Annotated in this window: 54 protein-coding genes and 1 tRNA gene (2 of these 55 running past the window's edge); 22 read left to right on the forward strand and 33 right to left on the reverse strand. The window is 69.2% G+C overall.

Translation table 11 applies throughout. The features are described from left to right. The 3 genes from D7X30_RS17625 to fabF all read right to left on the reverse strand — a co-directional run. Positions 1-207: the beginning of a tetratricopeptide repeat protein gene (locus D7X30_RS17625; protein ID WP_120564088.1), read on the reverse strand. It extends 663 nt beyond the left edge of the window; only the first 207 of its 870 coding nucleotides appear in the window; the start codon lies at positions 205-207; its stop codon lies off the left edge, out of view. A gap of 1 nt (position 208) precedes the next feature. Further along, a complete protein-coding gene (locus tag D7X30_RS17630) occupies positions 209-1813 on the reverse strand; it encodes a short-chain fatty acyl-CoA regulator family protein (protein WP_120564089.1) in 1605 nt (534 codons plus the stop codon). A gap of 315 nt (positions 1814-2128) precedes the next feature. Next, positions 2129-3379: a beta-ketoacyl-ACP synthase II gene (gene fabF, locus D7X30_RS17635; RefSeq protein WP_120564090.1), complete on the reverse strand. Its 1251-nt coding sequence runs from the start codon at positions 3377-3379 to the stop codon at positions 2129-2131. Positions 3380-3459: 80 nt separating this feature from the next. Here fabF and D7X30_RS17640 point away from each other — a divergent pair, with 80 nt between their 5' ends. The 10 genes from D7X30_RS17640 to D7X30_RS17685 all read left to right on the forward strand — a co-directional run bounded on the left by D7X30_RS17640 (position 3460) and on the right by D7X30_RS17685 (position 12191). Continuing rightward, positions 3460-3984, forward strand: coding sequence for a PaaI family thioesterase (locus D7X30_RS17640; RefSeq protein ID WP_120564091.1), 525 nt, complete (start codon positions 3460-3462; stop codon positions 3982-3984). 5 nt (positions 3985-3989) lie between these two features. Further along, positions 3990-4637 carry a TetR/AcrR family transcriptional regulator gene (locus tag D7X30_RS17645; protein ID WP_120564092.1) on the forward strand — a complete coding sequence of 216 codons (648 nt, stop codon included), beginning with the start codon at positions 3990-3992 and terminating at the stop codon, positions 4635-4637. A 73-nt stretch (positions 4638-4710) separates the two neighbouring features. Next, positions 4711-6132 (forward strand): hypothetical protein, encoded by a 1422-nt coding sequence (locus D7X30_RS17650; RefSeq protein ID WP_233591621.1) that lies wholly within the window; start codon positions 4711-4713, stop codon positions 6130-6132. A gap of 94 nt (positions 6133-6226) precedes the next feature. Further along, positions 6227-6853: a YceI family protein gene (locus D7X30_RS17655; RefSeq protein WP_120564093.1), complete on the forward strand. Its 627-nt coding sequence runs from the start codon at positions 6227-6229 to the stop codon at positions 6851-6853. Between the two features lie 56 nt (positions 6854-6909). Beyond that, the gene (locus D7X30_RS17660) at positions 6910-7161 is read left to right on the forward strand and encodes a hypothetical protein (protein ID WP_120564094.1); all 252 of its coding nucleotides are present in this window, start codon (positions 6910-6912) and stop codon (positions 7159-7161) included. 107 nt (positions 7162-7268) lie between these two features. Continuing rightward, the gene (locus D7X30_RS17665) at positions 7269-8117 is read left to right on the forward strand and encodes a DUF692 domain-containing protein (RefSeq protein WP_120564095.1); all 849 of its coding nucleotides are present in this window, start codon (positions 7269-7271) and stop codon (positions 8115-8117) included. Then, positions 8114-8851 carry a DUF2063 domain-containing protein gene (locus D7X30_RS17670; RefSeq protein WP_120564096.1) on the forward strand — a complete coding sequence of 246 codons (738 nt, stop codon included), beginning with the start codon at positions 8114-8116 and terminating at the stop codon, positions 8849-8851. The genes D7X30_RS17665 and D7X30_RS17670 overlap by 4 nt, the downstream gene beginning before the upstream one ends. A gap of 133 nt (positions 8852-8984) precedes the next feature. After that, positions 8985-9548, forward strand: coding sequence for a chalcone isomerase family protein (locus D7X30_RS17675; protein WP_120564097.1), 564 nt, complete (start codon positions 8985-8987; stop codon positions 9546-9548). Positions 9549-9777: 229 nt separating this feature from the next. After that, entirely contained in the window at positions 9778-11913 is a 2136-nt protein-coding gene (locus D7X30_RS17680) for a M13 family metallopeptidase (protein ID WP_233591622.1), read from the forward strand. A gap of 29 nt (positions 11914-11942) precedes the next feature. Continuing rightward, entirely contained in the window at positions 11943-12191 is a 249-nt protein-coding gene (locus D7X30_RS17685) for a GlsB/YeaQ/YmgE family stress response membrane protein (protein WP_120564099.1), read from the forward strand. A 43-nt stretch (positions 12192-12234) separates the two neighbouring features. Here D7X30_RS17685 and D7X30_RS17690 read toward each other — a convergent pair whose 3' ends face one another. The 3 genes from D7X30_RS17690 to D7X30_RS17700 form a co-directional block, all read right to left on the reverse strand. Next, on the reverse strand, positions 12235-13350 hold the full coding sequence (locus tag D7X30_RS17690; protein WP_120564100.1) for a hypothetical protein: 1116 nt from the start codon (positions 13348-13350) through the stop codon (positions 12235-12237). A gap of 78 nt (positions 13351-13428) precedes the next feature. After that, positions 13429-14463, reverse strand: a complete 1035-nt coding sequence (locus D7X30_RS17695) for a PA0069 family radical SAM protein (RefSeq protein ID WP_120564101.1) — start codon at positions 14461-14463, stop codon at positions 13429-13431. A gap of 50 nt (positions 14464-14513) precedes the next feature. Beyond that, positions 14514-16175, reverse strand: a complete 1662-nt coding sequence (locus D7X30_RS17700) for a DUF4135 domain-containing protein (RefSeq protein WP_158619287.1) — start codon at positions 16173-16175, stop codon at positions 14514-14516. 186 nt (positions 16176-16361) lie between these two features. On the opposite strand from D7X30_RS17700, the gene D7X30_RS17705 reads away from it, so the two are divergent. Both D7X30_RS17705 and D7X30_RS17710 read left to right on the forward strand, forming a co-directional pair. Continuing rightward, positions 16362-16961 (forward strand): TetR/AcrR family transcriptional regulator, encoded by a 600-nt coding sequence (locus D7X30_RS17705; protein WP_158619288.1) that lies wholly within the window; start codon positions 16362-16364, stop codon positions 16959-16961. Between the two features lie 51 nt (positions 16962-17012). Further along, complete coding sequence (locus D7X30_RS17710; RefSeq protein WP_120564104.1) at positions 17013-17912, forward strand: SDR family NAD(P)-dependent oxidoreductase; 900 nt, start codon at positions 17013-17015, stop codon at positions 17910-17912. A gap of 42 nt (positions 17913-17954) precedes the next feature. Here the strand turns inward: D7X30_RS17710 and D7X30_RS17715 are convergent, their stop codons facing one another. From D7X30_RS17715 to D7X30_RS17730, 5 genes are all read right to left on the reverse strand, one after another. After that, entirely contained in the window at positions 17955-18554 is a 600-nt protein-coding gene (locus D7X30_RS17715) for a hypothetical protein (RefSeq protein ID WP_120564105.1), read from the reverse strand. Between the two features lie 10 nt (positions 18555-18564). Next, complete coding sequence (locus tag D7X30_RS43430) at positions 18565-18699, reverse strand: hypothetical protein (RefSeq protein ID WP_255424206.1); 135 nt, start codon at positions 18697-18699, stop codon at positions 18565-18567. Between the two features lie 178 nt (positions 18700-18877). Further along, a tRNA-Gly gene (locus tag D7X30_RS17720) sits at positions 18878-18950 on the reverse strand. 48 nt (positions 18951-18998) lie between these two features. Beyond that, the gene (locus D7X30_RS17725; protein ID WP_120564106.1) at positions 18999-19319 is read right to left on the reverse strand and encodes a hypothetical protein; all 321 of its coding nucleotides are present in this window, start codon (positions 19317-19319) and stop codon (positions 18999-19001) included. Positions 19320-19333: 14 nt separating this feature from the next. Further along, complete coding sequence (locus tag D7X30_RS17730) at positions 19334-21295, reverse strand: ABC transporter substrate-binding protein (RefSeq protein WP_199724397.1); 1962 nt, start codon at positions 21293-21295, stop codon at positions 19334-19336. Positions 21296-21484: 189 nt separating this feature from the next. Between D7X30_RS17730 and D7X30_RS17735 the strand changes: the two genes are divergently transcribed. Continuing rightward, a complete protein-coding gene (locus D7X30_RS17735; protein WP_233591623.1) occupies positions 21485-22330 on the forward strand; it encodes a discoidin domain-containing protein in 846 nt (281 codons plus the stop codon). A gap of 54 nt (positions 22331-22384) precedes the next feature. Here D7X30_RS17735 and D7X30_RS17740 read toward each other — a convergent pair whose 3' ends face one another. From D7X30_RS17740 to D7X30_RS17760, 5 genes are all read right to left on the reverse strand, one after another. Next, complete coding sequence (locus D7X30_RS17740; protein WP_120564108.1) at positions 22385-22780, reverse strand: zf-TFIIB domain-containing protein; 396 nt, start codon at positions 22778-22780, stop codon at positions 22385-22387. Between the two features lie 136 nt (positions 22781-22916). Next, the gene (murA, locus tag D7X30_RS17745; RefSeq protein WP_120564109.1) at positions 22917-24188 is read right to left on the reverse strand and encodes a UDP-N-acetylglucosamine 1-carboxyvinyltransferase; all 1272 of its coding nucleotides are present in this window, start codon (positions 24186-24188) and stop codon (positions 22917-22919) included. A 54-nt stretch (positions 24189-24242) separates the two neighbouring features. Further along, on the reverse strand, positions 24243-25106 hold the full coding sequence (gene prmC, locus D7X30_RS17750; RefSeq protein WP_120564110.1) for a peptide chain release factor N(5)-glutamine methyltransferase: 864 nt from the start codon (positions 25104-25106) through the stop codon (positions 24243-24245). Then, on the reverse strand, positions 25103-26194 hold the full coding sequence (gene prfA / locus D7X30_RS17755; RefSeq protein WP_120564111.1) for a peptide chain release factor 1: 1092 nt from the start codon (positions 26192-26194) through the stop codon (positions 25103-25105). The genes prmC and prfA overlap by 4 nt, the downstream gene beginning before the upstream one ends. 284 nt (positions 26195-26478) lie before the next feature. Further along, positions 26479-27735: a CapA family protein gene (locus D7X30_RS17760; RefSeq protein WP_120564112.1), complete on the reverse strand. Its 1257-nt coding sequence runs from the start codon at positions 27733-27735 to the stop codon at positions 26479-26481. Positions 27736-27796: 61 nt separating this feature from the next. On the opposite strand from D7X30_RS17760, the gene D7X30_RS17765 reads away from it, so the two are divergent. Then, positions 27797-28612, forward strand: a complete 816-nt coding sequence (locus D7X30_RS17765; RefSeq protein WP_120564113.1) for a lipopolysaccharide assembly protein LapB — start codon at positions 27797-27799, stop codon at positions 28610-28612. Positions 28613-28623: 11 nt separating this feature from the next. Beyond that, a complete protein-coding gene (locus tag D7X30_RS17770) occupies positions 28624-30000 on the forward strand; it encodes a hemolysin family protein (RefSeq protein WP_120564114.1) in 1377 nt (458 codons plus the stop codon). Positions 30001-30004: 4 nt separating this feature from the next. Here D7X30_RS17770 and D7X30_RS17775 read toward each other — a convergent pair whose 3' ends face one another. Then, positions 30005-30661: a hypothetical protein gene (locus tag D7X30_RS17775; RefSeq protein ID WP_233591624.1), complete on the reverse strand. Its 657-nt coding sequence runs from the start codon at positions 30659-30661 to the stop codon at positions 30005-30007. A 359-nt stretch (positions 30662-31020) separates the two neighbouring features. Between D7X30_RS17775 and smc the strand changes: the two genes are divergently transcribed. After that, on the forward strand, positions 31021-34629 hold the full coding sequence (smc, locus tag D7X30_RS17780; protein ID WP_120564115.1) for a chromosome segregation protein SMC: 3609 nt from the start codon (positions 31021-31023) through the stop codon (positions 34627-34629). Positions 34630-34730: 101 nt separating this feature from the next. On the opposite strand, the gene D7X30_RS17785 is transcribed toward smc, so the two are convergent. The 6 genes from D7X30_RS17785 to groES form a co-directional block, all read right to left on the reverse strand. After that, positions 34731-35939 carry a hypothetical protein gene (locus tag D7X30_RS17785; RefSeq protein WP_120564116.1) on the reverse strand — a complete coding sequence of 403 codons (1209 nt, stop codon included), beginning with the start codon at positions 35937-35939 and terminating at the stop codon, positions 34731-34733. A gap of 47 nt (positions 35940-35986) precedes the next feature. Next, positions 35987-37369, reverse strand: coding sequence for a sigma 54-interacting transcriptional regulator (locus D7X30_RS17790; protein WP_120564197.1), 1383 nt, complete (start codon positions 37367-37369; stop codon positions 35987-35989). 201 nt (positions 37370-37570) lie between these two features. After that, positions 37571-37996, reverse strand: a complete 426-nt coding sequence (locus D7X30_RS17795) for a hypothetical protein (RefSeq protein ID WP_120564117.1) — start codon at positions 37994-37996, stop codon at positions 37571-37573. A 98-nt stretch (positions 37997-38094) separates the two neighbouring features. Beyond that, a complete protein-coding gene (gene grxC / locus D7X30_RS17800) occupies positions 38095-38352 on the reverse strand; it encodes a glutaredoxin 3 (protein WP_120564118.1) in 258 nt (85 codons plus the stop codon). Positions 38353-38519: 167 nt separating this feature from the next. After that, positions 38520-40172, reverse strand: coding sequence for a chaperonin GroEL (groL, locus tag D7X30_RS17805; protein ID WP_120564119.1), 1653 nt, complete (start codon positions 40170-40172; stop codon positions 38520-38522). A gap of 47 nt (positions 40173-40219) precedes the next feature. Next, the gene (groES, locus tag D7X30_RS17810) at positions 40220-40510 is read right to left on the reverse strand and encodes a co-chaperone GroES (protein ID WP_014395362.1); all 291 of its coding nucleotides are present in this window, start codon (positions 40508-40510) and stop codon (positions 40220-40222) included. A 441-nt stretch (positions 40511-40951) separates the two neighbouring features. On the opposite strand from groES, the gene D7X30_RS17815 reads away from it, so the two are divergent. Genes D7X30_RS17815 through D7X30_RS17825 form a run of 3 tightly spaced genes read left to right on the forward strand, consistent with a single transcriptional unit; the run spans position 40952 to position 42724 of the window. Beyond that, positions 40952-41551, forward strand: a complete 600-nt coding sequence (locus D7X30_RS17815; protein WP_120564120.1) for a hypothetical protein — start codon at positions 40952-40954, stop codon at positions 41549-41551. Further along, on the forward strand, positions 41541-42212 hold the full coding sequence (locus tag D7X30_RS17820; protein ID WP_120564121.1) for a hypothetical protein: 672 nt from the start codon (positions 41541-41543) through the stop codon (positions 42210-42212). Before D7X30_RS17815 ends, D7X30_RS17820 begins: the two co-directional genes overlap by 11 nt. 38 nt (positions 42213-42250) lie before the next feature. Beyond that, positions 42251-42724, forward strand: coding sequence for an NUDIX hydrolase (locus D7X30_RS17825; RefSeq protein ID WP_120564122.1), 474 nt, complete (start codon positions 42251-42253; stop codon positions 42722-42724). 9 nt (positions 42725-42733) lie between these two features. Here D7X30_RS17825 and rpoZ read toward each other — a convergent pair whose 3' ends face one another. Further along, entirely contained in the window at positions 42734-42973 is a 240-nt protein-coding gene (gene rpoZ / locus D7X30_RS17830; RefSeq protein ID WP_014395366.1) for a DNA-directed RNA polymerase subunit omega, read from the reverse strand. Between the two features lie 413 nt (positions 42974-43386). Between rpoZ and D7X30_RS17835 the strand changes: the two genes are divergently transcribed. Further along, positions 43387-44256 (forward strand): SDR family oxidoreductase, encoded by an 870-nt coding sequence (locus tag D7X30_RS17835; protein WP_199724371.1) that lies wholly within the window; start codon positions 43387-43389, stop codon positions 44254-44256. Positions 44257-44272: 16 nt separating this feature from the next. Here D7X30_RS17835 and D7X30_RS17840 read toward each other — a convergent pair whose 3' ends face one another. The 8 genes from D7X30_RS17840 to D7X30_RS17875 form a co-directional block, all read right to left on the reverse strand. After that, positions 44273-44629 (reverse strand): DoxX family protein, encoded by a 357-nt coding sequence (locus tag D7X30_RS17840; RefSeq protein ID WP_120564123.1) that lies wholly within the window; start codon positions 44627-44629, stop codon positions 44273-44275. 58 nt (positions 44630-44687) lie between these two features. Next, entirely contained in the window at positions 44688-46325 is a 1638-nt protein-coding gene (pgm, locus tag D7X30_RS17845; RefSeq protein WP_120564124.1) for a phosphoglucomutase (alpha-D-glucose-1,6-bisphosphate-dependent), read from the reverse strand. Positions 46326-46468: 143 nt separating this feature from the next. Next, positions 46469-47755: an AmpG family muropeptide MFS transporter gene (locus tag D7X30_RS17850; protein ID WP_120564199.1), complete on the reverse strand. Its 1287-nt coding sequence runs from the start codon at positions 47753-47755 to the stop codon at positions 46469-46471. A gap of 111 nt (positions 47756-47866) precedes the next feature. Beyond that, on the reverse strand, positions 47867-48832 hold the full coding sequence (locus tag D7X30_RS17855) for a hypothetical protein (protein WP_120564125.1): 966 nt from the start codon (positions 48830-48832) through the stop codon (positions 47867-47869). Positions 48833-48843: 11 nt separating this feature from the next. Beyond that, the gene (locus D7X30_RS17860; RefSeq protein WP_120564126.1) at positions 48844-50418 is read right to left on the reverse strand and encodes a caspase family protein; all 1575 of its coding nucleotides are present in this window, start codon (positions 50416-50418) and stop codon (positions 48844-48846) included. A gap of 164 nt (positions 50419-50582) precedes the next feature. Continuing rightward, the gene (locus D7X30_RS17865) at positions 50583-51371 is read right to left on the reverse strand and encodes a DUF4384 domain-containing protein (RefSeq protein WP_120564127.1); all 789 of its coding nucleotides are present in this window, start codon (positions 51369-51371) and stop codon (positions 50583-50585) included. Continuing rightward, positions 51368-51910 carry an RNA polymerase sigma factor gene (locus tag D7X30_RS17870; RefSeq protein WP_233591625.1) on the reverse strand — a complete coding sequence of 181 codons (543 nt, stop codon included), beginning with the start codon at positions 51908-51910 and terminating at the stop codon, positions 51368-51370. Before D7X30_RS17870 ends, D7X30_RS17865 begins: the two co-directional genes overlap by 4 nt. 28 nt (positions 51911-51938) lie before the next feature. Next, positions 51939-52937 carry a hypothetical protein gene (locus D7X30_RS17875; RefSeq protein ID WP_120564128.1) on the reverse strand — a complete coding sequence of 333 codons (999 nt, stop codon included), beginning with the start codon at positions 52935-52937 and terminating at the stop codon, positions 51939-51941. A 243-nt stretch (positions 52938-53180) separates the two neighbouring features. Between D7X30_RS17875 and D7X30_RS17880 the strand changes: the two genes are divergently transcribed. Together D7X30_RS17880 and D7X30_RS17885 are read left to right on the forward strand one after the other, a co-directional pair. After that, entirely contained in the window at positions 53181-54005 is an 825-nt protein-coding gene (locus tag D7X30_RS17880) for a nucleotidyltransferase (RefSeq protein ID WP_120564129.1), read from the forward strand. Next, a complete protein-coding gene (locus tag D7X30_RS17885; protein WP_120564201.1) occupies positions 53989-54693 on the forward strand; it encodes a metallophosphoesterase in 705 nt (234 codons plus the stop codon). Before D7X30_RS17880 ends, D7X30_RS17885 begins: the two co-directional genes overlap by 17 nt. A gap of 7 nt (positions 54694-54700) precedes the next feature. Here D7X30_RS17885 and D7X30_RS17890 read toward each other — a convergent pair whose 3' ends face one another. Next, on the reverse strand, positions 54701-55125 hold the 3' end of the coding sequence (locus D7X30_RS17890; protein WP_120564130.1) for a DUF4340 domain-containing protein. Its footprint extends 1036 nt past the window's final position; the window shows 425 of its 1461 coding nt (coding positions 1037-1461); the start codon falls outside the window, past its right edge — the gene reads right to left on this strand; the stop codon is at positions 54701-54703.

Consider the following 55125-nt stretch of genomic DNA (forward strand, 5'->3'; position numbering starts at 1 on the left):
GCCCGCGGTCTTGAAGAAGCCGAAGGCCTCCTCGTAGTGCTCGCGGCTCGCCGCGTGGTCCTCCAGCATCCCGTACAGCTCCGCCAGCGCCACCAGTCCCTGGCCCACCTCGGAGGGCGAGCCGGTGATGCGCAGCGGGGCGAGCGCGTTCTTCTGCTTCTGGATGGCGTCTGCGATGTGGGCGCGTTCGTTGTCGGACGGGTGCATGTCAGTTCTCGTGAACCTTGCGGCGGCGGGCGCCCCTGTCCAACGAATCGTGCTTCTCGCTGGCTTCAGTGCCGTTGCCGTCGGGCTCGGCGTTTCCGTTGCGCTCGGCCTTCTCCTTCTCGTGGACCAGCAGCGGGGAGAAGAAGCAGTCCTTCTTTGTGTACTCGTCGAAGGCGAACGCGAAGCGGTAGCTGGCCGCCGCGCGCTGGTTGCAGTCCGTGCGCTCGCAGAAGCGGCAGGAGATGCCGCTGGGGATGGCGTCCTTGCGCAGGTCGTTGGTGGGCAGGCCGTACGCCAGGTACTTCGCGTTCTCCGCGTGCGTGCCCAGGCCGATGGAGTACGCCGTGCCCTTCACGATGGAGCCTTCAATGGGCTGCAGCTGCACCTTCGCGAAGCAGAAGTACGTCGTGCCGTCCGGCATGATGGAGTACTGCCGCGTAATCTGGGACGGGTTGAGGAACGCCAGGTGCACCGCCCACTTCGCGCAGGAGCCGCCGCCGGACGCGAAGCGGATGCCGGTGCCGCTGTAGCGCTTGGAGATGTTCCCCGCGATGTCCGCGCGCAGGAAGTGGAAGGGCAGTCCCTGGCGCTTGGGGTCGGACAGGTTGCAGATGCGGTGGGCCACCGTCTCGTAGGTGGTGCCGAAGATGTTGGAGAGCAGCTCCACGTCGTAGCGCGTGCGCTGCACCTCCTTGAAGAACTCGCCGTAGGGCAGCATCAGCGCGCCAGCGAAGTAGTTCGCCAGGTTGACCTTGATGAGGCGCTCCGTCTCGCCGTGGCGCATGCGCCCGGCTCCCAGGATGCGCTCCACCAGCTTCTCGCGGTCCATCACCATCAGGCCAATGGACGCGGCCACCTGGAACTTCAGCGGCTGCTCCGTGAGGTCCGGCGACAGCGTGAGCGTGCGCGTGTCCAGGTCCAACCGGCGCACCACGGACGAACCGCTGGCCGCGCGTTCAATCTGCACCTTGAAGTCGAATCGCTCCTCCAGCATGCGGATGATGTTGCTGCTGGTGAGCTGCTGCTCCAGGCGGAAGTCGCGGCGCAGCCCTTCCGCCTGCTCCTCCAGCTCCGGGAAGTAGTTGCGGTGCTTCTCCAGGAAGTCGCTGACCTCGTCGAAGGGCGAGTAGTCGAAGCGCACGCCCGGCGTGCTGCCCAGACCGGAGGTGGAGCCCTGCGTGCGCGTGCGCTCCTCCACGTTGAGCTGCGCGAGCACGTTCTCCAGCTGTGTGCGCGTGTTCTTGTAGAGGTTGAACAGCGCGGCGACGGTGCCGGCCAGCTTCGGCTCCGCGGACAGCGACTGGAGCGACTCCGAGTCGATGTCCAGGCTCTTGAGCAGCGGTTCATCCAAGAGCTTCGCCAGGGCCTCGTCCACGCGGCCCTCGCCCAGCGTGGACATGAACTGCTCGGGGTCCTGTTCGAAGTAGCGCAGCGCCTTCCACAGCAGCGGGAAGGGCATCACGCGCTTGCCCTTCTCGATGAGGTTCAGGTACGCGGGCGAGACACCCAGGTCCTTCGCGGCGTCCGCCTGCTTGATGTTGCGTTGCAAGCGCAGGCCTCGAAGCTTCAGCCCCACGTTCGCGTTCAGCGCGTTGTCGTTGTTCATGGCTCCAACCCCCGGTGGGCCGCGTCAGGAGCCGCGCTCCGACACCGGGTCTCTGGATCCACTCTGCAAACCGATTTACCGATTTGCAATCAACGTTTTCGGATCGCCGCAGCGCTGTCCCGCAGGCGACGCGCGAAGGGTTGACTGCCCCCACCCTGGCCTTGCAGGGACGTAATCCCATGTAATCACAGGGCTTTCAGGCAGTCCCCGTGTGCGGCGGTGGCGCTCGCGCACCGCGTTGTCAAGCCTTGACTGACGCGGCGCGGCGTGGCTGGGGAAAAGTCAGTAAACGGGCGCCAGATTTTTTACAGAGAATTAACGCGTTTCCGGGAGTCGCTGGAAGACGAGCGCGACGTTGGTGCCGCCGAAGCCGAAGGAGTTGCTCATGACGGCGTTCACGCGCGCCTCGCGGGCGGTGTTGGGCACGCAGTCCAGCGGGATGCGCGGATCCTGATTCTCCAGGTTGATGGTGGGGGGCAGCACGCCGCGGGTGAGGGCGAGGATGCTGATGACGGCCTCGGCGGCGCCGGCCGCGCCGTTCATGTGGCCCGTCATCGACTTGGTGGAGGAGATGGCGAGCGACTTCGCCGCGTCGCCGAACACCTTCGCGATGCCCTCCATCTCCAGGAGGTCGCCGATGTCCGTCGAGGTGCCGTGGGCGTTGAGGTAGCCGATGTCCGCGGGATTGAGGCGCGCATCCTTGAGGGAGGCCTTCATCGCGCGCTGGGCGCCCTCGTGGCCGGGCGCGGGCGAGGTGACGTGGTAGGCGTCGGAGCTGGCGCCATAGCCCGTAAGCTCCGCGAGGATGCGGGCGCCCCGGGCGCGGGCGTGCTCGTACTCCTCCAGGATGAGGATGGCCGCGCCTTCCGCGAGCACGAAGCCGTCGCGGTCCTTGTCGAACGGGCGGCTTGCCGCCTGGGGCGCGTCGTTGCGGTTGGACAGGGCCTTCATCGCGGCGAAGCCGCCCACGCCCAGCATGGAGATGGGGGCCTCCGCGCCGCCGGCCAGCGCCACGTCGAACTCGCCGCGCTGGATGCCGCGCATCGCTTCACCGATGGCGTGCGCGCTGGTGGAGCAGGCGGAGTTGGTGGACCAGGACGGGCCCTTGATGCCGTGGCGCATGGAGATGTAGCCGGGCGCCATGTTGATGATCATCTGGAGGATGAAGAAGGAGCTGATGCGGTCCGGCCCCTTCTCCAGCGCCTTGCGGTGGGTCTCCTCCAGGCTGCTGAGTCCGCCGATGCCGGAGCCGATGATGGCCGCCACGCGCTCCGCGTTCTGCTCGGTGATGACCAGCCCGGAGTCCTCGAGGGCCATGTCCGACGCGGCCACCGCGAACTGCGCGAAGCGGTCCATGCGGCGCACCTCGCGCCGTTCGATGTAGTCCTCCGGGTTGAAGCCCTTCACCTCGCCGGCGAAGCGGCAGTCCAGCGCGCTCGCGTCGAACAGGGTGATGGGCCCCACGCCGCTCTTGCCATTCACCAGCGCGTCCCAGCTCTTCTCCACGCCGATGCCACAAGGGCTGATGAGCCCCGTTCCCGTCACGACGACGCGCCGCTGTTCCATCGCGCACTCCTTGACCCTGTTCGTTGAACGGGATGGTATTATGACCATCCTTCCATGAGTTCAAGCGATAGGGAGCCCCGATGAGCGAGCAGGCAGACAATCCGCGCACGCGGACGGTGACGTGGGGGGACCCGAGGGAGGGGGCCTCCGCGGCGAAGAAGCTGTCGGGGCTGGAGTACCTGCGCGCCATCCAGCGTGGTGAGTTGCCGGCGCCGCCCATCGCGGAGCTGATGGGCTTCACGCCGGTGGAGGTGGAGGAGGGCCGGGTGGTGTTCGCGGTGAAGCCGGGCGAGCACCACTACAACCCCATTGGCATGGTGCACGGCGGGCTGGCCGCGACGCTGATGGACTCCGCGATGGGGTGCGCCATCCACACGATGCTGCCGGTGGGCGCGGGCTACACGACACTGGAGCTTCACGTGAACTACGTGAAGGGCATCGCGCACGACACGGGGCAGTTGTTGTGCAAGGGCGAGGTCATCCACCTGGGTGGCCGCGTAGCGACGGCGCAGGGGCGGCTGGTGGACGAGAAGGGCACGCTCTACGCGCACGGCACCACGACGTGCATGGTGTTCCGGCCGCCGGGCGCGGGCGGCAAGGAGTAGGGGCGATGCGCTACACCGCTGAACACAAGCAGGCCACGCACGCGCGCATCCTCGCGGCGGCGGAGAAGCTGTTCCGCGCGGAGGGCTTCAGCGGTGCGAGCGTGGAGCGGGTGATGCGGGCCGCGGGCCTGACGGTGGGCGGCTTCTACGCCCACTTCACCTCCAAGGAGTCGCTGCTCGCGGAGTCGCTGCGCGCCTTCATGACGGCGCGCAGGACGCCCTGGCTCGCGGGGCTGGAGGCGGCGCGGGGCACGGAGTTCCTGGGGCGCTTCGCGCGGCGCTACCTGGACCAGTTCGACCGGGACACGGGCGATACGACCTGCATGATGCCGTCGCTCCTGTCGGACCTGACGCGCGCGGCGCCGGAGGTGCAGGCCGCGTTCGGACAGGGGTTGGAGGACCTGGTGGGCCAGGCGCAGACGCACCTCCCTGCGCGCGAAGGCGCCACGCCCCGGCAGCAGATGCTGGCCACGGTGGCGCTGTGCTTCGGCGCGATGACGCTCGCGCGGGCCACCGCGTCGCAGCCTCTGGCGGGGGAGATATTGGACGCGGCGCGTGCGCTGCTCGTCGCGGGGGCTCCGGTGGAAGGGGAGGTGAAGAAGGCCCCACCCCGGAAGCGCCGTGCGCTCGCATCGCGGAAGAAGCCCCACTGATCACTGGACGGCGGGGGAGCCGCCGTGGAGTCTTTGCGCGCCGACAACGGACCGTGGGGACGAAGTGGACGCAATGAAGATGTGGGTGGCTCGCGCGTGGCTCCTGGGGCTCGCGTTCACGCTGGGCGCGTGTGCGTCCTTGCCAGCCCCGGCTCCCTGGGAGGACGAACCGCCCCTCTCCTACCGCATCACGTACACGCGCAGCCCCACGCCGGGCCTGAACGTGGAGGTCTTCCCCTCGCGGTCGTTTCCGCCACAGTTCCTCTTTCGTCAGCCGGGACGGGTGGCGTCCGTGATCGCCACGGACATCAACGGCAACCAGTTCGACATCACCCCCAGGGATGGCGCGCTGAACCTGCCCAGTCGAACGACCGTCCTCCGCTACCGCTATCCACTGGTCTCCTCTCCGGGAGAGCGCGGCCGGCACATGTTTGGAGGCATGGGGGAGGGGGACGCGTGGCACGTGGCCGGCAAGGCCTATCTGCTGACCCCTCGCCATGTGACGCCCGGCATGCGCGCGGAAATCAAGGTGTTCGGCGCGAAGGCGCTCCTGCCCTGGCAGCCCGACGACAACGGCGTCTACCACCTGCGTGGCGCGGACCTCATCGACGCGGGCTTCCATGCCTTTGGCGGCAATCGGTGCACGGCGCACGTCGGTGAGTCCGTGCTGGAGGTCGTGCTGCTGGGCCGCTTCACGCACCTGTCCGCAGGGAATCTCTGCACGTGGATCATGGAGGCCGCTCGTGAAGTGCGCACGGTGCGCAAGACCTTCCCGTATCCGCGCGTCACCGTGCGCCTCGTGCCCGTGCCCGGCAAGAGCACGCCCGGCGAATTCGGCATGACCCTGTGGAGCTCTCCGCCCAGCATCTCCATCCTCGTGGGCCAGGACGCCACCGTGGAGTCCTTCGCGAAGGACTGGGTCGCCGTCCACGAGATGCTCCACCTCACGCATCCGGCCTTCGTGCCCCGGGAGGCCTGGCTCTCCGAGGGGCTGGCCACCTATTACACGGAGATCGTACGTGCGCGTTCCAAACGTCAGACGTCCGAGCAGACCTGGCGGGAACTGACGAACGGCTTCGCGCGAGGCCAGGCCGCCGCGGGCTCACGCCCCATGAAGGAGGTCGTCGCCGAGGAGGGGAACTACATGGGCATCTACTGGACCGGCGCGCTCTTCGCGCTGCACCTGGACGTGGAGCTGCGCCGCGTGACGGAAGGCAGCGCACGGCTTGAGGACGTGCTGGAGCTGCTCGCCACGCGCGGTCCCACCGCGACGCTCGCCAGCTTCGGCAACGCCGTGGACACGGTCGCGGGCCAGCCGCTGTTCGGTGCGCTGCTCGCCCGCCATCTGCCGAAGCCCGCCTTCTCCGAACTGGCCCCCTTGCTGGAGAGCCTGGGCGTCCGAATTGACCCAGGCGGCGTCACGCTCCATGCTGCGCCGGGCAGTGTGTTGCGAGAGGACCTGGACGTCGCACGGAGCCCGAATGCCGCGAGGTAAGCACCTGGAAAAGGAAGCGTGGCGTAACCGATTCCCGGTTGTCGCGTATCGCATGCATCCGCGAGGTTCGCGGCTCCCGTAGATGAGGTCCGCCATGTTCCGCAGCGTCCTGATGCTCGCCGCCGCCCTGTCGCTGTCCGCGTCCGCCGCCGAGCCCACCGCCACCGCCGACAAGCACTTCGTCTTCCGTGATCCGAACAGCCGCGACACGGTGATGTTCGTGCTGGACGCGCCGCTGGAGGTCATCAACGGCCTGTCCAACCAGGTCACTGGCCGCGTGGACGTGAAGGGCCAGAAGGCCAGCGGCCGCTTCCAGGTGCCGGTGAAGTCCATCAAGACGGGCAACGAGACGCGCGACGGCCACCTGCAGAACGACCGCTGGCTGGACGCGGCGAAGCACCCGGACATCGTCTTCGAGTTCAAGGACGTGGCCCTGCCCGCGCCGCTCGCCAACGCGAAGCCGGTGGTGCTGAAGACGAAGGGCACCTTCACCCTTCACGGCGTCACGCGCGAGGAGCCCGTGGAGGTGACGGCCACGTACCTCCAGGAGACGGCCGAGACGAAGAACCGCGCCGCGGGCGAGCTCTTGCGCGTGCGCGCGAAGTTCCAGATTCCCCTGGAGGCCTACGGCATCCAGCGCACCGAAGCGCTGCTGCTGAAGGTGGGCGAGCGGGCCGAAGTCACGGTCGACGCCTGGGGCTCCACGCAGTTCAAGCCGTAGCGATTGTTGTCAGTCCCCCGTAGTCACACCCCAAGCGGTACGAAAGGAAGCAACACATGAACGTCAAGGCTCTTGCGGCGGTTGTCGGCACCCTGTCCCTCGGCGCGCTGGCCACCGGCTGCGCGTCCAACAAGGCGGCGGAGGGCAGCAAGGTGCACGCCGCGTCGCCGGGCGCCCCCGAGGCCTCCGAGGCCAGCACGGCCCCTGCCGCCGAGGGTGCTGCTCCCGCCGCCGCCCCGGAGAAGGGCGCCGAGGGCTCCTGTGGCGCCGGCTCCTGCGGCGCTGGCTCCTGCAGCGGCAAGAAGTAGTCATCTGCCGGGAGGGCCTGCGTGACAGGTCTCCTCCCAGGCTCGCGGGCGGCGGGAAGAGTCCTTCCTGCCGCCCGTGTTGTTTCCACCCCCAGGAGGAGCGCCGCATGCCGTCCCCCCGCTACACAGACCGCCATGGATTGAAGCCGCTGGGGGCGGGCATCGGGTTGCGCCGCGACTTCTACGAAGCGCTGCCGCGCACGCCGCGCGAACTGGATTGGGTGGAGATCATCCCGGAGAACTTCCTCACGCTGGGCGGCCGCTCCCAGCGCGCCCTGGACGCGTGCCGCGAGCGCTGGACGCTGCTGCCGCACGGCGTGGGCCTCAACATCGGTGGGCCGGACGCGCTGGATGACGACTATGTCACCCGCCTGGCCGCGCTGGTGAAGCGCCTGGACGCGCCGTTCTTCTCGGACCACCTGTGCTACTCGCGCCTGGGCGGAGTGCACCTGCATGACCTGCTGCCGCTGCCCTTCACGGAGGCCGCGGTGGAGCACGTGGTGCCGCGCGTGCGCGAAGTCATGGCGCGCGTGGAGCGTCCCTTCCTGCTGGAGAACCCCAGCTACTACGCGGCCATGCCGGGCGGCACGCTGAAGGAGGCGGACTTCCTGCGCCAGGTGGTGGAGGCCTCGGACTGCGGGCTGCTGCTGGACGTGAACAACGTCTGGGTCAACGCGAGGAACCACGGCTACGACCCGCGCGCCTTCGTGGACGCGCTGCCCCTGGAGCGCGTGGTGCAGGTGCACCTGGCTGGCCACGACGTGCGCGAGACGGTCCTCATCGACACGCACGGAGATCGCGTCTGCGACGACGTGTGGTCGCTGTACCGCTACACGCTGGAGCGCACCGGACCGGTGTCCACGTTGATTGAGTGGGACCAGGCCATTCCGTCCCTGGACGCCGTGCTGGACGAGGCGGATCAGGCGCGCGCCGTGCTCGCGGAGGGGGCGCGATGAAGTCGTCGCTGAAGCACTTCTTCGACAGCATGGACGCGTACCTCTCCGGGCCGCCCGGCGCGGAGGGGCTGTTGAAGCTGTCCTCGTCGCACCCGGGCTGGGACGTGGATCCGGAGCGCATGGCGCTCTACGGCCAGTTCGTGCGCGGCCACGTGCGCTCCACGCTGGAGAAGCTCTTCCCGCTGACGCGCAAGGCGGTGACGCCGGATGCGTGGGACGCGCTGGTGGACGGCTACACCCGCACGCGGCCCGCGCGGCACTACGAACTCAACCGCCTGGGCGAGGGCTTCGCGCCCTTCGTCTCGGATGCCGCCGCCGAGAAGGGACTGCCGCCATTCCTGCCCGCGCTCGCGCGCTTCGAGTGGACGGACTTCGCGGTGTTCGCCTCCGAGGAGGACCTCCCGGACGCAGTGGATCGCCTGACGCCCAACCCCACGCTCACGGTGCTGGAGAATCCCTACCCGCTCTGCGCGTTCGTGCGGGCCCGGGGCGCGGAGAGCGTGCCGGCGGAAGGCGAGGAGCTGGCGCTGCTCTGGCGCCACCCGGAGCGCCTGGTGACCTTCTTCATGGCGGCCACTCCGCCCGCGTTGCTGGTGCTGAAGATGGCCGTGGAGGGCCTGTCCGAAGAGGCCGTCGTCCAGGCCACCGGCATGTCCGCCGCGGACCTCCACGCGGAGGTCGTGCGCTTCACGAAGGACGGCATGGTGCTGGCTCCGGCATCCCGCCTTCACTGAAGAACCTGTTGTCTTCCGGGCGGTTTCGCCGCAGCACGTCAAGACCCGGATGTCCTTCATGGATCCTTTCGTGAAGACGCATGGCTAGGTTTGCGTCCAACATCGCGCAGAAACCGACCCGGAGGTTTTCCCCATGAAGAAGACGCTGACTGCCGTGCTGCTGTCGCTGACCCTCGCCGCGCCCGTCATGGCCAAGGACATCGCGGGTGTGAAGTACCCGGACACCGCCACCGTGGCCGGCAAGGAGCTGAAGCTCAACGGCGTGGGCCTGCGCAAGAAGGCCATCTTCAAGGTCTACACGCTGGGCCTCTACGTGGAGAACCCCACGCAGGACGCCACCGCGCTGCTCAACGCGGACGAAGTGAAGCGCGTGCGCATGTTCATGAAGCGCGACCTCAAGAAGGATCAGATCACCGAGGCCATCGAGAACGGCTTCAAGAAGAGCGCGGGCGCGAACATGCCCAAGCTCCAGGCGCGCCTGGACGCCTTCAAGGCCGCCATCCCCGCGGAGGTGAAGGAGGGCCAGGAGCTCAACCTCACCTACGTGCCGGGCAAGGGCACCACCGTGCAGGTGACGGGCGGCCAGTCCATCGACGTGGAGGGGAAGGACTTCGCGGACGCGCTCTTCTCCGTGTGGCTGGGCAAGGACCCCGTGGACAGCGGCCTGAAGGACGGCATCCTCGGCAAGGAGGACTGACGCTCCTCTCGCTTCACCTGGAGTCCTGCGCGCGCCCCCGGAGCGTCCCTTCTTCACGGAAGGGGCGTTTCGTGGGGCGTCGTCGTTTCTGGCGGCCACGCCATTGCTTCAATGGTGGACAGCGGACGGCGCCCCTGTCACACGCGCATGAGTTGACGCTGGAATGCCCCCGCGCATCAGGGGTTGATGCGCGCCGGATTCTCACCCCTTGTCCGTGCTGGAGAACGCTTTGAAGCGACTGGCCCTCTTCGCCGCCTCCTGTGTCCTTGGCGCCGCCTGCAAGACGGCGGAGCCCACCCCCGAGCCGCCCCAGGCCTCTGCCCCGGCCCCCGTGGCCGCCGCCGCGCCGGCCACGCCCGCGCCCGAGGCCCCCGCCGTGCCCATGTCCGAGCGCCCCATGCCCCCGGGCCTGGACGCCGCGGTGATGGACCCGTCCGTGAACCCCTGTGACGACTTCTACCAGTACGCGTGTGGCGGCTGGCTGAAGGCCACGGAGATCCCCGCCGAGCGCGCGCGCTGGAGCCGCGGCTTCGAGACCGTCGCCGAGCGCAACCAGACCGTGCTGCGCGACATCCTCACCAAGGCCGCGGAAGGGCAGGGCGAGGGCACCCCGGAAGAGAAGAAGCTGGGGGACTTCTACGGCTCCTGCATGGACGAGGCGAAGCTGGAGCAGTCGCTGCCCGCGCTGCGCACGCACCTGGCGAAGCTCAACGGGCTGAAGAGCCCGCAGGCGGTGGCCGGTGCGGTGGCCTGGCTGCACGCGCGCGACGTGAACGCGCTGTTCCGCGTGGGCTCGGATCAGGACCAGAAGGACGCCACGCAGGTCATCGCCGTGGTGGACGCCGGCGGCCTGGGCCTGCCGGACCGCGACTACTACCTCAAGCCCGACGTGAAGATGCGCGAGGCGCGCAACGCCTACCAGGCGCACGTGCAGAAGGTGTTCGAGTTGTTGGGTGACGCGCCCTTCGTGGCCAGCCGCAAGGCCACGGGCATCCTGGCCATCGAGACGCGCCTGGCCAACGCGCGGCTGCCCAAGGAGGAGCGGCGCGAGCCGGAGAAGGTCTACCACCGCCTGGAGCGCCAGGGCCTGAAGAAGCTGGCGCCCGCGTTCCAGTGGGACACGTACTTCGCGCAGGTGGGGTTGCCGCCGGGTGAAGCGCTCAACGTGACGGAGCCGAAGTTCTTCTCGGAGGTGTCCGCGCTGGTGCGCCAGCAGCGCCCGACGGACATGGGGCCGTACCTCTCCTACCACCTGGTGAAGGACGTGCAGACGGCGCTGCCCAAGGCGCTGCGCGACGAGTTCTTCCGCTTCGAGTCCTCGGTGCTCACCGGCGCCAAGGCGGACCTGGCGCGCTGGAAGAAGTGCGTGGACGCCACGGACGACGCGCTGCCGCACGCGCTGGCCAAGCCCTTCATCGCGCGCACCTTCGGCGCGGACGGCAAGGCCACCACGCTGGACATGGTCCAGCAGATTGAGCAGTCCTTCGAGCGCAACCTGGACACGCTGTCCTGGATGGACGCGGAGACGAAGGCGCAGGCGTTGGTGAAGGTGAAGAAGATCACCAACAAGATCGGCTACCCGGACCAGTGGCGCAGCTACGACGGGCTGACGGTGACGCGCGACTCGTACCTGGACAACATGCTGGCGGCGGACGCGTTCGAGCAGGCGCGCCAGCTGCGCAAGGTGGGCCAGCCGGTGGACCGTCAGGAGTGGTTCATGTCGCCGCCCACGGTGAACGCCTACTACAACGCGGCCACCAACGAGATTGTCTTCCCGGCGGGCATCCTCCAGCCGCCGTTCTTCGGGCGGGACGCGTCCGCGGCGGTGAACTTCGGCGCCATGGGCATGGTGGTGGGCCACGAAATCACCCACGGCTTCGACGACGAGGGCCGCCAGTTCGACGCGGACGGCAACCTGCGCACGTGGTGGACCCCGGCGTCGGACAAGGCCTTCCGTGAGCGCGTGTCGTGCGTGAAGAACCAGTACGATCAGTACACCGCCGTGGACGACGTGAAGGTGAACGGCAAGCTCACCCTGGGCGAGAACGTGGCGGACCTGGGCGGCCTCAAGCTGGCGTACGCGGCCATGGAGGCATACCTGGCCAGGCACCCGGACCAGGCGGCGAAGGCGAACTCCTACCGCTTCACGCCGGGGCAGCAGTTCTTCCTCGCGCACGCGCAATCGTGGTGCTCGAAGATTCGTAATGAGGCTGCGCTGCAGCGGGCGCTGACGGATTCGCACTCGCCGGCGTTCCTGCGCGTGAAGGGGCCGGACGTGAACCTGCCGCAGTTCCAGCAGGCCTTCTCCTGCCCCGCGGGGGCGCCGATGGTGGCGCCCGCTGCGAACCGCTGTGAGGTCTGGTAAGGCTTCGGCCCTACCTGTCGGAGGACGTCATGGGAATCTGCTCGTGGCTGGTGTTGGGCGGTATCGCGGGCTGGCTGGCCAGCATCATCAAGGGCACCAACGCCCGGATGGGGATGTTCGCCAACATCTTCGCCGGCATCGTGGGTGCCATGCTGGGCGGCTGGGTGTTCAGCTTCTTCGGTGGCCGGGGCGTGACAGGCTTCAACCTGTACTCGCTGCTGGTGGCCACGGTGGGCGCCGTCATCCTGCTGTCCATCCTGCAAGCCATCCGGAAATAGCGGCCCCCTGAGGTGGGCCCTGGCGGCGTGGCCGCCGGGGCCTTCAGGGCGCTGGGGGCTCCTTCCGGGGCCCGCCGCCCGGCGCCTGCTGGAGCTGCATCACCTGGGCAAGCGCCTTCGCGAGCCGTTCCGAGGCCTGACCCACCTCCTTCACAGGGCTGGGCGGCATCTGGCCCGTGACGTCCACCGGGTGCAGCGAGGCGAGGAATGCCGGGAGGTCGTCGCCCGATTCCATCCCGCTTCGCAGTTGGAGGATGTCGCCCTTGGCGTCGTAGAAGGCCGCCAGCGAGAGGTTGTCGCGGTAGGCCTGCAGCAGCACCCGCACCAGGAACAACACCAGCACGGTGATGGTGATGCGCAGTGAGAGCACGCCGACGTCCACCATGTAGCTCCGGTTCACCTGGTTCAGCCGGTCGATCTCCGCCTTCATCGCGAGGACTGCTTCCTGCCGTTGGGTCTCCTGACTGTTGACGTTCTGGAGCGCCTGATCGACCAGGATGAGCTTGTTGATGATGAACTGGCCGTATTCCTTCAGGAGGACCCTGCCCGCCGGTTCGATTTCCCTGCGGGCCAGCCTGAGCTGCTCCTGGGCTTCCGACAGCTCGCGATTGAGGGTGGAGGCCGTCACGGCGGGCCGGGGCTGGATGATGTCCTGGGCGAGCACGAAGATGGCCAGCGCGGCGGAGATGGACGCGATGACCAGCGTCAGGAAGAGCCACGCAAGCCTGCGCAGGTTCTCCGCGCGCTGCCTCAGGTTGCGGATGACCTGCTGGACGACCGGATCCTTGCTGCGCGTGAGCGGCTCGGTGTCCGGGCGGGGCAGCAGGAAGAACGTCATGATGGCGAGCGCGCCCAGCATGGCGCCCACCCACAGCGAGAGCCCCCGGGCATAGCGGAGGTCCAGCTCGTTCAAGAGGGAGAAGGCCAGCAGGCCGAAGCTGGCGGTGAAGAGCGTGGCCTGGAGGATGGCACGTGCCCGGTCCTTACGGAGGACCGCGAGGAGCGTCAGGGAAAAGCTCAAGAACCCCACGCCCGTGGAGATGGGCCAGACCGAGCCTCCGTAGCCGTAGCTGCCGTAGGCGGCATGCGTGATGAGGCCCGTGCCGCAACCGACGGTCAGCGGGAGCAGCGCTTGGGACAGGAAGGGGAGGATTTTCATGGCGGCCCCCGGGATGAAATCCGTTCACACCCCGTGAAATCAAGGTGAGGGCCGGACACGCCCGGAAGGGGCCGTGTTTTAGAAGAGCGACAGCTGGGGTGAGGTGGAGGGCCGCGCGGGGCGCCGGAAGGTGTCCGGCGCGGCCTCCGTGATGGACGACGCGCGCATGCCCACCTTTCGCGACGCCGTCGCGAAGAGCTGGTGGATGGTTTGGGCGTAGAGCCCTTCGCCGCGCATGCGGTGCTTGAAGCGGCTGTCGGTGAGCTCCCCGCCGCGCGTCTCGCGGATGCGGTGCAGCACCCGGTCCGCGCGCAGGGGCAGCTTCGTGCGCAGGCGCTCCTCGAAGACAGCCTGTACGGGGCCAGGAAGCCGCAAGAGCGTGTAGTGCGCGCGCGTGGCGCCGGCCTCACGCGCGGTGGTGAGCACCCGCGCGATGTCCTCGTCGTTGAGGCCCGGGATGATGGGGGCCACGGACACGGCCACGTCGATGCCAGCCTCCGTGAGCTTGCGGATGGTGGCCAGGCGCCGCTTCGGTGTGGCGACGAGCGGCTCCATGGCGCGCGCCAGCTCCTCGTTGTGGAAGGGGAGGCTGATGCTCACGAACAGCTTCGTCTCCGCCGCCAGCCGCTGGAGCACGTCCAGGTCGCGCTCGATCAGCACGCCCTTGGTCACGATGCCCACGGGGTTGCGGTACTCGGCGCAGACCTCCAGGCACTGGCGGGTGAGCCGGAGCGACGCCTCCAGGGGCTGGTAGCAGTCCGTGACGCCGCTGAAGACGACCGTCTCTCCCTTCCACGACGGACGGTCGAAGGCTTCGCGCAAGAGCTCCGGGGCGTTGGGCTTGACGACGAGGCGGGTCTCGAAGTCGGTGCCCGCGCCGAAGTCCAGGTACTGGTGCGTGGGGCGCGCGTAGCAGTAGGCGCAGGCGTGGAGGCAGCCCCGGTACGGGTTGACGCTCCAGGAGAAGCACACGTCGGGGCTGTCGTTGCTCGCGATGATGGAGCGGCTGTGGTCCTCCCAGACTTCCAGGCGCGCGGGGGGAATCTCGTCCAGGTACTCCACCGCGGTGCTCGCCCAGGGGTTGGGCGGATTGTCGACAGGGCGGGCCTTCACCCGGCCAGGGTGCGGCTGAAAGCCCGTTCAGTCAAGGCGCCCGTGTCCCGTCAGAGCAGCGCGCCACACCCGAGCGTCGTCTCCAGCGCCGTGCGCAGCCGCTGCTTCAGCTGCGGCCGGCCCATGGTGCCCCTCAGCGGGTTCAGCTTGTTGCGCACCTCCGTGAGGTTCGCCACCGTCACGCCTTGCCCGGTCGCGGCGATGTAGGTGACGCCCTGGGTCCGCAGGGGCGAGAAGAAGTGCTGGCGGTTGTGGGGTTCGAACAGGGCCCCGGGGACCGCGTTGTGCTGGCCGCCGTACCACGTCAGCCATTCGAACAGTCCCTGGCCCATGGCATGGACCTCCGTCCCCAGGGTGCCGTTCATGTTCTGGGTCATGCCCTCCGCGTGCGCGCGGCACATGTCCGTCGTCATCAGGAGCACGCGCGCCATGGGGGCGACGTTCTGGAACTGGTTGAGCCAGGCGTCCACCCGGCCCGTGTTGATGGCGGTGACGATGCGGTCCACCTCCTCGCGGATGCCGGCCAGGATGTCGTTCGGGTACGTGGCGGCCTGGACCCAGGGGCCGTGGGGCGCGGTGCTGAAGCCCGCGTTGACCTCCTGCTGGTTGTAGGGCGCGGACACCGCGCTGGCCTGCCACTGTCCCCGGTAGAGGTCGGTGGTGAAGACGCCGCCCACCATGCTGTGCGGCGGCGGGGCGATGCGGAGCACCTGGGACAGCGCGGCGTGGGCGATGGGGTTGTCGAGCGGCCCCGCGGGGTAGTTGAAGCCCATCTCCGCGTCGATGAGGTGGGGGCCCTGGGCCGTGGCCATCACGTTCTCGTGATGCAGGTCGGTGATGCCAAACACCGCAGACACCGTGATGAGCCGGCCCAGCTTCCGGAAGTACGTGGGCTGATTCCCCAGGGCGATCTGCCGCGTCTTCGCGACCATCTGCATGTAGCCGTATTCCCCCCGCGCGTGCGGAAACGCGACGATGCGGATCGCCGGAAGGTCCGCGTCGAGCGTGGTGAAGAGGCTGTCGGTGTACGGCATCAGGGCGGGGTAGTGCGTGCGGCAGATTTGGTACGACTGGGGGTCGCCCATGAGCAGCAACTGGAAGGTGAGGTCCGACGGCTTGTAGACGACCCGCCCTCCGCAGGAGAACCGCAGCAGCGCGACGCGGTGGCCCGTGTGGTGCGGGTCGCTGCCGGTGACGTCCACGTCGGCGAGGCCTCCGGCGATGCCGAAGGCGTTCTGCAGCAGGGCGCGGTCCCCCATGATGCGGCTCACCAGCGAGGCGCCGAAGTCCACGTGGGCCCGCACCATGTCCTGGATCATCCGCCAGACGCGATCCGCCGGAGTCTCCGCGAGCGTCTTCACCGTGCCCAGTGCGTTGCGGCCCAGGCTCCAGGCGAAGCTGAGGGGACGCAGGTTCCAGGCATTGTCCACGGCGCCCCACTCCCTGCGCGCGGACAGCCCGGCGGCCGCCGAGCAGGGGCCATACAGGTCCATCGCCGTGCGGTGGAGGAAGTTGTTCGCCAGCAGCGTGCCTATCTGGCTCTGGAACCCCGCCAGCTTGAGCACGCCCGCCAACTGGCTCACCACCTGCTTGAGGGCGTCCTTGATGAACGGCTTGACCGCGTTCACGTGCGGGGGAGCGCCCTGGATGATCGCCGTCCCCATGAACGTCGTCACTTCGTTCAGCGCGTCGTTGATCTCGGTGTCGTACATGGCGGAGGGCCCAGGGGAGGGACAGGAACGTTCACTGTCGCTCACTCTACGCCACCCTCCGGGGCGACCCATCCATCTCCTGTCCAACACCCGCACGGCTTCGCGTGACCCGTCCCGGGCGTGCATGGGGACTTGTGGTCTTGGTTGACAACATGGGTCCATGTTGTCAAAAGAGTCCATATGGCCGTGGATCCGAAGCCCCCCTCGAAGCCCTCGGATGATGCGCGGCGGCGCAAGCTGCTGGAGGCGTCGCTCGGGGTGTTCGTGCGCTTCGGCTATCGCAAGACGTCGATGGAGGAGGTGGCCCGGGCGGCGGATGTGTCCCGCCAGGGGCTCTACCTGCACTTCTCCACCAAGGAGGAGTTGTTCCGGGCGGCGGTGGAGTACGCGCTCGGCAACCACCTGGAGGCGGCGCTCGCGGCGCTGACGGCACCGGAGCGCCCGCTGGAGGCCCGGCTGGTGGCCGCGCTCGAGGAGCGGTTGGGTTGCTACATCGGACAGATGGGGGCGGATGCCTCGGACCTCATCGAGACCAGCGGCGTCCTCACGGGCTCGCTCCTGGCCAGCCACGATGCCCGGTTCGAGAAGGCCCTGGCCCGGGCGCTCTCCGACTCGCCGTTGATGGCCGTCTATGCGTCCGCCGGACTCACCGCGCCGCAGCTCGCGCGGACGCTGCACGCCACCGCGCGTGGTTGGAAGCACACGTGCACCTCGCGCGAAGCCTTCGTTGAGCAGATCACCGTGGCGGTGCGGATGCTGTTCGCGCCGCTGCGCCAGGGCCGCTGACGCGCCCTGCCTTGTCGTTCCCTCGTTGCTTGACGCACGGAGGCCTCTCCCATGAGCGAAGCTCTACCTTTCGGTGCCCGTTCCACGGCGGAGGATGTGCTCGAAGGGGTTGACCTGAAGGGGCGCACCTTCCTGCTCACGGGTTGCAACGCCGGCCTTGGCGCGGAGACCCTGCGAGTGCTCACCGCGCATGGCGGACACGTCATCGGGCTCGCGCGTTCGCTTGAACAGGCGCGGGAGGCGTGTGACCGGGTGGGGGGCTCGACGACACCTGTCGCCTGCGACCTGGGGAACGTGGCCTCGGTCCTCGCCGCGGTGGAGACCGTCCGCGCGCTGGGCCGTCCGCTGGATGCCATCATCGCCAACGCGGGGGTGATGGCTCCCCCGAAGCTCGAGCTCCGGTACGGCGTCGAGCAGCAGTTCTTCGTCAACCACCTGGCCCACTTCCTCCTCGTGAACCGGCTGGCCGACCGGGTGCCGGACCGCACGGGCCGCGTCGTGGTCCTCAGCAGCAGCGCGGGCGTCAACCAGGCGCCCCGCGAGGGCATCCAGTTCGACAACCTGGACGGGCATCGCGGCTACAAGCCCGTGGCCTTCTACGGCCAGTCGAAGCTCGCCAACGCGCTGTTCGCCCGGGAGTTGTCGCGCCGGCTCGCGGACCGGGGCATCTGCGTCAACTCGCTGCACCCGGGCGCGGTGCGCACCTCGCTCACGCGGAGCGTGGGCTTTCCGTTCACCCTCATCCTTCCGGTGGCCCGGCTGTTCATGAGGTCCGTCGAAGAGGGCGCGGCGACGCAGACGCTGCTCGCCGCGAGCCCCCGCGTGGACGGCCTCACCGGGAAGTACTGGGTCGACTGCCAGGAGGCCCGGGGCCACAGGCTGTTGGAGGATGCCGCGTTCGCCCAGCGCCTCTGGACCGTCTCCGAGGACCTGTTGCGCCCTCTCTGCTGACGGGCGTTGCCTCCAGGAGCATGGCCAGGGCCGTGCCGGCGCTCAGCGCAGGACGGGCTTGCCCGCCAGCAGGTCGCGGTGCAGCGCTTCGCTCAGGATGAACCGGCCCTCCTGTCCCAGCAGGTGGGCGGGGAGCACCGACGCGAAGTCGCCGACGACGGCCTCCGGCACCACCTCGCGCCAGGTCTCGTCGTCGGTGATGAGCGTCTCCACCGCGAGGGACTTGAACTCCACCTGGTGGCCTTCCTCGATGAAGACCCTGGCGCTCAGCTGTCCGCCCACGCCCAGCGTGTCCATGTCGAACGAGTTGGCGTACAGCACGTTCGCCACGGTCAGGCTGCCCGTCACCCGGACCTCCGAGCCGCAGACCAGGTCGCGTGCGCGCAGGTCGCCCAGCACGTAGAGCTTGGAGCAGTCATCCTCGTTCTGGAACGCATCCGACAGGCAGCCCTTCACCGTCAGGTTCCCCACGACGATGAGGACCTCGTTGGCCTCCAGCGCGAAGTCGCCGTCGAGCTCCAGGTCGCCTTCGCGCAACGCGAAGTGGAGGTCCTCCGCGTCGTCCTCGAAGGGCGTCTCCAGCAAGTCTGCGAGCAGTTCGTTGGCGCGGGCGCTGTCGGTCGGTTGGAAGTGGCTGGCCATGCGCCGCAATCTACCGGAGGACCGCTACGTCACCGGCGGGAACTGGGCCGCCCTGGAGCGCGTACGGCAAGGACGTCTCCGAGGTCCAGGTGAAGAAGGAACTGGCCGGGTACGTGAAGCAGTCCGGCGCCAAGAGGGTGATCATCCCGCTCGCCCATCATGCGGGAGATCGTGGCCGCGGACGGGACGCCGATTGGCAGCGTGGCATGCACAGCAGATGACACAGAAGGCGCCCCCGGTCGCACTCCAGTAGCCACCCGGCGCCGGAAACACGAAGGCCGGTAGTCCCGAGTTTCCTCAAGAACTACCGGCCTTTGTGAGTGAGCGGCGGAAGGGATTCGAACCCTCGACCCCGAGCTTGGGAAGCTCGTGCTCTACCAACTGAGCTACCACCGCGGGTGATGCGTGAAGCGGGGCCCAAAGTAGGGGCGGGGCCCTGCCTTGTCAACGGGAAGAATCGCCCGGTGTCTGGCGAACCTTTCCGCAGGCGGCGCAGTACCGGGCCTCAGGGGTGCGCAGCGGTTTGCCGCAGTCCGTGCACGGCGGTCCGTACTGCGCGATGCGGTGGTGAATCACCACGTTCGGATGGCAGCCCGCCTGGCCCGTCAGCCGCTCATAGGCCTGGCTGACGGGGGCGAAGCGCGCCTCCATGGTGGGCTCCGACGAACGGAACGCGGCGCGGTAGAGGTTCGACACCTCCTCGAACTCCACCTCGTCCAGCATCGGCACCTCCTGCTGGCATCTCCAACACCACAGCGGCTTCATCGCGAACCCTCCGGCTACTCGCCCTCCTCGACGGTGAGCTGGTACGAGTCCTGAAAGTTCGCCTCGCGGTTCTTCGCGTCGCGTACCTCGAAGACGTAGACGCCCGGCTCCGCGCTGTAGCGGATGGTCTCCGGCAGGTCGCCCTTGGCGCGGTCGGACGTCTGCACCAGGGTCAGCTTTCCGTCCGGTTGCACCCGGTGCAGGTAGAGCCCCACGTCCACCTTCAGGATGCCCAGCAGCGTCGCGGTGATGGCCGTGCGCACCGGCCGGTCGGACAGGTCCACCCGGAAGTAGTCCACGTCCTTCGCCGGGTACACCGTGCCGCGCACCGCCTTGCCCAACGTCAGGTCCTGCGCGCGGTCGGCGGTGTTGTTGGGCTCGCGCTCCTCGCTGCCGTTGTCCGGAACCGTCGTCACGCTGATGCGGTAGGGCTGGTCCGCGTTCTCGAAGTCCTTCACGAACTTGCCGTTCACCTTCCGGAAGGAGCCCTCCACCCGGAAGTAGCAGGTGCCGCTGCACGCCACGTTGTTCAGCCGCTCCGGCTCCTTGATGGCGCCGTCGTTGGCCTTGAGCAGCACCGTCTCCTTCTGCCCATCCCCCTGCGGCGGCTCCACCATCGACAGCGTCAGGTCCAACCGGTCCACGCCCGACAGCTCCACCTTCGCCAGCACCGGCTCGCGCGCGTTCAGCACGTAGTGGTCCACGTCCGACTTGGGCGACAGGAAGCCCTCGCGGAAGCCCGCGCCCGTCAGCGGCGTGGCCTTGAGCAGCTCGTCATTGGGCTCCAGCTCCGCGTGGGCCCCCGCCTCCTCCTGGGACACCGTCAGCGTGTAGGGCACCTGCGCGTTGTACGTGCGACGCTGCGCCTTGCCCGTCCCCGTCCAGCCGCCCTTCACCACCACGTAGACCACCCGGTCCGTGGCCCTCACGCCGATGTTGCGCAGCGCGAGCGGCTCGCCCTCCTTGCCCTGCAGGGTGAAGAGCGGCGCCTCCGCGGCGGACAGCACCGAAATCTCCGGCCGCACGCCCTCCACGGCGGACAGCTCGATCTTCAGCGCCACCGACGGCACCTCCGGCTCGGGAGGCGGGAGGCCCGCGTCCGCTGCCTCGGCCGCCACTGCCCCGCCCAGCTCCCCGGGCGCCGTGGGCATCGCACCCTCAGGGGGCGGCGCGGGCGGCTCTCCGCCTCCGAACGTGCCCTCGGGGGAGGGTGCCGCGCTGTCGTCGATGACCGGCGTCTCGTCCGGCACGGACGGCGGCGGCACGGCCGCGGGCGTCGAACCCGGAGCCTGCGCACCCGGGGCCTCGGGCGTGGTGCCCGGGGCTCCGCTGTCCTGGACGGCGGGGACTTCACCCTCGGGCGTGGCGGGACCGGGCAGCTCCACCCGGTACCAGTCCTCGTCTCCGGAGTGCCCCAGGAACGCCGTCACCGTCTGCCCCAGCGGCAGCGCGGCGGCGTCCACGGCGCGGTCGTTGGGCTCGCGCTCCTCGCCGTCGTTGGGCTGGCGGTACTTCACCTCCAGCGTGTACGCCCCGCCCGTGCCCTTGCGCGCGGGCGACACCACCAGCCAGCGCTCCTTCTCCACGTAGAGGTTCGGAAGGCGCTCTCCCTTGCCCTCGCCCTCGCTGTTCACGCCCACCAGCCGGTTGCGGTCCTGGTCGTAGACGTCCAGCTTCACGTCCCCGCCCGGCAGGCCCGTCACCGTCACGTCCGCGATGCGCGGGGTGCCCGGCGCCAGCCGGTACCAGTCCTCGTCCAGCTTGTTGGGCTCCGCCGCCAGACCGCCCGTCACCACGCTGTCACGCGTGACGGCCAGCGCCTGGTCGGGCCGCTCGTTGGGCTCCTTCTCCGTGAGGGCAGAGGGGCCCGTCTCCTCCACGCCCGCGTCCGGCGCCTCCTCCGGCACGTCCTTCTTGCAGGAGGCCACCCCCAGCAGCCCCAGCCCCAGGACACAGACCCAGCCCCAACGTCGCATCACGTCTTCCTCCTCGGTCGGTCCGCCTTGTCGGCCTGGGCGTGTCCGGGTGTCAAGCACCCCCAACCCCCGGCGGGCCGCTTTCATCCGCGCCCCCGGACGTCACCTGCACAACGCCAAGTCCGGTGGTGACGGAAGGTGCACACCCGGACTGGAGCGACGGGGCAGGGACGATCCAAGATGCGCCCCATGCGACGCCTGTCCCTGGCCTGCCTGCTGCTCGTGTCTCCGTCCGTCCTCGCCGCCGCGCCCGCCGCGCCCGGCTATGCCCAGGCGGAGGCCTGGCTGGAGAAGGAGGCGCGCCCGGACCACTACGTGCCCCTCAACCTCCTGGACGGCCGGGACACCACCGTCTGGTGCGCGGAAGGGGAGAAGCCGTCCCACGTCTTCATCGGCTTCAAGGAGCCCGTCACCCTGGACGAGGTGCGCGTCTACACGGGCGACGGCACGTCCCGCGACGCCTTCAAGGCCAACGGCCGCGTGCGCAAGTTCACCCTCACCAGCGTGGACGCGTCCCGCAGCGTCACCGTGCAGGACAAGCGTGGCCTTCAGGCCGTGCCCCTGTCCCAGCCGCTGTTCGGCGCGCGCTTCATCCTGGAGGTGGCGGACCGCTTCCCCGGTACCAAGGAGGACAGCCCGGTGTGCCTCACCGACCTCGTCCTCTACTCGGGAGGAAAGCCCCTCAACGGCCCCGCGCTCGCGACCCGGTACAAGTACGATGCGCGTGTGGCCCCGCTCGTGGGCACCTGGTTCGGCGGCCATGAAGGCGCCCCGGAGCGCTTCCTGTCCTTCTTCGTGGACGGGACCTGGCGCTTCTCGCTGGAGCCCCTGGAGACGCCCGAGCCCACCACCGTCGTCAGCGGCACCTACACGGTGTCCGGCAACAAGGTGACGTTGGACATCCCGAAGAAGGGCAAGGTGACGGCCCGCTTCGAGCGGACCCCCGCCGGCGAGGGGCCGAAGGCGGCCGCCGCGCTGTCGCTGGACGGGACGCTCCCCGAGGAGTGGGGAAGCGCCTTCCGCGGCCAGCCTTGAGCACAACCGGGCGCCTGGAAGAACCGGGCGCCCACCGAGCTTGGAGCCTGGGGCCTAGATGGCCGCCTTGGCCTTCCGCTTCGCGTCGAAGTTGCGGAAGAAGGTGACGATCTCCTGCTCGGCGGCCTTGACGTCCGTGGCGTCCGCGAACTCCGATTCCAGGAAGATGCCGCCGCAGGACTCGCAGGTGTCGTAGTGCAGGGGGTGACTCCGGTCCCCACCGTCGATGCGCACGAAGTCCACCTGGCAGTCCGGGCACTGCCCTGTCAGGGCCTCCGCGTCGACCTTGCCCCCGAGTTGCTCCAGACCGGGCAGGTTGTTGTGAAGGAGGATGCGGCGCAGGTCCGAAACATCGGTCCACAGGCCTCCGCAATCTCCACACTTCCGCAACGTCTCGTCGTGATCTCCTTCGAGATCAGTCATCTCGACGCTGCAACCGGGGCAATTCATGGGGCGGCTCGTTCTCCTGAAAGGGGGAGCCCAGAGTGCTCCCCAGTGAATGGAGAATGATAGGTCGCCCAAAAATTGGGATGCAACCCGTGCGGCGGCTTCTGTTGGCAACGTGCCTTCAGCCGGCCCCCAGGACTCAGGCCCGCTCCTTCACCCGGCGGATGTCCGCCCCCAGGCCCCGCAGTTTGCGCTCCAGCCGCTCGTACCCGCGGTCCAGGTGGTAGACGCGGCTGACCTCGGTCTGCCCGTCTGCCCGCAGGCCGGCCAGGATGAGCGACGCGCTGGCGCGCAGGTCGGTGGCCATCACCGGCGCCCCGCTGAGCCCCTTCACGCCCTTCACCACCGCCGTGTGCCCCTGGATGGTGATGTCCGCGCCCAGCCGGTGCAGCTCCGGCACGTGCATGAAGCGGTTCTCGAAGATGTTCTCGGAGATGACGGACGTGCCGTGGCTCACCGTCATCAGCGCCATCAACTGCGCCTGCATGTCCGTGGGGAAGCCCGGGTGCTCCGTGGTGGTGATGTTCACCGACTTGAGCGACCTGGGCGCCTTGCAGCGCAGGCCCCCGCCCTCCACGGTGATGGTGCAGCCCGCCTCGCGCAGCTTGTCGATGACCGCGTCCAGGTGCTCCGGGCGCGCGTGCTTCACCAGCACGTTGCCCCCGCTGATGGCCGCCGCCACCAGCAGCGTGCCCGCCTCGATGCGGTCCGGGAGGATGGCGTGCTCCACCGGGTTCAGGCACTCCACGCCCTCGATGGTGATGACGGACGTGCCCGCCCCCTCCACCTTCGCGCCCATCTTGTTGAGGACCCGCGCCAGCTCCTCTACCTCCGGCTCGCGCGCGCAGTTCTCCATCACGGTGCGGCCCTTCGCGAGCACCGCCGCCATCATCACGTTCTCCGTGCCGGTGACGGTGATGACGTCGAAGTTGACCATGCCGCCCTTGAGCTGCTTCGCCCGGGCCTCCACGTAGCCTTCGGTCAGGTGGATGTCCGCGCCCAGCGCCTTCAGGCCCTTGAGGTGCTGGTCGATGGGACGCGCGCCAATGGCGCACCCGCCCGGCATGGACACGCGCGCCCGGCCGTAGCGCGCCACGAGCGGCCCCAGCACCAGGACGCTGGCGCGCATGGTCTTCACCAGGTCGTAGGGGGCCTCCGGGGTGATGTCCCCCGCGATGCTGATTTCACAGGTGTCCGCCTTCCTGCCGGTGAGCCGCTCGGCCTCGCAGCCCATCGTGCGGAGCACCTCCAGCATCGTGGCCACGTCCGCCAGGTCCGGCACGTTGCGGAAGGTGGTGGTGCCGTCCGCGAGCAGCGCGGAGGCCAGGATGGGCAGCGCCGCGTTCTTCGCGCCGGAGACCTCCACCTCGCCGTGCAGCGCGGTGCCACCCTTCATGACGATCTTGTCCATGTCTTTTACGTACCTTCTTTGCGTGCGGCTGCCGGGCCGCGCGTCCCGTGGCCGTCAGGCCGCGGGCTGTGTCCCGAACGCCATGCGTTCACGCCGCTCCAGGTCCTTCTCCACGCGCGCGTCCGAGTAACCCGCGGCCCGCAGGAGCTCCAGGACGGCGCTGCCCTGGGTCTCACCCATCTCCAATGCAAGCAGTCCGCCAGGCTCCAGCACCCGGCGGGCGCCCTGAATCACCCGCCGCAGCGCCACCAGCCCGTCCGGCCCGCCGTCCAGCGCCAGGCGGGGCTCGCGCCGCACCTCGGCGGACAGCCCGGCGATGTCGCCGGAATCGATGTACGGCGGATTCGACACCACCACCCGGAACGTCGCGTCCGGGGGCAGGGGCGAGAACAGGTCGCCCTCCAGCACGCTCACGCGCTCGGCCACGCCCAGGGCCTGCGCGTTCTCACGGGCCAGCGCGCACGCGTCCTTGGACAGGTCCGTGGCCAGCACCGTCGCCTGGGGCCGCTCCGCCGCCACGCTGATGGCGATGCAGCCGGAGCCCGTGCACACGTCCAGGACGCGGGAAGGCGCGTCCTTGGGCACCGAGTGCAGCACCGCCTCCACCAGCAGCTCCGTCTCCGGTCGGGGGATGAGCACGCGCGCGTCCACCTTGAACGGGCGGTTGTAGAACTCCTTCGTGCCCGTCAGGTAGTTCGTGGGCTCGCCCGCCATCCGGCGCTCGATGAGCGCCTTGAAGGCGGACAGCTCGTCCTTGGACAGCGGCCGGTCCAGGTCCACGTACAGGCGCACCCGGCCCGTCTTGAGCACGTGCGCCAGGAGGATTTCCGTCGTGAGCCGGGGCGCGTCCACCCCGCGCTTCTCGAAGTGCCCCGTCGTCCAGGTGAGGAGCCGACGGATGGTCCAGACGTCGCTCATGCTTCGCTGGCGGGACGCCCGCCGCCTGTCTGCGCCTTGAGGGCTTCGGCCTGGTAGTGGGTGCGGCAGGCGGTGATCACCTCGTCCACGTTGCCCACCATGATGGCCGGCAGGTTGTGCACGGTGAGCCCGATGCGGTGGTCGGTGAGCCGGTCCTGCGGGAAGTTGTAGGTGCGGATCTTCTCGCTGCGGTCGCCCGTGCCCACCTGGCCGCGGCGCATGGAGTCGCGCTCGTTGCGGATGCGCTCCTGCTCCATGTCGTAGAGCTTCGCGCGCAGCATGCGCAGGGCCATGGCGCGGTTCTTCCCCTGGCTCTTCTCCTGCTGGCACTTCACCACGATGCCGGACGGCTTGTGGATGAGGCGCACCGCGGAGTCCGTGGTGTTGACGCTCTGGCCACCGGCGCCCGTGGAGCGCATCACCTGCATCTCGATGTCCGCGGGGTTGATCTGCACGTCCACGTCCTCCGCCTCCGGCATCACCGACACGGTGATGGTGGAGGTGTGGATGCGCCCCTGCGTCTCCGTGGCCGGCACGCGCTGCACGCGGTGGACGCCGGACTCGTACTTGAGCTGGCTGAACACGGCGTCCCCGGAGAGCGTCACCGTGGCGTCCTTCACGCCGCCGGCGTTGCCCGCGCTCATGTCCAGGATGTCCGCCTTCCAGCCCTTGCGGTCCGCGTAGCGCAGGTACATCTGCATGACCTCTTCGGCGAAGAGGGCCGCCTCGTCGCCGCCCGCGCCCGCGCGGATCTCCAGGATGACGTTCTTCTCGTCATTGGGATCCTTGGGCAGCAGGAGGATCTTCAGCGCGGCTTCCTGCTCCTCGCGCTGCTCCTTGAGGCCCGGCAGGGACTCCTTGGCGTAGGCCTTCTCGTCGGGGTCGGAGCTGGACAGCCACGACTCCACCTCCGACAGGTCCGCCAGCACCTTGCGGTAGCCGCGGAAGGTCTCGACGAGCTTCTCCAGCCCGGCGCGCTCCTTGGACACCTTCTGGAGCTTCGCCGTGTCGGCGAGGATATCGGGGTTCGACAGGTCGGCCGTGAGCCGCTCGAAGCGGCGCTCGACCTCTTCCAATTTGTCAATCATGCGTGGTTCCCGGGGCGTCTTGCCCCGTTGGGCGCCCCGTGGCAAGGGCCGAGGGCGTCAAGGAAAACCTTGGCCGTATGGGCAGCGGCATGTAAGAACGGCCCCCGTCGCCGCCCGGTGCGGCTTGAATCACGCTCAACACGGAGTCCTTCCACATGGCCGCACAGAAGGGGAATCGTTCCAAGAAGAAGCTGAAGAACCGCGCCAAGACCCGGAAGGCGCAGCTGAAGCGCCGCCGCACGCGCTTCAAGCGCGGCCAGCGCAACAACAAGTAGTCCCGAAAGCTACTGCCCCCCTCTCACACTGGAGGAGGGGGGCGGCTGGCTCCCTGCTCCCTCTGCGTCCAATGCGGGGAGCATCCGCTCCAGCCCCGGCGTCTCCTGCGACGCGGTGCGCAGCAGCGTCATCACCCCATCGGCCTCGGCACCCGTGACGGGCACCGGCTGGACGGGGAACTCGGGGTAGCGGTCGGTCCTGAGGGGCAGCACGTCACTGGAGACATAACCCGTGGAGTCGAAGCGCGCCCGCCACAGGACGCTGCGCTTGTCCCGGGGGTTCCAGTTCCCGCCGAACACGAAGTTGCCCAGCGAGTAGACCACCGGCCTGCCCTGGTACAGCTCCATGGACTGGAGCACGTGCGGGTGGCTGCCCAGCACCCCCGCCGCCCCCGCGTCGATGGCCGCGTGCGCCAGGCGCACCTGATACGGCTCCGGGGTGGTGTTGCCCTCGATGCCCCAGTGGAAGAAGGGGAGCACCAGGTCCGCCTGGGCCTTCGCCGCCGCGATGTCCTCGCGCAGCATCCGCTCCATCACCTCCACGTCGGAGAAGTGCCCCGCCACGCCCGGCGTGGTGTCCGTGGCGTAGACCTCCCGGGGTTCGATGTTGCGCGTGCCCAGGAAGAAGTAGCCCAGGAACGCGACCTTCAGGTCCCCCACGGTGAGGACGGCCGGGCGGCGCGCCTCCGCCAGGTTCCGGCCGGCGCCGAAGTAGGGGATGCGCGCGGCCTCCAGGGAGGTGAGGGTGTCCAGGAGCCCCTGCGCGCCGTAGTCCATCATGTGGTTGTTGGCCAGGCTCACCACGCCCACGCGGCCCGCGGTGAGCACGTTCACCAGCTCCGGCCGAGCGCGGAAGTTGAAGTTCTTGGGCAGCTTCACCGTGCTGTCCGTGTACGGGCACTCCAGGTTCACGACGAACAGGTCGCCGGAGTCCACGATGGGCATCACCTCGCGGAAGCCGTACGCGAACATCTCCTCGCGCGTCTTCCCCTTGGCCACCTGATCATCGAAGTACTCCTCGTAGTGGTAGCCCACCGTCACGTCGCCGCCCACCACCAGCGTCACCGGGCGGGCGAGGGCTGGAGGGGCCGGCTGGCCAGCGGGATGTCCGGTATCGGACCCGGCCGGCGGGGCAGGGGCGGCCTCGGGCGGCGGGGCTTCCGTGGCGGCGCCAGGCTCCAGCCCCGGGGGAGGGGAGGCGGGCGTCACGGGGCGGGGGTGACAGGCGGAAAGCGACAGCAGGAGCAGCAGGGCGGCGTGGCGCATGGGCAAGGGGAAACTCTACCTTGCACGGGGAAACGCGCGACGCGTAGATTGCCGCGCGCTCATGGCCCGGGAAAAGGACAACATCGCTCTGTCCGACGAGCACAACACCCGCGGCATCGAGCTGGCGGACCGGGGCTGGCTGGACGAGGCCATCAAGGAGTTCAAGAAGGCCATCGACCTGGACCCCACGTCGGCGCACGCGCACGACAACCTGGCCACGGTCTACGCGGAGAAGAAGCAGTTCCGCGAGGCGCTGGGCGAGTACCTCACCGCGCTCAAGCTGGAGCCGGAGAGCGCCACCGCGCACTACAACCTGGCCTGCTTCCTCTCCACCCACGCCAGCGAGATGGCCGTGGAGGAGTACAAGGAAGCCATCGAGCTGGATCCGGAGTACCCGGACGCCCACCTCAACCTGGGGCTCACCTACGCGGACCAGGGCCGGGTGGAGGAGGCGATGCGGGAGCTGCAGGCCGCCATCGAGCTGGACCCGCAGGACGCCTTCCCCCGGCACGAGCTGGCGGCGCTGATGATGGATGAGGGGGACTACCGCTCCTCCATCACCCAGCTGAAGGAAGTGGTGCGGCTGGAGCCGGACAACTTCGAGGCGCAGCTGGACCTGGGCATCTGCTACGCCCAGAAGGGCTTCTACGCGGAAGCAGAGCGCGCCTACGAGCGCGCCCGGGCGCTCAACGCGGAAGACCTCCTGCTCAACTACAACCTGGCGGCGCTGTACGCGCTGTGGGGCCGTCCGAAGGACGCCGTCCAGTACCTGCAGAAGGCGCTGGCGGCGGACCGGCAGAAGGTCCTGGGGTGGCTGTCCGCGGACCCCATGTTCGACGTGCTCAAGGGCGATCCGGACTTCGAAGCCCTCTTCTGAGGGAATCACACATGGAATGGGTTTTCCTGGGGCTGGCGCTGCTGCTGGTCGTCGCGAACGGTTTCTTCGTGGCGACGGAGTTCGCCATCGTGAAGATCCGCGCCACGCGCCTGCAGTCCCTGGTGGACGAGGGCACGCCCGGCGCGGCCACGGCCCTGAAGATGGTGACCGAACTGGACGCGTACCTGTCCGCCACGCAGTTCGGCATCACGCTCGCGTCGCTGGGCCTGGGCTGGCTGGGTGAGCCCGCGTTCGAACACCTGCTGCACCCGGTGGTGGAGAAGGTGCTGCCGGAGGCGCTGGCGGCGAAGTACGGCTCCACCGCGGCGGGCATCATCGGCTTCAGCATCATCACGTTCCTGCACATCGTGATGGGGGAGCTGGCGCCCAAGAGCGTCGCCATCCAGCGCGCGGAGCAGACGACGCTCGCGGTGGCGCTGCCCATGCGCGCGTTCTACTTCCTCTTCTACCCGGCCATCCGGCTGCTCAACTGGCTGGCGGGGCTGGTGCTCAAGGCCTTCGGCCTGCACTCGGCCAGCGAGACGCACGAGGCGACGAACGAGGACGAGCTGCGCGTCATCCTGCACAGCTCCGCGCAGGCCGGCGCCATCACCACGGCGCGGGCGGAGCTGTTGGAGCGCGCGCTGGAGATGGCGCAGAAGACGGCGCGGCAGGTGATGGTGCCCCGCAACCAGATGCGCTACCTGGACGTGGAGGAGGCGCTGGACAGGAACGTCATCGACGCGCGGGCGTCCGGGCACACGTGGCTGCCGGTGTGCCGGGGCAACCTCGATGAGGTCGAGGGCGTGGTGAACGTGAAGGACCTGTTCTTCCTCCTGTCGCGCGGCGAGCTGCGCAGCCTGTCGCAGGTGCAGCGCCCGGTGCTCTTCATCCCGGAGAACGCGACGCTGGAGCAGCTCTTGACGGAGTTCCGCCGCCGGCGCCGGCAGATCGCCATGGTGGTGGACGAGCACGGCGGCACGTCCGGGCTGGTCACCATCGCGGACGTGGTGGCGGAGGTGGTGGGCGACGTGGCGGAGCTGGGCCGGCGCGTGGAGGAGGTGCGGGCGCTGCCGGGGGGCCGCTTCGAATTGCCCGGCACCGCGCAGCTGGACGACCTGGAGGCCCAGCTGGATGTCACCTTCGACCTGAGCGACGACGAAAAGGGCGAGGTGACGACCATCGCCGGCTACCTGATGACGAAGCTGGGCCGGGTGCCGGAGAAGGGCGACAGCCTCAAGCTCGACATGTGGCGCATCCTCGTGGAGGAGGTGGACGGCCCCCGCGTGGTGCGCGTCACGGTGGAGCCACAGTCGCGCCCCACGGCGGTGCCCAAGGACGGCAGCCGCTCTCCGGAGCCGCCCGTGCCCTCCGGCGAGACGGGGTGAATCGCTAGCTCTTGGTGGGCTTCACGGCCTTCTTCTTCGCGCCGCCCTGGATGGCCGCCGGCTTCACCTTGGCGTTCGGCCGGTCCACCTTGAGCAGCTCCAGGTTCGTCTCCCCGTCCGTGGTCAGCTTCACGATGCCCACGTCCGGCGCGAACCACATGAAGCTCTCCATGGAGCGGCCCTCCGCGCCGGGGCGGCTGGCGCGGGCCGTGGTGACGTTCTTGATTTTGAGCGCCTTGAAGGTGCCCGCCGCGACGGTGATCTCCTCCTCGCCCACCACCGTGGCCTCCTTGTCGAAGGTCGTGGCGATGATGGGGCGCAGGCCGCCCTTCCTGGCCGGCGGCTGGAGCTTCACCGACAGGCTGTTCTTCCAGGTGCCCCCAGGGACCATCACGGACGGCGCCGGCACGGCCGCGCCCTCCGCGTTCACCACTTGAACGTCCATGCCGGACGCGGACAGGAGCGTGCCCTCCAGGCCGCCCAGGCCCGTGCGGACGCCTTCGGAGTCACAGGTCAGGTCCGTCTGCCCGCTGCGCCCCTTGAGGCTCACCGCCAGCGTGGCCTTCACCGTCCCGTCCGGGTTGGGGGCGACGTCCTTCGTCGCCAGCACCAGCTCCGACGAGCGGCCCGCCCGGTAGGTCAGCGACAGGCCTTCCTCCATGGGAAACCAGGGGTTCGGACAGGGGGCCGGCGCCGCCGCCGCGACCATGTCAGACCGGGGTGCTACCTGGGACGTCGGGGACGCGCCCACGAGGAGCGACATGGCAAGCAAGGGCTGAAACGTAGGACGCCTCCAGAAAGATCAACAGGAAGGTAGGGTGGGTCGGCTGCTTTGCAAGGGTGACGCAGGGTCGCTCACCTACCGGCCTGTAGCACTAGACATAGGGTCATGCGTGGCATGGTCACGCTTGATCCGCGGTGGGGTGCGTTGGTACTCCTGCCGAACGCTGCGGAGCCGATTTTCCGGCCTCGCGCGCGTTTTCACGCCGCCTCACCGTCGGCCGTAGGGAGCACGCTGGCATGCGAATCAAGCGCCTGGACATCACCGGCTTCAAGTCGTTCATGGAGCGGAGCGTCTTCTCCTTCGACGAGGGCGTCACGGGCGTCGTCGGCCCCAATGGGTGTGGCAAATCCAACGTCGTGGACGCCATCCGCTGGGTGATGGGCGAGCAGAGCGCGAAGAACCTGCGCGGCCGCGGCATGGAAGACGTCATCTTCAACGGCTCGGAGAACAAGCCGCCCCTGTCCATGGCGGAGGTGTCGCTCACCTTCCTCGTGGACGACACGGACACGCTGGCGCCCCAGTACCAGGGCTTCAGTGAGATCACCGTGACGCGGCGCCTGTTCCGCAACGGCGACTCCGAGTACCTCATCAACAAGACCCTCTGCCGCCTGCTGGACATCACCGAGCTGTTCCTCGGCACGGGCGTGGGCACCAAGGCCTACTCCATCATCGAGCAGGGCCGCGTGGGCCTCATCGTCTCCAGCAAGCCGGAGGACCGCCGGCACCTCCTGGAGGAGGCCGCGGGCGTCACCAAGTACAAGGCCCGCCGCAAGGCCGCCGAGCGCAAGATGGAGGCCACCGAGGCCAACCTCCTGCGTGTCAACGACATCACCGGCGAGCTGGAGAAGCGGCTGGACACGCTGTCGCGCCAGGCGAAGAAGGCGGAGAAGTACCGCAAGCTCAAGGCGCGCATGCGGGAGATTGATCTGCACTCCACCAGCCACCGCTCGCTGGAGCTGATGGCGGAGAAGCGCGTGCTCCAGTCTCGCCTGGAGAACCTGGGCGGCGAGGAGCGCGAGGGCCTGGACAAGGTGAAGGAGCTGGAGGAGGTCATCACCCGGCGCCGCGCGGAATTGGACGCGGAAGGGGCGGCGCTCCAGCAGTACGCCGGCGAGGTGCACGCGCTGGAGAGCGCCCTGCAGCGTGAGGCGCAGGAGCTGTCCTACGGCCGCCGCGACTTCGAGGAGACCGGCACGCGCGTGGAGTCCGCGCAGGCGGAGCTGGACGCGCTGCTCGCGCGGCAGGCCGAGGTCGTGCGGACCATGACGGCCCGCGAGGCGGAGCTGTCGGGCATCGCCGGCTCGTACAAGGAAGACGAAGTGGCCATGGCGGTGGCCCTGGAGGAGCAGCGCCGCGTCTCCGTGCTCCAGACGGAAATCTCCCTGCGCCTGGAGCAGGAGCGGGCGGGGCTGGTCGCCGTGGCCACGCGCCTGGCGAACCACGAGAGCAACCTGGTCAACCTCGCGCGCCAGCGCACGGACCTGGAGGCCCGCCGCGCGAAGCTGGGCGGTGAGCTGGAGGCCCTGCGCGCCCAGGAGCAGGAGCTGGACTCCGTGCGCACCCAGGCGGCGAAGCACGTGGAGGACACGCGCCACCTGGCCTCCGAGCTGGCCGAGCGCCGGGGCCATGAAGAGGAGGCCCTCACCCGCACGCGCGAGGCCTTCACGGAGAACGAGGTCCAGGTCATCGCGCTGCGCGAGGAGCTGAGCGACAAGCGCAGCCGCCTGTCCTCCCTGGAGGACATCCAGAAGAACTACGACGGCTTCGACCGGGGCGTGCGCGCCGTCATGGTGCGCGCGGCGGAGGCGGCCCGCGAGCAGGGCATCTTCGGCCTGGTGGCGGACGTCCTCACGGTCCCCTCCGCTCGCTACGAGCGCGCGGTGGAGGCCGCCCTGGGTGAGCGGCTCCAGCACGTCATCGTGGACAGCCGCGAGAAGGGCGTGGAGCTGGTGGAGTACCTGAAGGGCCACGCCGAAGGGCGCGGCACCTTCCTGCCGGTGCCCTCTGGCGAGCAGGCCCGGGCCTACGTGGAGCCGGACCTCTCACGCCCGGGCGTCCTGGCGCACGCGCTGAAGGAAGTGTCCTGCGAGCCCGCGCTGGAGCCCGTGCTCAAGCTGCTCCTGGGCGACGTGGTCATCGTCCAGGACCTGGTCGCCGCGCGCGAGTACGCGGAGAGCACCCCCGTGCCGTGCACGTTGGTCACGCTGGAGGGCGAGGTCTTCCGCACGGACGGCTCCATCACCGGCGGCGAGCGCGAGGGCGCGGCCGTGGGCGCGCTCCAGAAGAAGCGCGAAATCGCGGAGCTGGCGGCCGAAGTGGCCCGGGTGGAGGAGCGCTACAACGAGATCCTGACCCGCCACTACACGCTCCAGAAGCAGATGGGGCAGGCGGAGGCCGTCCTCAAGGGCCTGGGCAAGGAGCAGCACGCGGAGGAGGTCAACCTGGCCAGCCAGGAGAAGGACCTCCACAAGGCGAGCGAGGACCTGGCCCGGGTGCGCGAGCGGCTGCGCTCGCTGGAGGGCGAGGAGGGCCAGTTGTCGCAGAGCCACACCGCGCTCGCCAACGAGGAGGAGTCCAGCCGCGGCGAGGTGGCTCACGGCCAGGCGGACCGCGAGGCGCGCGAGGAGCGCGTGCGCCAGTACGCCGGGGAGCTGGAGGGGCTGCGCCAGCGCGCGGACATGGCGTCCTCGGACCTGATGGGCCTGCGCGTGAAGGTGGCCGCCGGCAGCGAGCGCGGCGAGTCCGCCCGCAAGGAGCTGGAGAGCCTGGTGGCGCAGCGCCGGGACATGGAGGCGCGCGTCAGCCGCCTGCAGGCCACGGTGACGGACGGCCGCACCAAGGTGGAGCAGCTGCAGGGCCGGCTCGCGGAGCTGGAGTCCACCAAGGAGCAGCGGGCGGAGGAGCACCGCGTGGCCGCGGAGGCCCTGGAGTCCCGCCGCACCGCGCACACCACCGCCACCACCGAGGTGCGCGAGCAGGACACCGCCTTCCGCGAGCTGCGCGGCCGGCTGGACGAGCTCATGCAGGGCCTGTCGCAGATCACCCTGCGCGAGAAGGAGATTGGCCTGGAGCTGGAGCACCTGGCCGCCGGCATCCGCGAGCGCTACCAGTTGGAGCTGTCCGCGGAGCTGCACAACTACCACCTGCTGGCGCCGCTCTCGCCGGAAGTGGAGAGCGAGCTCAAGGACCTGCGCGCGCAGGTGGAGAAGATGGGGGAGATCAACCTCACCGCCATCGACGAGCACGAAGAGCTGTCCAAGCGCTTCGAGTTCCTCTCCACCCAGCGTCAGGACCTCCAGGCGTCCATCAGCCAGCTGAAGGAAGCCATCGTCCGCATCGACGCGACGAGCCGCGAGCGCTTCAAGCAGACCTTCGACGTGGTGAACGACAAGTTCCAGGCCATCTTCCCGCGCCTGTTCGGCGGTGGCCGGGCCAGCCTCATCCTCACGCAGGAGGGCCCCAACGGTGAGCCGGGCGTCGAAATCGTCGCCCAGCCGCCGGGCAAGAAGCTCCAGAGCGTCAACCTGCTCTCCGGTGGTGAGAAGGCACTCACCGCCGTGGCGCTCATCTTCGGCATCTTCCTCATCAAGCCCACCCCCTTCTGCCTCCTGGACGAGGTCGACGCCCCGTTGGATGAGGGCAACGTGGGCCGCTACAACGACATGGTGAAGGAGATGAGCCGCCAGTCGCAGTTCATCCTCATCACCCACAACAAGCGCACCATGGAGATCGCCGACACGCTCTACGGCGTCACCATGGAGGAGCCCGGCATCTCCAAGCTCGTCAGCGTGAAGATGCGCGAGGCCTCCGCGCACAACGACGACAAGGTCCCCGCAGCGTCGTAGGGCGCGCGGCAGGGCAGGGCTTCAGACTCGAAAAGAAGACGGGCGCCCCGGGATGTTCCCCGGAGCGCCCGTTGTCATTTCAGCGGCTCGAAGGCGAAGGACTACTTCTTCTTCGCCGGCGCGTAGCTCTTCTTCGGGCAGGCGCCCTGGTCCGCGGCCAGACGCTGCTGGGCGGCGGAGAGGTCCTTCTGGGTGTTGGCCAGGGCCTCCTGGCTGGCGGTCTCCACCGGGGCCCAGTCTTCCTTCTGGGCCTTGAGCTCCTGCACCAGCGTCAGGGTCGTCTGGTCCACCGTCTCCTGCGCCTTGAGCGCGTCCACCCACTTGGTGGCGGAGTCCACCAGCGCCTGGCACTTGGAGGACAGCTCGTCGAAGAGCTTGTAGTCCTTCGTCTTGGTGTACTTCTGCACGACGGCGTCATACGTGTCCGCCGCGTTGGTGCGCGCGCCGAAGGCGATGGCGGACGCGGCGGCCGTCTGGGTGCGCGCCAGCTCCAGCTGGAAGAAGCGCAGCTCCGGCGGCATGCTCGCGGCGGCCTCCACCGGGGCCTGCGAGTTGAAGAACACGAAGCGGAACGGGAACTTCAGCTCGCCCGTCGTCGTCGCGGGCATGGCGGCGATCTTCGCCTGCATGCAGGACGCCAGCTGGTCGCCTTCCGTGCTGCCGGAGGGCTTGAAGACGACCTCCGTCGGGTTGGGCTGGCCCTTCACGATGTGGATGTCGGCGCTCAGCACCGGCGGCGTGGACGCCTTGAAGCCGGCGTAGCAGTCACACCAGCTCTTCTGCGCCAGGCGCACCGTGCCGGAGAAGTCCGAGCCCTCGTTGATGCCCATGGTGACGGACGGGTTGTTGGCGGTGGCGTGGTCGTACTCGTACGAGGCCTCCACCGGCTTCGCGTCCGCCGCCAGCGCCGCGGGCTTCACGTGCGTGTCCAGCACCTGCTGGATGCAGCCAATGCCGGCCGGCGTGAGGTTGTCACTGGTGACGGCGTGCGTGACGCCCTGGGCGTTGACGGTGGACTTCACCGTCACCTTGGTGCTGGCCGCCGCGCCGCGGTTGGCCGGATCCACCAGGCACTCCAGCACGTCCGGACGGACGCTCAGGAGCGCGCCCACGAGGACACCCTCGTTGGCGGGGGAGGGCAGGGTCCGCTCGTGCGGGAAGCAGGTCGCCAGGTCGAACGGGGGCTGGTTGGTGATGCGCAGCCGCTCTTCCTTGGTCATCTGCTTCTGACCTTCGGTGGCTTCGGTCTTCTGCTGGCCGGCACAGGCGGCGGTGAGGATGACGGAGGCGACGGCGAGACGCTTCAGCATGGTGAGGCTTTCTCCCGGTTGGGGTGGTTGGGACTGCGGTCGGGCGCTCACTTCTCCAGGCCCTCGGCGTTCTTGAGGTCCTTGAGGCGGAGCCCGTTCTTCTTCAACAGGCGGTAGAGGCTCTGCATGGACAGGCCGGTGCGCTGCTCCGCGGCCTTCATGTCGAAGGCCACCTCGCGCATTACCTCCGCGAAGTACAGCCGCTCGAAGTCCGCGAGCACCCGGTCCTTCGCTTCGTGGTACGGCATGCCGGTGACGATGGCGGCCACGTTGGTGGCGGGCTCCGTGCCTTCCGTGCGCTTGGGCGCGTGCGCCAGGAAGTCCAGCCAGCTGGTGTTGCCCGTCTCCTGCATCAGCGCGCCGCGCTCCAGCACGTTGCGCAATTCGCGCACGTTGCCCGGCCAGTCGTAGCCCTCGAAGAGGGCCAGCGTCTGCGGCGTCAGCTCCAGCGCGGCCTTCATGCCGCGCGACAGGGCCTGCGACAGCGTGGGGATGTCGTCGCGGCGGGTGCGCAGGGGCGGCAGCCTCACGCGCGCCACCGCGAGCCGGAAGTAGAGGTCCGCGCGGAAGCGGCCCTGGCGCACGTCCTCCTCCAGGTTGCGGTGCGTGGAGGCGATGACGCGCACGTCCACCGCCACCGGCTGCCCGTCCAGCGACGGCACCTCGCGCGTCTCCAGCACGCGCAACAGCTTGCCCTGCACGGACATGGGCAGCTCGCCCACCTCGTCCAGGAAGAGGGTGCCGCCGCGCGCCGCCTCGAAGATGCCGCGCGCGCCCTTGTCCTCGTTCTCCCCGGCGCGCAGCCCGCCGAACAGCTCGCGCTCCGCCTTCTCCTCGGAGATGAGGTTGCAGTCCACGACCTTGAAGGCGCCGTGGCGGCGCAGCGAGTGCTGGTGCACCGCCCGCGCGGCCAGCTCCTTGCCCGTGCCCGTCTCGCCCTCGACGAGCAGGTTCATGTCCTCGCGCGCGATGCGGCGCAGCTCCGTGAAGACCCAGCGCATCTTCTCCGAGCTGCCCACGAGCTGCCCGAAGGACTCCGCGCCAGCGACCTCCACCTCCGTCGCGCGGGCGGCCACCTTCACCGCGAGCTTCGTCTTGCCCAGCTCCACCTTGTCGCCGCTGGTGACGAAGGCCTGGAGGATGCGGCGCCCGTCGAGGAACGTGCCGTTGCGGCTGCCGGTGTCGCGCAGGAGCAGCCCCTGCGGCAGCCGCTCCACCTCCAGGTGACGGCGGCTCACCGTCGGGTCGCTCAGCACCAGGTCGCCCTCGGCGTCGGAGCCCACGCGCACCAGCGCGTCCCGCGTGGTGACCTTCTTGCCCTTGTCAGGACCGCCCACCACCTCGACCGTCCACTCGTGAAGGGGGACGCGAGTGGCCTGTGCCTCGCGCTCCGCGTGGACGGTTTCGGTGACATCCGGTCTGTCAATCATGGTCACGAACCCCTGGTCGCAACGGGGCGTGGGGGGCAAAAACACCCCTCGTCGCCCTGAATCCCGCCTCTTTAGGGGGGACTGCACACAGGGGGCAAGTGGAACAAGTAGACGCGGAAACGTCCGTTGAAGATGAAGACAGAAGGGGCCCGGCCGCCCCAACCGGGGACGTCGGGCCTGCCTCCTGGATTTCCCCTCGCCTCAGTACTTCGCGGGTGCGTCGCTCGCGGGGAACGACTCCTTGGACTGCTCGTCCACTTCGTCGTCGCCGGGGCTGCCGCCGGAGCGCACGCTCGCGTTGGTGGGGCCCTTCACCTCGCGCGTCGGCACCTCCGCGTTCGCCCTGCGCTTCGTGCCCTTGGACTCCGCGCCCGAGGTGGCCGCACGGCCCGTGCCGGCCTGCGCGTTCACCATGCGCGTGCCCAGCAGGTTCTTGGCGCGCTCGGCCAGGTTGCGCTGCTCGTCCTGCCAGTCGCGGAAGAGCTGCGCCAGCTCCTGATCCCCCGCGGCCTCCGCGTCGCGCAGGTACTGCGCGCTCACCGACGCGCCCTTGAGCAGGTGGTAGAGCGTGCTGATGAGGTCGTGGTGCTCATCCCGGGTCCCCGTGACTTCCTGTCCGCCCGCCATGCTGTTCCTCCCGTGAAAGGGGGTGAATGCCTTGACGGAGAAGGTAGGCACGGAGGACGCGGGTGGCGTCCGGGCACGGGGCCCGGCCGCCTGGCTGCTCAAGCGTGGAGCATGGGGTCCAGCTTGCCCTCGCGGTCGAGCGCGGCCATGTCGGAGTAGCCGCCCACGTGCGTGTCGCCGATGAAGATCTGCGGCACGGTGCGCTGGCCGCCGCTCATCTCCACCAGCTTCGTGCGGGCGTCGTCGTCTCCGGTGACGTCCACCTCTTCGTAGGCCACGCCCTTGCGCTTGAGCAGGTCCTTCGCGCGTACGCAAAAGCCACAGTAGGTCGTCGTGTAGATCTTCACGGGCTTCATGGAATTCCTCCGGGTCTCTTGATGCCAAACCTAAGGGGCCGTTGCGCGCGTGGCCACGATCTTCCCTCGCGCCTGGTCCCTTGAAAACACGACGGCCCCCGGAACCCTGGTGGGCGCCGGAGGCCGTCAAATCCCGTCCCCTGATGCGGCGGGGAAGGGTGGGGCGACTACATGCCCATGCCGCCCATACCGCCCATGCCACCCATGCCGCCCATGCCACCGCCGGCGGCGCCCTTGTCGTCGTCCGCCTTCGGGCGCTCGGCGACCATGGCCTCCGTGGTGAGCATCAGCGAGGCGACCGACGCGGCGTTCTGCAGCGCGGTGCGGCTCACCTTGGCCGGGTCGATGACGCCCGCGGCCAGCAGGTCCTCGTAGGTGCCCGTGGCGGCGTTGAAGCCGAAGGGACCCGTGCCCTCCTTGACCTTGTTCACCACCACGCTGCCCTCCAGGCCGCCGTTGCCGACGATCTGACGCAGCGGCTCCTCGACGGAGCGACGGATGATGTCCACGCCGGACTTCTCACCGTCGGCGACCTTCAGGGTCTCCAGGGCCTTGAGGCAGCGGATGTAGGCCACGCCGCCGCCGGGGACGACGCCCTCTTCCACGGCCGCGCGGGTCGCGTTGAGCGCGTCCTCCACGCGGGCCTTCTTCTCCTTCATCTCCGTCTCGGTCGCGGCGCCCACGTTGATGACGGCCACGCCGCCCACGAGCTTCGCGAGGCGCTCCTGGAGCTTCTCACGGTCGTAGTCGCTGGAGGTCTCCTCGACCTGGGCGCGGATCTGCTTCACGCGCGCCTCGATCTCCGACTGGCTGCCCGCGCCGTCGACGACCGTGGTGTTGTCCTTGTCGATGGTGACGCGCTTCGCGCGGCCCAGGTCCTGGAGCGTCAGCGTGTCCAGCTTGATGCCCAGGTCCTCGGCGATCATCCGGCCGCCGGTGAGGACCGCGATGTCCTCCAGCATGGCCTTGCGGCGGTCGCCGAAGCCCGGCGCCTTCACCGCCGCCACGTTCAGCACGCCGCGGATCTTGTTCACCACCAGGGTGGCCAGGGCCTCGCCCTCGACCTCCTCGGCGATGATCAGCAGAGGCTTACCGGCGCGCGCCACCTGCTCCAGGATGGGGAGCAGGTCCTTCATCGACGAGATCTTCTTCTCGTGGATGAGGATGAGGGGGTCGTTCAGCACGACCTCCATGCGCTCCGGATCCGTCACGAAGTACGGGGACAGGTAGCCGCGGTCGAACTGCATGCCCTCGACGACGTCCAGGGTGGTGTCCAGGCCCTTGGCCTCTTCCACCGTGATGACGCCCTCCTTGCCGACCTTCTCCATCGCGTCCGCGATGATCTGGCCGATGGTGGTGTCACCGTTCGCGGAGATGGTGCCAACCTGGGCGATCTCCTTGTTGCCCTTGGTCGGCTTCGCCAGCGTCTTCAGCTCGGCGATGATGGCGGCGACGGCCTTGTCGATGCCGCGCTTGATGTCCATCGGGTTGTGGCCCGCGGCGACCAGCTTCGCGCCCTCGCGGAAGATGGCCTGCGCCAGCACGGTGGCCGTGGTGGTGCCGTCACCCGCGACGTCAGACGTCTTGGAGGCGACCTCCTTGACCATCTGGGCGCCCATGTTCTCGAACTTGTTCTCCAGTTCGATTTCCTTCGCCACCGTCACGCCGTCCTTCGTGATGGTGGGGGAGCCGAAGCTCTTCTCGATGACGACGTTGCGGCCCTTGGGCCCCAGGGTCACCTTGACCGCGTCGGCCAGGATGTTCACGCCGCGCAGGATGGCGTCACGCGCGCGCACTTCGAAAATGATGTCCTTCGCCATGGTCTGAATCCTCTAGAAGTTGTGAGTGGGAAGACGAACGGCGGGCTTCACTTCTCGATGATGCCCAGCACGTCCTCTTCGCGGAGGATCAGGTGATCCTCGCCGTCCAGCTTGATCTCCGTGCCCGCGTACTTGGAGAAGAGGATGGTGTCGCCGGCCTTGATGTCCATGGCGCGCACCTTGCCGTCCTCCAGCACCTTGCCGTTGCCGACGGCGATCACCTTGCCCTCGAGCGGCTTCTCCTTCGCCGTGTCGGGGATGAAGAGGCCGCCCTTGGTCTTGTTCTCCTCGGCGACGCGCTTGATGATGAGCCGATCCTGCAGGGGACGAATCTTCATGGCTTGCTCCTGTGAATCGCGGCGGCCGGAGGCGGACGGAAGGTCCGGACCGGGATGCCGCAGGGGTGATTGAAAAGGTCCTGTGGGCCCCGGCGTTGGCACTCGCACCCGCTGAGTGCTAACGCCCAGGCGCGGCGGATAATAACCAGGGACTTCACCTCGTCAAGCGACGTCGGGGCATCTGTCTGGATGCCGCTAAACTCCCGTCCTGATTGGGCTTTTCCGAAAAAGATTCCCGCTTGTCACACCTGCCCGCAAGGCCGTGCCGGGTGTCCGGACGTTGGCACTCGCCCCGGATGAGTGCCAGCGTAAGTGCCTGATAAGACTTGGGTCCGTTTTGCTAACGCCGTGCGACATGGCTAGGCTTGTCGGAAGCGTGTCCTGGTAGGTCCGGGCGCCGGCCCGGGGGCCTTCCAGGCTTCAAACCGGGAGGTGTGCTCGATGAGCGGACTGGTGACGTCCTCTTCCTCGCTGAAGGAGTTCTTCCGGGAGCTCCTGCTGGAGGTCGCGGCCCGGCAGCGGGTGGCGCTGGGCGAGTCCACCGAGTTCTATCTGGTGAACCTGCTGGCGGAGTTCGCGGCCACGGACAAGCTGTTCAGCCGTGACGCGGAGGGCCGGCGGGACCACGAACCGCTGGCGGAGCTGTACCACCGCGCGCTGCAGCAGGAGCGTGAGGAGCGCATCCGCACGCTGCGGCGGCTGGGCGACGTGTCGCTCTACAAGGTCGGCTTCTTCTCCGGCGCGCTGCAGCAGGGGATGGTGGGCCCGGACTACTACATCCAGATGGGCGGCGCGGCCTACGGACAGGTCGCGGAGCTGGTGCCCGCGGGCGGCTTCACCGGCGTGTACCGCGAGCTGTGCGACAAGTTCCGTTCGCTCGCGGAGGTGCTGGAGGAGATCAGCGCGCGGGGCCTGGTGAGCGCGGGGCCCGCGGGCGCGCTGCGCGTCTACGAGTCCTGGGTGCGCACGGGCAACGACAAGCTGGAGCGCGTGCTGGTGGACGCGGGGTGGATCCCGCGCAAGGGGCCGCTTGCCAACTGACGCTGGGGACTTCCCGCTCGTGGGGCGCCTCCAGGCCCACCTGGAGGCCATCTACGGCTTCCGGTGCGAGGCCCGCGCGGAGGCCTTCGTGGTGGTGGACGCGGAGGTCGCCGCGCTCCTGGGCGGCACCGGGCGCGCGCCGGAGGAGCTGCTGGTGCTGGAGGCCCGGGGCGGCCTGGAGGTGGCGCTCTACCTGGACCCGTCCCTGCGCGAGCGCATGGAACGCTACGCGGGCAGCCCCCTCGCTTCCGTGCTGGAGGGCGACCTGGACGGCTACTGCCAGGTGACCGAAGGCGTCAGCCACTTCCTCTACGTCGCGCACACGGCGCACTACGAGCGCACGGTGTCGCTCTTGGAGCTGGAGGCCCAGGCGGAGGTGGACAAGTTCGTCGTGTGCCTCATGCACCGCTGGGGTGAAGGCGTGGCCGGGTGGGCGCGGGAGCTGTTGGGGCGCCTCTTCGACCGCGTGGCCTACCAGCCCCTGCTGTCCGTGGAGGAGCGCTGGCGCTACGAGGAGGCGAACCGGCTGTCCCGGCGCTTCTGCGCGCGGCTCATGGGGCACGTCCTGAGCCGGCGGTTGGACCGGCTCCTCGGCGACCTGCGTTATGCCTACCGGCTGGGAGCGGAGGCCAAGCTGCGCCACTTCGCGCACGGTGGTTGAGGGCCCCGGCCGCCGCCTGCATCGGGTAGGGTGGAGGCATGCCGCGCGAGGCGTCCTCAGGAGGCATTGTCATCCGCTTCCAGGACGGGGCCTGGGAAGTCGCCGTCATCCGTCCGCACGGGCGTCACCTGTGGGCGCTGCCCAAGGGCCACGTGGATCCCGGCGAGACGCCGGAGCAGACCGCGCAGCGCGAGGTGCGGGAGGAGACGGGGCTCTCCGTGGCGCTGCTCGCGCCCCTGGGGGAGATCCGCTACGTCTACCAGTTCCGGGGACAGCGCATCTTCAAGCGCGTCCACTTCTTCCTCTTCCGCTACGAGGCGGGGGAGCTGGGGCCGCTGCCGGGGCCGCGCGTGGAGGTGGACGAGGTGCGCTGGATGCCGCTCGAGGGGCTGATTCCGGCGCTGGGTTACAAGGGTGAGAAGGCCGTCGCCGGCCGGGCGCTGCGGTGGATGCGCGCCCAGGGCCTGGCGCCCGGAGCTCCTCCCCCCGTGGAGGGGAAGGAGCCGGGGTAGGGCGGAACGCTACTTCTTGGCTTCTTCGCCCACGTACTTGCCGGACAGCGCCTCGCGCACGTCGCGGTCGAACTTCACGCGCTGGGTGGCGACCTCGCGCAGGGCGAGCACGGGCGGCTTGTTCTTCGAGGTCTCGATGATGGGCCGGGCGCCGGCCATCAGCTGGCGCGCGCGCTTGGCGCCCAGGAGCACCAGCGCGAACCGGTTGTCCACGTAGGGAAGGCAGTCTTCAACGGTAACGCGGGCCATGGAACATCCTTCTTGGCTCTGATTTGAAGCCGGTGGAAGCCTCTCAACCTAAAGAGCGGGTTCGGATCAGTCAAGGAAGGATGGCGGGCCGGAAGCTCCGCCGGGCGTCCAGCCGGGCACCGCCTCCCCGCCCGCCCTCCACCCTCCGCCGTGTGCTCGGCAGCCGACCCTCCCACACGCGAGGTGTTGGCTGCCGTACGCTCCATTCTCAACTTCCGGAATTTGAGAGCGAAGGCCTCAACGGATCAAAACGGGTGCGTTTTTACGCGTAGGGAATGGGACGCCAGGGTGGGTCCAAATCGCCCCGTCGCCGGCCGGTTTCCGGGGTGGCGGGTTCGCGGGAGGAGGTTCCTCATGAGCGCAGGAGCGTCGTCTGGCGCCGGCCGTGTCCGGTGGGTTGCGGAGGGTTGGCCGTGGTGAGTGGGCCGGTGCTCGTCACGGGGCCCACGGGCAACGTGGGGCGCGCGGTGGTGCGCGCGCTCCTGGCCGAAGGGGTGGCGGTGCGCGCGGCGGTGAAGTCGCCGGAGCACACGGTGTCGCTGCTCAAGGAGATGGACGGGGACGTGATGCCGATGCCGCTGGACTTCCTGCGGCCGGAGACGTTCCTCCCCGCGCTGGAGGGCGTGCGGGGCGTGTTCCTGATGCATCCGCCGGCCATCGCCCACACGGAAGGGACGCTCAACGCGTTCATCGACGCGGCCGCCACGCAGGGCGTGAAGCAGGTGGTGTTCCTGTCCATGGCGGGCGCGGAGACGCGCGCATGGGCGCCGCACCACGCGGTGGAGGCGCACCTGATGCGCTCCAACATCGGGTGGACGCTGCTGCGCCCGGCGTTCTTCGCGCAGAACCTGGGGGACGCGTACCGCGAGGACATCCGCCAGGACGGCCGGCTCTACATGCCCGCGGGCCACGGCAAGGTGGCCTTCGTGGACGTGCGCGACGTGGGCGAAGTGGCGGCGCGGGCGCTCCTGGACACGTCGCTGCGCAACCGCGCCTTCACGCTCACCGGCCTGGAGGCCGTGACGTTCGAGGAGGTCGCGTCCGTGCTGTCGGAGGTGCTGGGCCGGCCCATCCGTTACGTGCCCGCGTCGGTGCCCGGCTACGTGCGCCACCTGCACCAGCGCCGGCTGTCATGGGGCCAATTGGGCATGCAGACGCTGATGCACGTGGGGCTTCGCTTCGGGAAGGCGGAGCAGGTGGACCCCACGCTCACCAACCTGCTGGGCCGTCCCACGCGCACGGTGCGCCAGTACATCGAGGACCACGCGCCGCTCTGGCGCTGACGAGGCTCCGGCGTGCTCAGGCGTACCAGAGCGCCCACGCGATGAGCACGACCTGGAGTGGCAGCCGCGCCCAGAGCAGGGACCGGGGAATCTTCCGGAACTGCTCCGGGTGCTGGGCCATGTAGATGTTCGCGGGGAACACCGCCACGAACAGCGCGACGAGTCCCCAGGCCGCGAGCCGCGTGGTGGCGGGCACCAGCAGGAAGATGCCCAGCAGCACCTCCGCCACGCCGCTCAGCAGCACCAGCTCCCGGGGGCGGGGCAGGTACGGCGGCATGATGCGCATGTACATGCGGGGCTTGAGGAAGTGGTTCACCCCCGCGGCGACCATGAACAGCGCGAGCACGTACTGCAGGATGGTTTTCACGTCCATGGGCGGTGGGGGCTCCTCGCGCGGCATCGAACCCCGCGCGAGGCGCCTGAGTCCACGCCTACTTTCCGGCGAACGCCTCCGCGACGATGGCGCGCGCCTCCTGGACGATGGTGTCCAGGTGCGCCTGGTCGCGGAAGCTCTCCGCGTAGATTTTGTACACATCCTCCGTGCCGGACGGACGCGCGGCGAACCAGCCGTTCTCCGTCGTCACCTTGAGGCCGCCCAGGTCCGCGTTGTTGCCCGGCGCGCGCGTGAGGCGCTGGAGGATGGGCTCGCCCGCGAGCGTCGTGGCCTTCACCGCCTCCGGCGACAGCTTCTTCAGCGCGGCCTTCTGCGCGGACGTGGCCGGCTGGTCGATGCGCGTGTACAGCGGCGCGCCGAACTTCTTCGCCAGCTCCTGGTAGTGCTCGCCGGGGTCCTTGCCGGTGCGCGCCAGGATTTCCGCCGCGAGCAGGTCCAGGATGATGCCGTCCTTGTCCGTGGTCCACACGGTGCCGTCCTTGCGCAGGAAGGACGCGCCCGCGCTCTCCTCGCCGCCGAAGCCCAGCGAGCCGTCCAGCAGTCCGTCCACGAACCACTTGAAGCCCACCGGCACCTCCACCACGCGGCGGCCCAGGTCCTTGCCCACGCGGTCGATGAGGCTGCTGCTCACCAGCGTCTTGCCCACCGCCGCGTCCGCCTTCCAGCCCGGCCGGTTGCGGAAGAGGTAGTTGATGGCGACCGACAGGTAGTGGTTCGGGTTCATCAACCCCATGCTGCGGGTGACGATGCCGTGGCGGTCGGAGTCCGTGTCGTTGCCGAACGCGAGCGCGTACTGGTCCTTGAGCTTCACCAGGTTCGCCATCGCGTACGGCGACGAGCAGTCCATGCGGATCTTCCCGTCATGGTCCGCGGGCATGAAGCCGAAGGTGGGGTCCACGGTGGGGTTCACCACCGTGAGGTCCAGGCCGTACTTCTGTGCGAGCGGCGCCCAGTACTCCAGATTGGAGCCGCCCAGCGGATCCGCGCCCAGCTTCAGCTTCGCGCCCCGGATGACGTCCAGGTCCACCACGTTCGCCAGGTCCGCCACGTACGGGGTGATGAAGTCGTACGCCTTCACCGAGGCGCTCGCGCGAGCCCGCTCGTAGGGGACGCGCTGCACGCCCTTGTTGCCCGCGGCCATCAGTTCGTTGGCGCGCTTCTCCACCAGCGAGGTGACGTTCGTGTCGGCGGGGCCTCCGTTGGGCGGGTTGTACTTGATGCCGCCGTCCTCCGGCGGGTTGTGGGACGGGGTGATGACGATGCCGTCCGCGAGCCCGCTCGTGCGGCCCCGGTTGTACGTGAGGATGGCGTGGGAGATGACCGGCGTGGGCGTGGCGCCGTCCGTGTAGCGGACCTCCACGCCGTGGGCGGCCAGCACCTCCAGCGTGGTGCGCTGGGCGGGCTCGGAGAGGGCGTGCGTGTCCATGCCCAGGAAGAGCGGGCCGTCATGGCCCTGCTGCTTGCGGTACTCGCACAGGGCCTGCGCCACCGCGAGGATGTGCGCCTCGTTGAAGCTGCGGCGCGCGGCGCTCCCCCGGTGACCGGAGGTGCCGAAGGCCACGCGCTGCTCGGCCACGGACGCGTCGGGCGTGTCGTCGTAGTACTGCGCGCGCAGCTTCTCGGGGTTGATCAGCAGGTCGCGCGAAAGGGGCTTGCCAGCGGAAGGGTGGGCCATGACGGGGCAACCCTAGCCGCGCGCGCATTCAGAGGGGAGCCGAAGTCACAGGCCCTGTCGCGCGCCTCACCCGTCTTGACGCGCTCCGTCCAGTAGCGGGCGGGGCGCGGGCGGTCGGGACGGGGGCGCGTGTCCGGAAGCCGTCAGCGCGCCACGGCGACGGAGGCCGCGGGCGGGGCGGCCTCGGGCGCGGGGGGCTCGTCCTCCTGGGGCTGGGCGGCGTGCTCCGGCAGGAACATCAGCAGCACCAGCGCGGGGATGGCCGCCGCGGCGGTGAAGGCGAAGAACGTGGGCCAGCCCATCCACGTGGCCAGGAAGCCGGACATGGAGCCGATGAGCCGGTTGGCGATGGTGCCCAGCGCGGACAAGAGCGCGTACTGCGTGGCGCTGAAGCTCTTGTGGCACAGCGACATGATGAAGGCCGCGAACGCCGTCACGCCCAGGCCCGTGCACACGTTGTCCACCGCGATGGCGCCCGCGAGCATCAGGTCGTTCTTGCCCACCAGCGCCAGCGCCATGAAGGCCAGGTTGGTGAGGCCCTGCGCGGCGCCGAAGATGAACAGCGCGCGGCGCATGCTGAGCTTCACCATCAGCACGCCGCCCAGCAGGCCGCCGCTGATGGTGGCCACCATGCCCAGCGTCTTGCTGAGCGTGCCAATCTCCGTGTTGGAGAACCCCAGCTCGATGTAGAAGGGCGTCACCATGCTGGCGGCGATGCCATCCCCCAGCTTGTAGAGCACCAGGAACGCCAGCACCCCCAGCGCGTACTTGCGGCGGAAGTAGTCCACGAAGGGCCGCACGACGGCATCCGCCAGGTTGCGCGGAGGCCGCACGCTCTGGGGCTCCGGGGCCAGCAGCGTGGCCACCACGCCCACGCCCATGAGCAGGCCCATCACGTAGTACGTCTGGGACCAGCCCAGGTGATCCGACAGGATGAACGCGAGCCCGCCCGCCACGAGCATGCCCAGCCGGTAGCCGGTGACGTACATCGAGTTGCCCAGCCCGCGCTCCTCCATGGGGAGGATGTCCGTGCGCCACGCGTCCGCGACGATATCCTGGCTGGCGGACAGGAACGTCACCACCACCGCCATGCACGCCATGGCCAGCGGGGCGTCCTTCGGGTTCACCAGGCCCATGGCGGCGATGGCGCCCATGAGCAGCACCTGCGTGAGCAGCATCCAGCCGCGCCGCCGGCCCAGGAAGGGCAGGGTGTAGCGGTCCATCAGCGGCGCCCACAGCACCTTGAAGGTGTAGGGCAGCGCCACCAGGCTGAAGATGCCAATCGTCTTGAGATTGACCCCCTCGTTCTTCATCCACGCGGACAGCGTGACGCCGGTCAGCCACAGGGGGAGGCCGGACGCGAAGCCGACGGCGATCAGGAGCCAGATACGCCGGCTCTTCAAGACGGTGAGAAGCGAGGAGTTGGGCATGGGGGCGCGGGAAACCGCCGCCAGCATAGAGAATCCACCCCGCGCGTCACCTTCCAACGGCCAGGGACTGTCCGCCCGGCTGCTGTCCGGCCCTGAGCCCGGGCGGCCTCTTCAGGGCTTCGGGTCCAGCGCGGACACGTCCGGACAGGTGCGGCGGTCGCCCTCGGTGGGGGTGATGAAGTCCCAGTTGCGCTGCATGAACGTGATTCGCGTCCGGGTGTCCCAGCACTCCGTGTACTGCGCGCCCTTCGCGTCCCCGTCCAGGATGTTGAGCACCAGCACGCCCCGGCCATCCGGCGTCCAGCGCGCCAGGATGTCCAGCGTCTCCAGGAGCCCGCCGGGAATCAGGTCCGTGCTCGGCAACCGGAACGCCATCTCCCCCAGGCCCTCGGGCGTCTGACGCGACGCATAGCGGGTGTTGGGAGTCGTGGCGCCCGCGCCGGTGAAGAGCAGCTCCACGCGCGTGGGCAGCGCCTTCGTCTGGTAGTCGATGTCCAGCCGGTCCACGGTGTTCGCGTCCCCCGTGTCCATGCCGTGCGCGCGGGCCGCCTTGAGGTCCAGCGCGAGCGTACCGGTCCCCTTGCGGATGCCGCCGTCCGCCTTGAAGGTGCCGGGCAGGTAGGTCCACCACGCGTCCTCGCCACCGCCCCGGGGGCGGAATTGGAGGAGGTACTCGAAGGAGGCGTCCTGGCGCTCCATCACGAAGCGCAGCTCGTGGCCCGGGTGATCGTCGGAGGGGAAGGGGCCCCAGATGCGCCGGTCGGTTTCGCGCGTGGTGGGCGGGGCGTTTCGGAACAGCTCCAGCAGGGCGAGCAGGCTGTCCACGCTGGTGTTGAACCGCGTGCCCTCTTGGTAGGCCTGGAGGGCGAGCTCCGACGTGCCGCCCAGCACCAGCGACGCGCTCAGCCGCTGATTGCGCGTGCCCAGGCCCTGGCCGGAGCGGGCGCTGTCCGGCAGCTTCGCGGCCAGGTCCTCGCGCTGGGGCAGGGCGTTCTGGAACTCCAGGTCGTCGTTGGAGAAGTCGCCGCCGCACGCGACCGCGAGGAGGCAGCAGAGGGCCAGGGCTGGGGTTCGCATCACGTGCTCCCTCATGGCTCGTACGTGAGGAGCGCGGCCAGCTCCCAGAACCCCAGGGAGCGCTGCGCGTCGACGGTGTATTGGAGGTACTGCAGGCGGCTGCGCGCGGTGAGGTTCAACTTCCGCGTGAGCTGGAAGCGCGCGCCCGTCGCCAGGCCCGGCGACACCATGGCGAAGCGTTGATCCGGGAACGCCGTGTCGTCGAACTTGCGGCCCATGATGAGGTACGCGACGCGCACGCCCACGAAGGGAGCGAAGCGGCCCACGGGCCACTCTGCGGTGAGGCTGGTGCCCACGTTCACCACGGAGTAGCGGTACGCCGGGCCCGCCAGCGTGGGCAGTGACAGCACGCCATTCGTGCCGCCCACCGCCGCGTCGAAGCCCCAGACCCAGTCGCGGCGGAAGTAGTCGTGCAGCTCGGCCTCCGCGCCGAAGAGGGGCACGGAGAGGAAGAGGGACTGGCGCGTCTGGGCGTCGAAGAAGGATTGGAAGCCGCCGGTGAGGCCGAAAGTCCACCACGCGCCCTTGTCCAGCATCGCCCCCTTCACGGGGTCGTCGGAGAAGGGCGCGTCCTTGAAGCGCGGCTCCTGCAGGATGGTCGTGCGTCCGCGAGCGACCTCCACCTCGCCGATGCGCAGCCGGTCGCTGAGCCGGCGCTTCACGCGGTAGGTGCCGGGGGCCAGGGCCACGCGGCGCTCGGTATCCGCGGCCTTGTCCAGCTCCGCGACCACGAGGCCGCCCGGATCCACGAAGTAGTAGGAGCCCGCGGGGGCGTTGCCGGGGACGACCAGGCCTTCGGCGCTCGCGCGCAGGTCGGTGAGGACCAGGTCGCCGTTGCCCGCGAGGTCGTAGCTGAACGTGGGGTGCTGGGGGCCCGCGCTGCTGTCGGCCGTGTCCGCGACCGTGCGGGCGTAGGCGTGTGAATACGCCTCGAAGAGCGTCACGCGTCCGTCGCCACTGCGGTCCGCGTCTCCCAGGAGGCCGCTGGCCAGGTGATGGGAGAAGTAGCTGCCGCCCAGCGTATCCGACTCCTGCGAGTCCTCGTCCGCGGCGCTGGAGGTGAGGATGACGACACCCCGGGCATCGCGTGCCGCGCCGGACTCCACGTCGAAGGCCGGGGCCTTGCGAGCCCCCTTGGTGCGGGTGAGCGCACCGGAGCGGCAGGAGTCGAGGATGGCGATGCGGATGTCCACGGGCGCGTCCGCCAGCCGGCGCTTGAGCGCATCGAAGGCGAGCCGCGAATCACCCAGCCGCAGCGCGCCATCCTTCGCGTGACCGGAGTAGTAGACGAACAGCGCGGTGCGCTCGCCGCGAGCCTGGGCCGCGCGGGCCCGTTGCTCCAGCTCCGACAGCGCGCCGAGGAAGTCCTTCGCGTCGTCATCCAGGAGGAGCTTCGCGTCGGCCGGAGACACGCCGCCCAGCCGCGTGAGCAGGTCGTGCATCTTGCGCGCATCGTCGCGCGCGTAGCTCAAGGGCCGCGTGTCCGCGCCGCCCGTGTCATTGCCCGCGATGAGCGCGAAGCGGTGCAGTGTGTCCGCCTGCGCGGTGCTGGAGGCCAGGACCAGCGCGGGAATCGACGCCCGCATCGCCGCGGCCCACGAACGCCCGAGCCCTGACGCGCGAGCAGGCACTGTGCACGCCGACGAGGCGCTCCACGGCGCACGCCACGCCCCTGGAGCGAGGAGTCGCGTGAACGCGGCCCGTACCCAGGCCGCAACGGGAGCGAGCACCTGTTTCACAGGGCCGTCGCTCATGGCTTCAGCAAGATCCACTGCGTCTGCGCACCCGCCACGTCCAGCGGGGCCATGCGTGTGACATCTCGGCCCGCGGCGACGAAGGCCTTCCGGGCCGCGTCACTCAGTGCGTCCATGGACACGGGCGCGTCCGTCAGCACCAGCACCACGCGCTCCGCACCCGCGCCGGTGAACTCCACGCTCTCCGGCAGCCAGCGCTGCCCCGCGCTCGGCTCTACCGAGAGGCTGTCCCCGGACTCCGGATACAGCGGCGTCACCTCGCCCTGCGCATCCACCGACAGCGCCGCCACGTAGCGGTACGCGTCCGCCGTGTAGCCCAGCCGCACGCGCTCACCGGGTTGCAACGCCTCCGGCGCCTCCGTGCTCGCCACCCGCTGCGGCTCCGCGCCTCCACCGATTCGCAGCTCCGCGCCCGCGCCGCCCTTGATGCGGTTGCCCGTGACGGGCGGTTGGATGGGATCCGTCCTCCCGCCGGTCTCCAGCAGCGGACGCGCCAGCACCAGCACCACCACGGACGCCGCCACCGCCATCAGCGGCCGGACCCACTGCGAGCGCGTCGCCTGCTCTTTCGAGGCCTGCCTCGCGCGGGCCCGCTCCACGCCGGCCTCGAAGCTTTCGAAGGGCACCTCCGCCTCGAACGCGGCCTGCGCGTCCGCGAAGGACCTCAGCGCCGCGCCACACGCCTCGCACGCCTTCGCATGCGCCTGGACGCGTTGGGCCTCCGGGGCGGGCAGTTCGCCGGCGTGCAGGCGGCGCAATGTCCAACTCGACTCGTGCGCGCTCATCGGACGCTCAGCTCCTCTCCACCCAGCTCCGCGAAGTGCTCCAGCCGCTTGCGCACCGTGGGCACCGAACGCCCCAGCACCGCGGCCACCTCTTCCAGCGTCATCCCGTCCACGTGGTAGTGGATCGCCGCAGCCTGCGTCTCCGCGTCCACCCGGGCCAATAGCTTGCGCACCAGGTCGCGCGTCTCCATCTCCTCCGCGCCGCCATGGCCCTCCGAGCGGGCCGCCTCGTCCCTCGCGAACCACTTCCGCCACGCCGCCCCTTCCGAGCGCAGCTGGTTGAGGCAGTGGTGCGTGGCGATCTTCATCAGCCACGTCAGCGGAGATGCCTCCGCCCGGAACGACTCCCCGTGCACGAGCGCTCGGGCGAAGACGTCATGCATCGCGTCCTCCGCCCGGCTTGCGTCCTTCAGCAGGTAGCGGCAGCGCTCACGCACGCTGCCGCCATACTTCACATACAAATCGCGCAGGACGGCCCGCCGGTCCTCGTTGGGACGGGGAGGCACCACCTTCAGGGCCAGCGGGGTCGGTCCGGTCACGCGCGGCGCAAGCCTACCGCGACCCGGCTCACAGCGACGAGTACACCGCCGCCGTGAACTCGCCGCAGGCCTCTGCTTCCTCGCCGTAGCCCAGGCGCGGCATGAAACTGACGCGGAAGTAGGTGCTGAGGAAGTTCTTGTCCCAGCACTCGTTCAGCGTGGCCGCGTCTTCCAGGTTGCCCCCCGTCACCCGGATGTCCGAGCGGCCGGCCCCCGTCGCTGTCCAGCGGCTCTTGATGGACAGCTTCTCCATCATGACGGGCAGCGCCTCACCCGCGGCGATGTCATCGAACGTCGCGAACTCGAACTCGCCGCCCGCCGTCGCGGACGCCTTGTAGTGGTACGTCCCGTCCACGCGCTTGTTGGGGTCCTTGTCGTCACGCACCTGGTGGAAGTCCGCGTCCACCGTGGCCTCCGCGGAGGCGCTCGGGCGCGAGTAGCGGATCTCCACCGTGCCCACGTTGTCGTCGGCATCCGGCAGGGTGTGCGCCGCGTCCCAGTCGATGAACAGCTCGCCGGAGCCGTAGCCCTTCACGCGCTCGCCGTCCGCGTCCACCGCCACCTGCTGCGTGCCGGACAGCACCGCGCGGAAGGCGCTGTCCTCCTCGCCCTTCGCCTTACCCTCCAGCACCCAGGAGAACGACGCCTCCCCCGACTTCGTCACCGTCAGCCGCCACGTGGTGGGGCTCAGCGCGTCCGTGCTCGGGCCCCACACCGCCTTGTTCTCCTCCAACGTCGTCGGCGGATACTTGGAGATCTGCTCGATGAGGTTGAGCACCCACAGCGTGCCGCCGTTCACCGCCACCGTGGCGTTCACCGTCGCCTGGTAGTACTCCGCCTTCTGTCCCTGTCCGTACTGCGCGGAGGGGCCGGCCGCCGTCAGGCCCTGGCCGTTCGCCTTCGGCGCCTTCACTTGCGTCATCTCCTTGGAGGGCAGGCCGTCACGGAACGTGTCCGCGTCATTGCTCTGGGCGTCGTTGCAGCCCACGAACAGCAGGGAGGCACACAGCAAGCTCTTGCGCAGCATGGTCGGGCGTCCTTTCAGGGCCCGTCTTGTGCGGGCCGTGCGGCAGTGAATTCGCCCCTATGGACACAGGCCGGCCGCAAAATAGAAAAAGCGCTCGCTAGGAGTGGAAAAGCACAGTGAAACCAGGAGCTTGGCGTCTGGCTGCCTGCTCTCCGGGCGCCCGCGGCCGCCTGCCTGACGGTTGAAATGGGGCATCCCTACCTTTCGCCCATGGAAAAACGACACCCGAACCATCCCGGGGAGATGGGTACGGACGCCACGCTGGCCGAGCGGGAGCGTGCGCCGGACGAGATCAACGCCCGCGCCAGAGCCGTCGGTCTACTGCATGAGGCCGGGGTGCCGTTCGTAGTGGGTGGGGCGTATGCCTACGCCACCTATACCGGCATCTACCGCGACACGAAGGACCTGGACCTGTTCCCGCGCAAGCAGGACGCCATCCGCGCCCTGGACGTGCTGGAGAAGGATGGTTGGCGCACGGAACGGCCGGACGAGGTCTGGCTCTACAAGGCGTACAAGGGTGACTACTTCGTCGACTTCATCTTCTCCTCCGGCAACGGCGTGGCGACGGTGGACGACGAGTGGTTCACCAACGCCAGGAAGGCCACCATCTTCGGCTACGAGTGCCTCATCGCGCCGGCCGAGGAGATGATCTGGTCCAAGGCCTTCGTCACCGAGCGCGAGCGCTATGACGGCGCGGACATCAACCACCTCATCCTCAAGGCGGGGCGGGAGATGGACTGGGACCGCATCCTCCGGCGCTTCGACCGCTACTGGGAGGTGCTGCTCAGCCACCTGATGATGTTCCGCTTCGCGTATCCCAGCGAGCGCGACATCGTGCCCAACTACGTGATGACGGAGTTGATGAGCCGCACGCTCCAGACGGTGCGCGACGGCAGCTGGGACGAGAAGCTGTGCCGGGGCAACCTGGTGTCCAAGGTGAACTATCACGTGGACATCCACCACTGGGGCTTTGGGGACGGCAGGGCGTGGGACGAACAGGACAGACCCGAGGAGGGAGCCCGTGGCGCGAGATCCGAGCTCGAAGATTCGACTGGCAGCGGTCGGTGACCTGCACTGCCGGGAGGACCAGCACGGGCGCTTCCGTCAGCTCGTCAAACAGGTGAACGCCTCGGCGGACCTGCTGCTCTTGTGCGGGGATTTGACGGATCGCGGGATGATTGAAGAGGGCAAGGTCCTGGCCGAGGAGCTCTCGGCCTTGCGCGTCCCGTGCGCCGCGGTGCTGGGCAATCACGACTACGAGCACGGGCAGGTGAAGGACATCTGCACGGAGCTCTCCAAGGTCGGCGTGCACATCCTCGATGGTGACCACTTCATCTTCGAGAAGGTGCTGGGCGTCGCGGGGGTGAAGGGCTTCGGAGGCGGCTTCGGCAACGCGACGTTGCAGGCGTTCGGCGAAGGACAGACGAAGTCCTTCGTGCAGGAGGCCGTCACCGAGTCGCTCAAGCTGGAGGCCGCGCTCAGTCACCTGGACACGCCCAAGAAGGTTGTGATCATGCACTACGCCCCCATCCCGGAGACGCTGGAGGGGGAGAACATCGAGATTCGTCCCTTCCTGGGGACGAGCCGTCTGTCGATGCCCATCGACCATTACGGCGCGGCCTACGTCTTCCACGGCCACGCGCACCACGGCGCGCTCGAGGGCAAGACGAAGAGCGGCATCCCGGTGTTCAACGTCGCCATGCCGCTGCTCACCAAGTTCACACCCGAGCAGCGCTTCGCCTTGATGGAGGTGTAGCGCCGCCTCAGGGTGCGGGAGTTCCGCCGTCCGAAGCTTCGGGCGGCGCCTCCTGGAGGTCCGAGGCGCGCGTGGGCAGGTCCGCCACCGCGCCCATGGACACCTCCACCAGGTCCGGCCCGGAGCCCCGTGCGTAGAGCCGGTCCTCCGTGTCTGGCACGGCGTCGCCCAGCCACAGCCGCGCCAGTTCGCGCCCGTCCGCGTCGCGCAGCACGACGCCCCGGGACGTGTCGCTGATGCCGTAGCGCTCCCAGCGCTTCACCTTCGCTTCGCCGAACGCGGCGGCCTTCAGCGCCTCCAGCCGGCCCAGGAGCTTCACCACGCGGAAGCGCAGGGCGCGGCCACCGCCGGGACCCTCCACCTGCCATGCGTCGCTGTTGCCCGCGCCGCGCGTCACCACCACGGGGGCGGCCTTGCCTCCGGGGAGGAACT

The organism is Corallococcus sp. AB011P, assembly GCF_003611605.1.
GTDB lineage: Bacteria > Myxococcota > Myxococcia > Myxococcales > Myxococcaceae > Corallococcus > Corallococcus coralloides.

What these genes read in the sequence shown, in the direction of transcription:
- D7X30_RS17650 (WP_233591621.1), top strand. Translation starts at nt 4,711, where the DNA reads ATGAAGATGTGGGTGGCTCGCGCGTGGCTCCTGGGGCTCGCGTTCACG.
- D7X30_RS17775 (WP_233591624.1), bottom strand. Translation starts at nt 30,661, where the DNA reads ATGGAGGAAGGCCTGTCGCTGACCTACCGGGCGGGCCGCTCGTCGGAG.
- grxC (WP_120564118.1), bottom strand. Translation starts at nt 38,352, where the DNA reads ATGAAGCCCGTGAAGATCTACACGACGACCTACTGTGGCTTTTGCGTA.
- D7X30_RS43430 (WP_255424206.1), bottom strand. Translation starts at nt 18,699, where the DNA reads ATGATCACCCTCTTGGCGCCGGACTGCTTCACGTACCCGGCCAGTTCC.
- D7X30_RS17645 (WP_120564092.1), top strand. Translation starts at nt 3,990, where the DNA reads ATGCGCTACACCGCTGAACACAAGCAGGCCACGCACGCGCGCATCCTC.
- D7X30_RS17770 (WP_120564114.1), top strand. Translation starts at nt 28,624, where the DNA reads ATGGAATGGGTTTTCCTGGGGCTGGCGCTGCTGCTGGTCGTCGCGAAC.
- D7X30_RS17815 (WP_120564120.1), top strand. Translation starts at nt 40,952, where the DNA reads ATGAGCGGACTGGTGACGTCCTCTTCCTCGCTGAAGGAGTTCTTCCGG.
- D7X30_RS17825 (WP_120564122.1), top strand. Translation starts at nt 42,251, where the DNA reads ATGCCGCGCGAGGCGTCCTCAGGAGGCATTGTCATCCGCTTCCAGGAC.
- D7X30_RS17795 (WP_120564117.1), bottom strand. Translation starts at nt 37,996, where the DNA reads ATGGCGGGCGGACAGGAAGTCACGGGGACCCGGGATGAGCACCACGAC.
- D7X30_RS17725 (WP_120564106.1), bottom strand. Translation starts at nt 19,319, where the DNA reads ATGAAGCCGCTGTGGTGTTGGAGATGCCAGCAGGAGGTGCCGATGCTG.
- D7X30_RS17715 (WP_120564105.1), bottom strand. Translation starts at nt 18,554, where the DNA reads ATGGCCAGCCACTTCCAACCGACCGACAGCGCCCGCGCCAACGAACTG.
- D7X30_RS17840 (WP_120564123.1), bottom strand. Translation starts at nt 44,629, where the DNA reads ATGGACGTGAAAACCATCCTGCAGTACGTGCTCGCGCTGTTCATGGTC.
- D7X30_RS17740 (WP_120564108.1), bottom strand. Translation starts at nt 22,780, where the DNA reads ATGAATTGCCCCGGTTGCAGCGTCGAGATGACTGATCTCGAAGGAGAT.
- D7X30_RS17640 (WP_120564091.1), top strand. Translation starts at nt 3,460, where the DNA reads ATGAGCGAGCAGGCAGACAATCCGCGCACGCGGACGGTGACGTGGGGG.
- rpoZ (WP_014395366.1), bottom strand. Translation starts at nt 42,973, where the DNA reads ATGGCCCGCGTTACCGTTGAAGACTGCCTTCCCTACGTGGACAACCGG.
- D7X30_RS17660 (WP_120564094.1), top strand. Translation starts at nt 6,910, where the DNA reads ATGAACGTCAAGGCTCTTGCGGCGGTTGTCGGCACCCTGTCCCTCGGC.
- D7X30_RS17730 (WP_199724397.1), bottom strand. Translation starts at nt 21,295, where the DNA reads ATGCGACGTTGGGGCTGGGTCTGTGTCCTGGGGCTGGGGCTGCTGGGG.
- D7X30_RS17690 (WP_120564100.1), bottom strand. Translation starts at nt 13,350, where the DNA reads ATGAAAATCCTCCCCTTCCTGTCCCAAGCGCTGCTCCCGCTGACCGTC.
- D7X30_RS17860 (WP_120564126.1), bottom strand. Translation starts at nt 50,418, where the DNA reads ATGCGGGCGTCGATTCCCGCGCTGGTCCTGGCCTCCAGCACCGCGCAG.
- D7X30_RS17855 (WP_120564125.1), bottom strand. Translation starts at nt 48,832, where the DNA reads ATGCGAACCCCAGCCCTGGCCCTCTGCTGCCTCCTCGCGGTCGCGTGC.
- D7X30_RS17735 (WP_233591623.1), top strand. Translation starts at nt 21,485, where the DNA reads ATGCGACGCCTGTCCCTGGCCTGCCTGCTGCTCGTGTCTCCGTCCGTC.
- D7X30_RS17765 (WP_120564113.1), top strand. Translation starts at nt 27,797, where the DNA reads ATGGCCCGGGAAAAGGACAACATCGCTCTGTCCGACGAGCACAACACC.
- D7X30_RS17850 (WP_120564199.1), bottom strand. Translation starts at nt 47,755, where the DNA reads ATGCCCAACTCCTCGCTTCTCACCGTCTTGAAGAGCCGGCGTATCTGG.
- prmC (WP_120564110.1), bottom strand. Translation starts at nt 25,106, where the DNA reads ATGAGCGACGTCTGGACCATCCGTCGGCTCCTCACCTGGACGACGGGG.
- D7X30_RS17875 (WP_120564128.1), bottom strand. Translation starts at nt 52,937, where the DNA reads ATGCTGCGCAAGAGCTTGCTGTGTGCCTCCCTGCTGTTCGTGGGCTGC.
- D7X30_RS17685 (WP_120564099.1), top strand. Translation starts at nt 11,943, where the DNA reads ATGGGAATCTGCTCGTGGCTGGTGTTGGGCGGTATCGCGGGCTGGCTG.
- D7X30_RS17700 (WP_158619287.1), bottom strand. Translation starts at nt 16,175, where the DNA reads ATGTACGACACCGAGATCAACGACGCGCTGAACGAAGTGACGACGTTC.
- pgm (WP_120564124.1), bottom strand. Translation starts at nt 46,325, where the DNA reads ATGGCCCACCCTTCCGCTGGCAAGCCCCTTTCGCGCGACCTGCTGATC.
- D7X30_RS17865 (WP_120564127.1), bottom strand. Translation starts at nt 51,371, where the DNA reads ATGAGCGCGCACGAGTCGAGTTGGACATTGCGCCGCCTGCACGCCGGC.
- D7X30_RS17675 (WP_120564097.1), top strand. Translation starts at nt 8,985, where the DNA reads ATGAAGAAGACGCTGACTGCCGTGCTGCTGTCGCTGACCCTCGCCGCG.
- D7X30_RS17790 (WP_120564197.1), bottom strand. Translation starts at nt 37,369, where the DNA reads ATGATTGACAGACCGGATGTCACCGAAACCGTCCACGCGGAGCGCGAG.
- D7X30_RS17760 (WP_120564112.1), bottom strand. Translation starts at nt 27,735, where the DNA reads ATGCGCCACGCCGCCCTGCTGCTCCTGCTGTCGCTTTCCGCCTGTCAC.
- smc (WP_120564115.1), top strand. Translation starts at nt 31,021, where the DNA reads ATGCGAATCAAGCGCCTGGACATCACCGGCTTCAAGTCGTTCATGGAG.
- prfA (WP_120564111.1), bottom strand. Translation starts at nt 26,194, where the DNA reads ATGATTGACAAATTGGAAGAGGTCGAGCGCCGCTTCGAGCGGCTCACG.
- D7X30_RS17880 (WP_120564129.1), top strand. Translation starts at nt 53,181, where the DNA reads ATGGGTACGGACGCCACGCTGGCCGAGCGGGAGCGTGCGCCGGACGAG.
- D7X30_RS17655 (WP_120564093.1), top strand. Translation starts at nt 6,227, where the DNA reads ATGTTCCGCAGCGTCCTGATGCTCGCCGCCGCCCTGTCGCTGTCCGCG.
- D7X30_RS17785 (WP_120564116.1), bottom strand. Translation starts at nt 35,939, where the DNA reads ATGCTGAAGCGTCTCGCCGTCGCCTCCGTCATCCTCACCGCCGCCTGT.
- groL (WP_120564119.1), bottom strand. Translation starts at nt 40,172, where the DNA reads ATGGCGAAGGACATCATTTTCGAAGTGCGCGCGCGTGACGCCATCCTG.
- murA (WP_120564109.1), bottom strand. Translation starts at nt 24,188, where the DNA reads ATGGACAAGATCGTCATGAAGGGTGGCACCGCGCTGCACGGCGAGGTG.
- D7X30_RS17665 (WP_120564095.1), top strand. Translation starts at nt 7,269, where the DNA reads ATGCCGTCCCCCCGCTACACAGACCGCCATGGATTGAAGCCGCTGGGG.
- groES (WP_014395362.1), bottom strand. Translation starts at nt 40,510, where the DNA reads ATGAAGATTCGTCCCCTGCAGGATCGGCTCATCATCAAGCGCGTCGCC.
- D7X30_RS17670 (WP_120564096.1), top strand. Translation starts at nt 8,114, where the DNA reads ATGAAGTCGTCGCTGAAGCACTTCTTCGACAGCATGGACGCGTACCTC.
- fabF (WP_120564090.1), bottom strand. Translation starts at nt 3,379, where the DNA reads ATGGAACAGCGGCGCGTCGTCGTGACGGGAACGGGGCTCATCAGCCCT.
- D7X30_RS17710 (WP_120564104.1), top strand. Translation starts at nt 17,013, where the DNA reads ATGAGCGAAGCTCTACCTTTCGGTGCCCGTTCCACGGCGGAGGATGTG.
- D7X30_RS17630 (WP_120564089.1), bottom strand. Translation starts at nt 1,813, where the DNA reads ATGAACAACGACAACGCGCTGAACGCGAACGTGGGGCTGAAGCTTCGA.